Origin of the sequence: Amycolatopsis ponsaeliensis (genome assembly GCF_030182635.1) — a bacterium.
Classification (GTDB): Bacteria; Actinomycetota; Actinomycetes; order Mycobacteriales; family Pseudonocardiaceae; genus Amycolatopsis; species Amycolatopsis ponsaeliensis.
This window is the reverse complement of the sequence record NZ_JAPZLD010000056.1, coordinates 1-56,505: the sequence shown is the minus strand read 5'-3', so window position 1 is coordinate 56,505 and position 56,505 is coordinate 1. Positions and strand designations below refer to the sequence as shown.

Annotated in this window: 53 protein-coding genes (1 of these 53 only partly in view); 34 read left to right on the top strand and 19 right to left on the bottom strand. The window is 71.8% G+C overall.

The window, feature by feature from the left end; translation table 11 throughout:
- On the bottom strand, positions 1-1,345 hold the 5' portion of the coding sequence (locus tag QQ657_RS48480) for an AfsR/SARP family transcriptional regulator (protein WP_284749208.1). 1,712 nt of this gene lie to the left of the window's left edge; 1,345 of the gene's 3,057 nt are visible here — the first part of the coding sequence; its start codon is at positions 1,343-1,345; its stop codon lies off the left edge, out of view.
- Positions 1,346-1,600: 255 nt separating this feature from the next.
- On the opposite strand from QQ657_RS48480, the gene QQ657_RS48475 reads away from it, so the two are divergent.
- From QQ657_RS48475 to QQ657_RS48465, 3 genes are all read left to right on the top strand, one after another.
- Positions 1,601-2,227, top strand: coding sequence for a VOC family protein (locus tag QQ657_RS48475; RefSeq protein WP_284749207.1), 627 nt, complete (start codon positions 1,601-1,603; stop codon positions 2,225-2,227).
- An 867-nt stretch (positions 2,228-3,094) separates the two neighbouring features.
- Positions 3,095-4,087 carry an XRE family transcriptional regulator gene (locus QQ657_RS48470; protein WP_284749206.1) on the top strand — a complete coding sequence of 331 codons (993 nt, stop codon included), beginning with the start codon at positions 3,095-3,097 and terminating at the stop codon, positions 4,085-4,087.
- 36 nt (positions 4,088-4,123) lie between these two features.
- Positions 4,124-4,921, top strand: coding sequence for an Fpg/Nei family DNA glycosylase (locus QQ657_RS48465; RefSeq protein WP_284749205.1), 798 nt, complete (start codon positions 4,124-4,126; stop codon positions 4,919-4,921).
- Here QQ657_RS48465 and QQ657_RS48460 read toward each other — a convergent pair.
- Complete coding sequence (locus QQ657_RS48460) at positions 4,918-5,400, bottom strand: DinB family protein (protein WP_284749204.1); 483 nt, start codon at positions 5,398-5,400, stop codon at positions 4,918-4,920. The two genes, QQ657_RS48465 and QQ657_RS48460, sit on opposite strands and share 4 nt — an antisense overlap.
- A gap of 74 nt (positions 5,401-5,474) precedes the next feature.
- Here QQ657_RS48460 and QQ657_RS48455 point away from each other — a divergent pair, with 74 nt between their 5' ends.
- Complete coding sequence (locus QQ657_RS48455; protein ID WP_284749203.1) at positions 5,475-6,269, top strand: PIG-L family deacetylase; 795 nt, start codon at positions 5,475-5,477, stop codon at positions 6,267-6,269.
- Between the two features lie 49 nt (positions 6,270-6,318).
- On the opposite strand, the gene QQ657_RS48450 is transcribed toward QQ657_RS48455, so the two are convergent.
- On the bottom strand, positions 6,319-6,714 hold the full coding sequence (locus tag QQ657_RS48450; protein WP_284749202.1) for a RidA family protein: 396 nt from the start codon (positions 6,712-6,714) through the stop codon (positions 6,319-6,321).
- Between the two features lie 43 nt (positions 6,715-6,757).
- Here QQ657_RS48450 and mtnA point away from each other — a divergent pair, with 43 nt between their 5' ends.
- Positions 6,758-7,723, top strand: coding sequence for an S-methyl-5-thioribose-1-phosphate isomerase (gene mtnA, locus QQ657_RS48445; RefSeq protein WP_284749201.1), 966 nt, complete (start codon positions 6,758-6,760; stop codon positions 7,721-7,723).
- Here mtnA and QQ657_RS48440 read toward each other — a convergent pair.
- Positions 7,720-7,935: a ferredoxin gene (locus tag QQ657_RS48440; protein WP_284749200.1), complete on the bottom strand. Its 216-nt coding sequence runs from the start codon at positions 7,933-7,935 to the stop codon at positions 7,720-7,722. The genes mtnA and QQ657_RS48440 overlap by 4 nt on opposite strands.
- 14 nt (positions 7,936-7,949) lie before the next feature.
- On the bottom strand, positions 7,950-9,140 hold the full coding sequence (locus QQ657_RS48435; protein WP_284749199.1) for a cytochrome P450: 1,191 nt from the start codon (positions 9,138-9,140) through the stop codon (positions 7,950-7,952).
- Between the two features lie 114 nt (positions 9,141-9,254).
- Here QQ657_RS48435 and QQ657_RS48430 point away from each other — a divergent pair, with 114 nt between their 5' ends.
- Genes QQ657_RS48430 through QQ657_RS48415 form a run of 4 tightly spaced genes read left to right on the top strand, consistent with a single transcriptional unit; the run spans position 9,255 to position 11,787 of the window.
- Positions 9,255-9,764, top strand: coding sequence for a PadR family transcriptional regulator (locus QQ657_RS48430; protein ID WP_284749198.1), 510 nt, complete (start codon positions 9,255-9,257; stop codon positions 9,762-9,764).
- Complete coding sequence (locus QQ657_RS48425) at positions 9,761-10,975, top strand: cytochrome P450 (protein WP_284749197.1); 1,215 nt, start codon at positions 9,761-9,763, stop codon at positions 10,973-10,975. The genes QQ657_RS48430 and QQ657_RS48425 overlap by 4 nt, the downstream gene beginning before the upstream one ends.
- 10 nt (positions 10,976-10,985) lie before the next feature.
- Positions 10,986-11,180 (top strand): ferredoxin, encoded by a 195-nt coding sequence (locus tag QQ657_RS48420; RefSeq protein ID WP_284749196.1) that lies wholly within the window; start codon positions 10,986-10,988, stop codon positions 11,178-11,180.
- Positions 11,181-11,217: 37 nt separating this feature from the next.
- On the top strand, positions 11,218-11,787 hold the full coding sequence (locus QQ657_RS48415; RefSeq protein ID WP_284749195.1) for a TetR/AcrR family transcriptional regulator: 570 nt from the start codon (positions 11,218-11,220) through the stop codon (positions 11,785-11,787).
- A gap of 37 nt (positions 11,788-11,824) precedes the next feature.
- On the opposite strand, the gene QQ657_RS48410 is transcribed toward QQ657_RS48415, so the two are convergent.
- Positions 11,825-14,569: an FAD-binding and (Fe-S)-binding domain-containing protein gene (locus QQ657_RS48410; RefSeq protein WP_284749194.1), complete on the bottom strand. Its 2,745-nt coding sequence runs from the start codon at positions 14,567-14,569 to the stop codon at positions 11,825-11,827.
- Between the two features lie 84 nt (positions 14,570-14,653).
- Between QQ657_RS48410 and QQ657_RS48405 the strand changes: the two genes are divergently transcribed.
- From QQ657_RS48405 to QQ657_RS48370, 8 genes are all read left to right on the top strand, one after another.
- Positions 14,654-15,793, top strand: a complete 1,140-nt coding sequence (locus QQ657_RS48405; RefSeq protein ID WP_284749193.1) for a GAF domain-containing sensor histidine kinase — start codon at positions 14,654-14,656, stop codon at positions 15,791-15,793.
- Positions 15,769-16,413 (top strand): response regulator, encoded by a 645-nt coding sequence (locus QQ657_RS48400; protein ID WP_284749192.1) that lies wholly within the window; start codon positions 15,769-15,771, stop codon positions 16,411-16,413. The genes QQ657_RS48405 and QQ657_RS48400 overlap by 25 nt, the downstream gene beginning before the upstream one ends.
- A 13-nt stretch (positions 16,414-16,426) precedes the next feature.
- Positions 16,427-17,242 carry a PHP domain-containing protein gene (locus tag QQ657_RS48395; protein WP_284749191.1) on the top strand — a complete coding sequence of 272 codons (816 nt, stop codon included), beginning with the start codon at positions 16,427-16,429 and terminating at the stop codon, positions 17,240-17,242.
- A gap of 118 nt (positions 17,243-17,360) precedes the next feature.
- Positions 17,361-18,170, top strand: a complete 810-nt coding sequence (locus QQ657_RS48390; RefSeq protein ID WP_284749190.1) for an ABC transporter ATP-binding protein — start codon at positions 17,361-17,363, stop codon at positions 18,168-18,170.
- Positions 18,167-18,940: an ABC transporter ATP-binding protein gene (locus tag QQ657_RS48385; protein ID WP_284749189.1), complete on the top strand. Its 774-nt coding sequence runs from the start codon at positions 18,167-18,169 to the stop codon at positions 18,938-18,940. Before QQ657_RS48390 ends, QQ657_RS48385 begins: the two co-directional genes overlap by 4 nt.
- A complete protein-coding gene (locus tag QQ657_RS48380; protein WP_284749188.1) occupies positions 18,937-19,815 on the top strand; it encodes a branched-chain amino acid ABC transporter permease in 879 nt (292 codons plus the stop codon). Before QQ657_RS48385 ends, QQ657_RS48380 begins: the two co-directional genes overlap by 4 nt.
- Positions 19,808-20,983 carry a branched-chain amino acid ABC transporter permease gene (locus QQ657_RS48375; protein ID WP_434056859.1) on the top strand — a complete coding sequence of 392 codons (1,176 nt, stop codon included), beginning with the start codon at positions 19,808-19,810 and terminating at the stop codon, positions 20,981-20,983. Before QQ657_RS48380 ends, QQ657_RS48375 begins: the two co-directional genes overlap by 8 nt.
- Complete coding sequence (locus QQ657_RS48370; protein WP_284749187.1) at positions 20,980-22,230, top strand: ABC transporter substrate-binding protein; 1,251 nt, start codon at positions 20,980-20,982, stop codon at positions 22,228-22,230. Before QQ657_RS48375 ends, QQ657_RS48370 begins: the two co-directional genes overlap by 4 nt.
- Here the strand turns inward: QQ657_RS48370 and QQ657_RS48365 are convergent.
- Positions 22,199-23,233: a Glu/Leu/Phe/Val dehydrogenase dimerization domain-containing protein gene (locus QQ657_RS48365; RefSeq protein ID WP_284749186.1), complete on the bottom strand. Its 1,035-nt coding sequence runs from the start codon at positions 23,231-23,233 to the stop codon at positions 22,199-22,201. The two genes, QQ657_RS48370 and QQ657_RS48365, sit on opposite strands and share 32 nt — an antisense overlap.
- Before the next feature lie 80 nt (positions 23,234-23,313).
- Between QQ657_RS48365 and QQ657_RS48360 the strand changes: the two genes are divergently transcribed.
- The 3 genes from QQ657_RS48360 to QQ657_RS48350 all read left to right on the top strand — a co-directional run bounded on the left by QQ657_RS48360 (position 23,314) and on the right by QQ657_RS48350 (position 24,773).
- The gene (locus tag QQ657_RS48360) at positions 23,314-23,814 is read left to right on the top strand and encodes an Lrp/AsnC family transcriptional regulator (RefSeq protein ID WP_284749224.1); all 501 of its coding nucleotides are present in this window, start codon (positions 23,314-23,316) and stop codon (positions 23,812-23,814) included.
- Positions 23,815-23,908: 94 nt separating this feature from the next.
- On the top strand, positions 23,909-24,166 hold the full coding sequence (locus QQ657_RS48355) for a hypothetical protein (protein WP_284749185.1): 258 nt from the start codon (positions 23,909-23,911) through the stop codon (positions 24,164-24,166).
- 40 nt (positions 24,167-24,206) lie between these two features.
- Positions 24,207-24,773: a GNAT family N-acetyltransferase gene (locus QQ657_RS48350; RefSeq protein WP_284749184.1), complete on the top strand. Its 567-nt coding sequence runs from the start codon at positions 24,207-24,209 to the stop codon at positions 24,771-24,773.
- Positions 24,774-24,819: 46 nt separating this feature from the next.
- Here QQ657_RS48350 and QQ657_RS48345 read toward each other — a convergent pair whose 3' ends face one another.
- A complete protein-coding gene (locus QQ657_RS48345) occupies positions 24,820-27,531 on the bottom strand; it encodes a GH92 family glycosyl hydrolase (RefSeq protein WP_284749183.1) in 2,712 nt (903 codons plus the stop codon).
- A gap of 377 nt (positions 27,532-27,908) precedes the next feature.
- On the bottom strand, positions 27,909-28,541 hold the full coding sequence (locus tag QQ657_RS48340; RefSeq protein WP_284749182.1) for a YigZ family protein: 633 nt from the start codon (positions 28,539-28,541) through the stop codon (positions 27,909-27,911).
- A 541-nt stretch (positions 28,542-29,082) separates the two neighbouring features.
- Here QQ657_RS48340 and gltB point away from each other — a divergent pair.
- Positions 29,083-33,654 carry a glutamate synthase large subunit gene (gltB, locus tag QQ657_RS48335; protein ID WP_284749181.1) on the top strand — a complete coding sequence of 1,524 codons (4,572 nt, stop codon included), beginning with the start codon at positions 29,083-29,085 and terminating at the stop codon, positions 33,652-33,654.
- Positions 33,647-35,098, top strand: coding sequence for a glutamate synthase subunit beta (locus QQ657_RS48330; RefSeq protein WP_284749180.1), 1,452 nt, complete (start codon positions 33,647-33,649; stop codon positions 35,096-35,098). The genes gltB and QQ657_RS48330 overlap by 8 nt, the downstream gene beginning before the upstream one ends.
- Positions 35,099-35,154: 56 nt before the next feature.
- On the opposite strand, the gene QQ657_RS48325 is transcribed toward QQ657_RS48330, so the two are convergent.
- The gene (locus QQ657_RS48325; protein ID WP_284749179.1) at positions 35,155-36,027 is read right to left on the bottom strand and encodes an SDR family oxidoreductase; all 873 of its coding nucleotides are present in this window, start codon (positions 36,025-36,027) and stop codon (positions 35,155-35,157) included.
- A gap of 81 nt (positions 36,028-36,108) precedes the next feature.
- Here QQ657_RS48325 and QQ657_RS48320 point away from each other — a divergent pair, with 81 nt between their 5' ends.
- A complete protein-coding gene (locus tag QQ657_RS48320) occupies positions 36,109-36,681 on the top strand; it encodes a TetR/AcrR family transcriptional regulator (RefSeq protein WP_284749178.1) in 573 nt (190 codons plus the stop codon).
- A gap of 91 nt (positions 36,682-36,772) precedes the next feature.
- On the opposite strand, the gene QQ657_RS48315 is transcribed toward QQ657_RS48320, so the two are convergent.
- Entirely contained in the window at positions 36,773-37,759 is a 987-nt protein-coding gene (locus QQ657_RS48315; RefSeq protein ID WP_284749177.1) for a helix-turn-helix domain-containing protein, read from the bottom strand.
- Positions 37,760-38,027: 268 nt separating this feature from the next.
- Between QQ657_RS48315 and QQ657_RS48310 the strand changes: the two genes are divergently transcribed.
- The 3 genes from QQ657_RS48310 to QQ657_RS48300 all read left to right on the top strand — a co-directional run bounded on the left by QQ657_RS48310 (position 38,028) and on the right by QQ657_RS48300 (position 41,128).
- Complete coding sequence (locus QQ657_RS48310; RefSeq protein ID WP_284749176.1) at positions 38,028-38,666, top strand: RICIN domain-containing protein; 639 nt, start codon at positions 38,028-38,030, stop codon at positions 38,664-38,666.
- 237 nt (positions 38,667-38,903) lie between these two features.
- Positions 38,904-40,301 carry a Dyp-type peroxidase gene (locus QQ657_RS48305; protein ID WP_284749175.1) on the top strand — a complete coding sequence of 466 codons (1,398 nt, stop codon included), beginning with the start codon at positions 38,904-38,906 and terminating at the stop codon, positions 40,299-40,301.
- Positions 40,302-40,342: 41 nt separating this feature from the next.
- Positions 40,343-41,128 carry a DeoR/GlpR family DNA-binding transcription regulator gene (locus tag QQ657_RS48300; protein WP_284749174.1) on the top strand — a complete coding sequence of 262 codons (786 nt, stop codon included), beginning with the start codon at positions 40,343-40,345 and terminating at the stop codon, positions 41,126-41,128.
- A gap of 136 nt (positions 41,129-41,264) precedes the next feature.
- On the opposite strand, the gene QQ657_RS48295 is transcribed toward QQ657_RS48300, so the two are convergent.
- Positions 41,265-42,164: an ROK family protein gene (locus tag QQ657_RS48295; protein WP_284749223.1), complete on the bottom strand. Its 900-nt coding sequence runs from the start codon at positions 42,162-42,164 to the stop codon at positions 41,265-41,267.
- 196 nt (positions 42,165-42,360) lie between these two features.
- Here QQ657_RS48295 and QQ657_RS48290 point away from each other — a divergent pair, with 196 nt between their 5' ends.
- The 3 genes from QQ657_RS48290 to QQ657_RS48280 all read left to right on the top strand — a co-directional run bounded on the left by QQ657_RS48290 (position 42,361) and on the right by QQ657_RS48280 (position 44,017).
- A complete protein-coding gene (locus tag QQ657_RS48290; protein ID WP_284749173.1) occupies positions 42,361-42,570 on the top strand; it encodes a CbtB domain-containing protein in 210 nt (69 codons plus the stop codon).
- A gap of 18 nt (positions 42,571-42,588) precedes the next feature.
- Entirely contained in the window at positions 42,589-43,344 is a 756-nt protein-coding gene (locus QQ657_RS48285; RefSeq protein WP_284749172.1) for a CbtA family protein, read from the top strand.
- Between the two features lie 67 nt (positions 43,345-43,411).
- Positions 43,412-44,017, top strand: coding sequence for a DUF4190 domain-containing protein (locus tag QQ657_RS48280; RefSeq protein ID WP_284749171.1), 606 nt, complete (start codon positions 43,412-43,414; stop codon positions 44,015-44,017).
- On the opposite strand, the gene QQ657_RS48275 is transcribed toward QQ657_RS48280, so the two are convergent.
- Both QQ657_RS48275 and QQ657_RS48270 read right to left on the bottom strand, forming a co-directional pair.
- The gene (locus tag QQ657_RS48275) at positions 44,014-45,495 is read right to left on the bottom strand and encodes a cobyric acid synthase (RefSeq protein ID WP_284749170.1); all 1,482 of its coding nucleotides are present in this window, start codon (positions 45,493-45,495) and stop codon (positions 44,014-44,016) included. The two genes, QQ657_RS48280 and QQ657_RS48275, sit on opposite strands and share 4 nt — an antisense overlap.
- Complete coding sequence (locus QQ657_RS48270) at positions 45,492-46,424, bottom strand: cobalamin biosynthesis protein (RefSeq protein ID WP_284749169.1); 933 nt, start codon at positions 46,422-46,424, stop codon at positions 45,492-45,494. The genes QQ657_RS48275 and QQ657_RS48270 overlap by 4 nt, the downstream gene beginning before the upstream one ends.
- 36 nt (positions 46,425-46,460) lie before the next feature.
- Here QQ657_RS48270 and QQ657_RS48265 point away from each other — a divergent pair, with 36 nt between their 5' ends.
- The 4 genes from QQ657_RS48265 (at position 46,461) to QQ657_RS48250 (ending at position 49,886) form a co-directional block, all read left to right on the top strand.
- A complete protein-coding gene (locus QQ657_RS48265; RefSeq protein ID WP_284749168.1) occupies positions 46,461-47,180 on the top strand; it encodes a bifunctional adenosylcobinamide kinase/adenosylcobinamide-phosphate guanylyltransferase in 720 nt (239 codons plus the stop codon).
- 13 nt (positions 47,181-47,193) lie between these two features.
- The gene (gene cobT / locus QQ657_RS48260; RefSeq protein WP_284749167.1) at positions 47,194-48,207 is read left to right on the top strand and encodes a nicotinate-nucleotide--dimethylbenzimidazole phosphoribosyltransferase; all 1,014 of its coding nucleotides are present in this window, start codon (positions 47,194-47,196) and stop codon (positions 48,205-48,207) included.
- Positions 48,208-48,433: 226 nt separating this feature from the next.
- Positions 48,434-49,153: an adenosylcobinamide-GDP ribazoletransferase gene (locus QQ657_RS48255; protein WP_284749222.1), complete on the top strand. Its 720-nt coding sequence runs from the start codon at positions 48,434-48,436 to the stop codon at positions 49,151-49,153.
- Between the two features lie 31 nt (positions 49,154-49,184).
- A complete protein-coding gene (locus tag QQ657_RS48250) occupies positions 49,185-49,886 on the top strand; it encodes a helix-turn-helix transcriptional regulator (protein ID WP_284749166.1) in 702 nt (233 codons plus the stop codon).
- Here the strand turns inward: QQ657_RS48250 and QQ657_RS48245 are convergent.
- From QQ657_RS48245 to QQ657_RS48225, 5 genes are all read right to left on the bottom strand, one after another.
- The gene (locus QQ657_RS48245) at positions 49,870-50,235 is read right to left on the bottom strand and encodes a VOC family protein (protein WP_284749165.1); all 366 of its coding nucleotides are present in this window, start codon (positions 50,233-50,235) and stop codon (positions 49,870-49,872) included. The genes QQ657_RS48250 and QQ657_RS48245 overlap by 17 nt on opposite strands.
- Before the next feature lie 84 nt (positions 50,236-50,319).
- Positions 50,320-51,336, bottom strand: a complete 1,017-nt coding sequence (cobC, locus tag QQ657_RS48240; protein ID WP_284749164.1) for an Rv2231c family histidinol phosphate aminotransferase CobC — start codon at positions 51,334-51,336, stop codon at positions 50,320-50,322.
- Positions 51,329-52,660: a cobyrinic acid a,c-diamide synthase CobB gene (locus QQ657_RS48235; RefSeq protein ID WP_284749163.1), complete on the bottom strand. Its 1,332-nt coding sequence runs from the start codon at positions 52,658-52,660 to the stop codon at positions 51,329-51,331. The genes cobC and QQ657_RS48235 overlap by 8 nt, the downstream gene beginning before the upstream one ends.
- Positions 52,654-53,268 carry a cob(I)yrinic acid a,c-diamide adenosyltransferase gene (cobO, locus tag QQ657_RS48230; protein WP_284749162.1) on the bottom strand — a complete coding sequence of 205 codons (615 nt, stop codon included), beginning with the start codon at positions 53,266-53,268 and terminating at the stop codon, positions 52,654-52,656. Before cobO ends, QQ657_RS48235 begins: the two co-directional genes overlap by 7 nt.
- Positions 53,268-55,220 carry a putative cobaltochelatase gene (locus QQ657_RS48225; RefSeq protein WP_284749161.1) on the bottom strand — a complete coding sequence of 651 codons (1,953 nt, stop codon included), beginning with the start codon at positions 55,218-55,220 and terminating at the stop codon, positions 53,268-53,270. Before QQ657_RS48225 ends, cobO begins: the two co-directional genes overlap by 1 nt.
- 67 nt (positions 55,221-55,287) lie before the next feature.
- Between QQ657_RS48225 and cbiE the strand changes: the two genes are divergently transcribed.
- Positions 55,288-56,439 carry a precorrin-6y C5,15-methyltransferase (decarboxylating) subunit CbiE gene (gene cbiE / locus QQ657_RS48220; RefSeq protein ID WP_284749160.1) on the top strand — a complete coding sequence of 384 codons (1,152 nt, stop codon included), beginning with the start codon at positions 55,288-55,290 and terminating at the stop codon, positions 56,437-56,439.
- Positions 56,440-56,505 lie beyond the last annotated feature (66 nt).

Genomic DNA, 56,505 nt, shown 5'->3' with positions numbered 1-56,505 from the left:
CGATCGGGCCGGCCGGGTCGACGAGGAGGCCGGCCCGGTCGGCGAGTTCGGCCAGCCGAGCCAGGTCCGCTCGCGAGTGCGCGGCGATCCCGGCCTGCGCGAGCACGGCGACCAGCCCGGCGTCGCCGCCACCGGAGGCACGCATGGCGGCCCAGGCGCGGTCGAGCAGCGGATCGATCCGGGGATCGGCGAAGTCGGCCGCGTGCAGGGCCGCGGCTTGCAGCAGCAGGAACGCCGGACCGGCAGCCTCGTGCGCGGGGACCGCGGCGAGCCAGCACCGCGCGACGGCCGCAGGGAGCGCCGACAGCGTCGTGATGACCAGCTCGACGGCCAGGTCGGCCAGCAGGCACCAGTCCCGCGTGCGGCAGGCCAGGGTGCCGGCCCGCGCCAGATCGCCTCGGGCGGTCAGGACGGCCGCGGCGCTCCGGTGCAGCTCGCGCGTCTCCGGCGCGGTCAACGTCCGGGAAAGCGCTTCGGTCCACAGGTCGTGGGCGCGGTACCGGCCGTCGTCGAGGGCGTCGACCAGCGGGATCCGGGTCACGAGCGCGTCCAGGTCGACGGGTTCGCCGGTGACGGCGGCGACCTCGTCCCCGGTGGCGGTGCCCAGCGCGGCCAACGCGCCCAGCGCGCGTCGCCACCCGCCGGGAACCCGGCCGAGGATCTCCTCCCGGGCGTAGCGCCACGGCGCTCCCGGGCCGGCCGCGAAGGCCAGCCGCACCAGGGCGGGCCAGCCCCGCAGCGGCCGGGCCAGCGCCGGCTCCCGCCCGAGTTTCCGGGCGAGCGCACCGACTTCGATGTCGGTGAAGGACAGTTCCGCGGCACCGATCCGGAGTAATTCGCCCGCGGCCTCGCGGCGCGCCAGCGGCAGATCCGGCAGTTCCCGTCCGGAAAGGACGAGGTGCGCGGTCGCGGGCAGCGTCCTGACGAGCTCCTGCAGCAAAGCGGCCCCCGGCGAGCCGGCGGGGATCTCGTGCACGTCGTCGAAGATCAGGCACACCTCGAGGGGAGCGAGCCGGATCAGCACGTCCCGCGGGGTCCGCGCGTCCGGCCGGCCCGGCAGCGCGCCGAGCACGGCGGCGGTGAGCGCGGTGGGATCCCCGTGCAGCGCGGTGCAGCTCACCCAGGCGTCGATGCCGCGCGGAGCGAGCAGGTGCGCCCGGACGGCTTGGGCGAGCACGGTGGTTTTCCCGAACCCGGCGCCGGCGACGAGGAGGGTCAGCGGACGGTCCCAGCGCCGGGCGAGCAGGTCGACCAGCCGCAGGCGCGGAATTTCGGTTTCGAGCCGGCGGGGCAGCCCACCCGGCCCGCCGACGACCGGTGCTTCCAGGCGCGCGGTCTGCTCCACGGGTACAGGTGCGGGGCGCCGGCCACCTGGATACCGGCAGCCGGCCGAACCGCGAGAGGTGCCGGTCGCCGTAGTCGACGACGCCCTGGTGGAAGTTCAGCGTGACGCCGTCGGCGATCCGGAACTCCACGACCCGTCCGTCGGGACAACGCGCCGTATCGGCCCGGCGCCGATCCCCGGGCCCGATTTTCCCCGGCGCCAACCGATCAGGAATCGAGAAGCGCCGGTCATCGCCCCGGACCTAGCGTTACCGGCATGACGAACATCGACTCCATCACCCTCGAAGTGGCCGACACCACCGCCGCCGAACGCTTCTACGCCGAAGCCTTCGGGCTCACCACCCAGCTCCGCTTCCGCGAGAAGCAGCAGCCTTCCACCGGGTTCCGCGGCTACACCCTCTCCCTCATCGTCGCCCAGCCCGCCGACGTCGACTCGCTCATGGCCACCGCCCTCGAAGCCGGGGCCACCACGCTCAAGCCCGCCGCGAAGTCCCTGTGGGGCTACGGTGGCGCCGTCCAGGCACCCGACGGCGCCCTGTGGACCCTCGCCACCTCCAGCAAGAAGAACACCGGCCCGGCCACCCGGGAGATCGGCTCAATCGTGCTGCTCCTGGGCGTCCAGGACATCCTCGCCAGCAAGAAGTTCTACGTCGATCACGGGCTCACCGTCGGGAAGAGCTTCGGCCGCATGTACGTCGAGTTCGACGGCGGCACCGGCCCCGTCAAGCTCGCGCTCTACCGGCGCAAGGCCCTCGCCAAGCAGGCCGGCGTCGCGCCCGAAGGCACCGGCGCGCACCGGATCGCCGTCAACTCCGCCGCGCCGTTCACCGACCCGGACGGGTTCGCCTGGGAGGTCGCCACGACCCAGTCGCTCGACGCCTGACCAGCGGCCGGCGCCGCGGGCTTGGGGCTGCCCACGCAGACGTACCCGCGGAACGTCCGGCCCTTGACCCGGTCCGCCACCGGCTGGAACCGATCGGGCCGCAGCCCGCGGAACCCCGTCGCGACGACGTCTTCGTACAACCGCTCCGAAACGACCATCACGACGTCGTCGCCGATGTGCCGGGCCAGCGTTTCGCGCACGGATTCCGCGTCGAGCAACCGGCACGCGACGATGAGGGCGTCCCCGACGGGGCCGAAGACCCCCGCGGTCAACGCGCCGTGGTGCATGGAAATACGCAGCCGCAACCGCGGACGGCTGCCCCGCCCGAGTTCTTCCACCACCTCGTGGACGAAGTCCGCGACGACGCGGGAAACGTCGGAATCGGCGGGCAGCACCGCGAGTTCACCGTCCCCCCGCGGTTGCCGGAGCCATTCGGCGCGGTCGAGCCCGGCCCGTTCGGCGGCCCGGTCGAGCACCTCCTTCAGCCGGAAGAGAACCGCGACCTGGTCGAGGATCCCCATTCTCGAGAATCCTTCGACGTCCACCGCGACGACGAGTCCGTAGACGAGCTGATCTTCGTGAAGCATGTCCATCCCCTCGGCAGAGCCGATGTCCCTGGGACGATTGAACAGTCGCGAGTGGTTTCCGCACCACGTCCGCGGACACACGAAGACGAACTCGCGCCGGGACACCGGGGAAAGCCGAGGTCCCCGAATTCCGTTTGTTTTCGACCGCCCACCCTGGCACCGGGAAGTGAGACGATGTGAGACAAAGCCGGCCGACGTGGGACACGATGTCAAGATGCCTCTTTCCCGACCCGGGCCATTCGGTGATCTTGACCCGTCCGGGGTCGTGACGCTCACCCAGTTGGCCGATTTACTCCGGCAATGCCGGCTGCGTGCCGGGAATCCGTCACTGCGCGATATCGAGCGGCTCGGCGAGAAACGCGGACACACCCTGCCCCGCTCCACGGTGGCCGGGGTCCTCGGCGGCCGGCGCGCGCCACGACGGGATCTGCTGCTGGCCCTGCTGGCCGCGTTCGGGATTCCCGACGGGGATTGGGCGGCGTGGACGAGCGCCTGGGAAAGGGCAGTCGCCGGCCGTCCGGCGGAAGCGGACCTCGTGCCCGTCCCGGCGGAGGGGGAGCCGCCCGACATCTGGCGGTTCCCCGCGGACGAGCCGGTGGTGATCACCTGCGGGCGGCTCCCGGAGTCGATGGTCAACAACCTCCCGGCGAGCGACCCGCGGGATCCCGACTACGTCGATCTGCTGACCTACGCCGATCCGGACGCGCTGGTCCACCTGTTCGGCCACATCCGCGCCCTGAACCCGGACCACGAGGTGAAGTTCGCGACGACCGGCGAACTGCAGCCCGCCGACTACGCCAGTCACCTGGTGGTGATCGGCGGGTCGGATTTCAACGTGCTGACCCGGGACATGTTCTCCGCGCTGCACCTGCCCGTGAAGATGTCGCCGCGGATCCCGGAAGTGGACTGGCTCGGCCTGGAGGTCGGCAACGGAGAAGGCGCGCAGCGGTTCAGCCCCGTCCTCGGCGACGACTACGGCGATCACATCCTCCACGAGGACGTGATCCTGTTCTTCCGCGGCGTCAACCCGGCCGACCGGCGGCGCACCATCACGATCTGCGCGGGCATGTACGCCCGCGGCACCCTCGCCGCCGCCCGGTGCCTGACCGATCCGGTGCTCGGGCCGGTGAACCAGGCGTACCTGCGTGAGAAGGTCGGGACCAACCTGCACTTCGGGTTCGTCGCGCGGGCGTTCATCATCGACCGGATGGTGGCCACGCCGGACCTCACCGATCCCGGGCACCGGCTCTACGAGTGGATGCGGCCGGAGTGACCTGCGGCCGGGCGCCGGAGCCGCCAGACTGTCCGGGTGCCGGAACTGCCCGAAGTGGAACTCGCCCGCCAGGTCCTCGCCGACGCGCTCGGCCGGCAGATCCGGGACGTCGACGACCACGACGACTGGGTCTGCCGGCCGCACGCGCCCGGGGACCTCGCTCGCGCGTTGCGGGGCGGACGGCTCACCGAAGCTCACCGGCGGGGCAAAACGCTCTGGTGTGCAACGGAAAACGGCGACGGGCACCCCGGCCCGAACCTGGGCCTGCACCTCGGGATGGCCGGGCAGCTGCGGTTCGGCGGCCGGAGCGGGCCGCCCGGGCCGAAACGCTTCCGTGGGCGCGAAGAGAAGCCCGAATGGTTCCGGTTCGGGATCACCTTCGCCGACGGCGAACAGCTGCGGCTGTTCGACACGCGCCGGCTCAGCCGGGTGCGGCTCGACCCCGGCCTCGACGCGCTCGGCCCGGACGCCGGCGAGGTGTCGCGCGCGGACTTCCGCACGCGCGTCGGCCGGGGACGGGCGCCGGTGAAGGCGCGGCTGCTGGACCAGTCGGTGGTGGCCGGGATCGGCAACCTGCTGGCCGACGAAACCCTCTGGCAGGCGGCGGTCAGCCCGGCCCGCCCGGTGAACGAGCTGGGCGAAGACGACCTCACGACCCTCCACAAGGCACTGCGGAAGGCGTTGCGCGCGGCGATCGAGCACGGCGGCGTCCACACGGGCGAGATCATCGGCCACCGCCGCGCCGGCGACCACTGCCCGCGCTGCGGAGCGGAGATGGCGCACGGCACGGTCGGCGGCCGGTCGACCTGGTGGTGCGCGAAGGAACAGGTCTAGCGCGGCCCGAGCCCGGTGCGGCCGTCGATCAGCTCGCGGACGACGTCCAGGTGGCCGGCGTGCCGGGCGGTCTCTTCGATCATGTGGAGGACCACCCCGCGCAGGTCGGCGATCTCGTCCCCGAGCGGCGAGGGGTGGCGCCCCTCCGGCACCGCGGACAGCGGCGTCGCGGCGAAGATCTCGTCGGACCGGCGGCACTGGTCGCGGTAGAACGCGAAGACGACGTCCGCGGACCGGGGCGTCGTCAACGGCTCGTGGTCGTCCGGCCACGCGACCGGGTCCGCGGTCCCGGTGACGATCTCCTGGAACCAGTGCCGCTCGGCGTACCCGAGGTGCTCGACCATGCCGAGCGGGGTCCAGCCGGTCGGCAGGACCGGGGTCGTCAGGACGTCCTCGCCGAGTCCCTCGAGGATCGCCAGGACGCTGCCGCGCTGGGCTCGCAGGAACCACAGCAGCGTGTTCTTCTCGTCGTCGGCCACGACCGCGGACCCTAGCGGGCGGTGCGCACCCTGGCGGGCGGTTTTTGTCGGTGGCACCCGGTAGCGTCGGAGACATGGCAACACTGGTCACCTTCCACGCCCACCCGGACGACGAATGCCTGCGCACCGCCGGTGTGATGGCCAAGGCCGTCGCCGACGGGCACCGCGTCGTGCTCGTCGTCGCCACCCGGGGCGAGGTCGGCGAGGTCCCGGAGGGCTTTCTCGCCGAGGGCGAACAACTGTGGGAGCGGCGCGTGCGGGAGTCGCACGCGGCCGCGGAGATCCTCGGGGTCGAACGCGTCGAGTTCCTCGGCTACCGCGACTCCGGGATGATGGGCGAGCCGACGAACGACGAGCCGGAGTGCTTCTGGCAGGCGGACGTCGAAAAGGCGGCCGAGCAGCTGGCGGCGATCCTGCGCGAGGAGTCGGCGGACGTGCTGACGGTCTACGACGACAACGGCGACTACGGCCACCCGGACCACATCCAGGTGCACCGCGTCGGAGTCCGCGCGGCCGAGCTGGCGGGCACGGCCCGCGTGTTCCAGGCGACGTTCAACCGCGAGTTCATGCAGCGCGGCTTCGAAACGGCGGTGGAGCAGGGGCTGATGCCCCCGGAGGCGGCGCCGAAGCCGCCGGAGAACGTCGAGTTCGGCAAACCGGAGGCCGAGATCACGGCGGCGGTCGACGTGGCGAAGTACGTGGGGGTGAAGAGGGCGGCGATGCGGGCTCATCCCAGTCAGATCAGCGAGGACATGTTCATGCTGGCGATGCCGGATGACGCGTTCGCGTTCGCTTTCGGGACGGAGTGGTTCATCCGGACGGGGCAGGGGCCGGGAATCACGGAGACGGACTTGATGGGCGGGTTGTAGGAGCGGCCGGGGGCCGGTCAAGCATCCGCCGGCCTCCCCGCCGAACCCGTCAGTCCAGCGCGGCCGTCACGTCCAGTTCCACCAGCTGGCCCGGGAACCCCAGCTGCGCCACCCCCAGCAGCGTGCTCGCCGAGCTGAACGCCGCCCCGATCTCCGACCCCGTCAACCGGTCCCACACCTCCGACAGCTCCGAACGGTCCTCCGTCACCACGTAAATCACCGTCCGGACCACGTCAGCCGGCGAAGCTCCCGCGAAAGCCAAAGCCGCCGCCGTGTTCGCCACCACCTGGTCGACCTGCGGCAGCAGCCCCTCGGCCACCGCACCGTCCGCCGTCAGCGGGCACTGGCCGGCCAGGTACACCGTCCGGTGCGAAACAGCCACCGTCACGTGGTGGTAGCCCGGTGGTGTGTGCAGCCCGGGCGGGTTCTGTCGTTCAATGGTCACCACCGCATCATCGCCGGGCACGCAAGCCGAAATGGAGGGGCACGTGCGCAGGACCATCGACTGGGCCGACGGCGCCGTCGTCATCATCGACCAGACCGCGCTGCCCGGTGAGTACCGGCTGCTGCACCTGCGGACCGTCGGCGAGCTCGTCGACGCCATCAAGCGCCTAGCCGTCCGCGGGGCGCCCGCCCTCGGGGCCGCCGGGGCCCTCGGGGTCGTCCTCGCCGCCCGGACCAGCGAGAACGTCCACGCCGACGCCGAACTCATCGCCACCGCGCGCCCCACCGCCGTCAACCTCGCCTGGGGCGTAGAGCGCGCGATGAAGAAACTCGACCAGGGCGAAGACGCCGTCCTCGAAGAAGCCCTGGTCCTCCTCGCCGAAGACGAAGAGCTCAACAAGGTCGCGTCGAAGAACGCCGCCGCGATCGTGCTCGCCGAATGCCCGCGCCGGCCGTTGCGGCTGCTCAGCCACTGCAACGCCGGGCGGCTCGCCACCGTCGGGTGGGGCAGCGCCCTCGGCGTCGTCTGGCACCTGCGCGAACGCGGGCTCGTCGAAGAAGTCCTCGTCGACGAGACGCGCCCACTCCTCCAAGGCGCCCGGCTGACGGCCTGGGAACTCGCGCAGGCGAACGTCCCCTACCGCGTCCAGCCCGATGGCGCGGCCGCCGCCGCGATGGCGCGCGGGATGGTCGACTGCGTGCTCGTCGGCGCCGACCGGATCGCCGCGAACGGCGATGTCGCCAACAAGATCGGCACCTACGGCCTGGCGATCGCCGCGAAGCACCACGGCGTGCCGTTCGTCGTCGTCGCGCCGTCGTCCACTGTGGACAGGACCCTCGCGACCGGTGCGGGCGTCGCCATCGAAGAACGCGACGCCCGCGAGCTCACCGAGTACGCCGGGGTCCGGGTCACGCCGCCAGGCACGCAGGTCTTCAACCCCGCGTTCGACGTGACCCCCCACGAGCTCATCACGGCCGTGGTCACCGAGCACGGCCGCTTCGCACCCTAGGGACGCGGGCCGATCTCCCGGCCGCCGTCGGTGACCGTGATCGCCATCGCCGGGCACGAGTCCGCCGCGTCGAGCACCGTCTCGTCGCCGTCCACTTCCGAGACGACCGTCTGCGCCACCGCGCCGTCGAGGACGAACACCTCGGGCATCAGCGCGGCGCACATCCCCGAACCGATGCAAGTGTGTTCGTCGACTTCCACGTGCCAGCTCATGGTCACCTTCCGAGTCACCAGCCGATGGGCATCGACCGCGGTCCGCGGACGAGCATCTGCGTCTTCCACACGATATCGCCGGCCAGGTGCAGCCCCGGCAGCTCGGTGACCAAAGCGCGCAGTGCCTCCTGCAGCTCGAGCCGGGCCAGCGGCGCGCCCAGGCAGTGGTGGACGCCGTGGCCGAAGCCGAGGTGGTGCTGGTCCCCGCGGTCGAAGCGCAGCTGGTCCGCGTCGTCGAACTGCAGGCGGTCGCGGTTGGCCGCGCCGACCGCCACCAGCACCGGCTCCCCCGCCCGCACGAGCACGCCGCCGACCTCGACGTCTTCGGTGGCGTAGCGCGCGAACCCGGCGCCGGCGCCCAGCGGCACGAACCGCAGCAGCTCCTCGACGGCGGCCGGGATCAGGTCCGGGTCGGCGACGAGCCGCTCCCACTGCCCGGGCTGGTCGAGCAGCGCGTAGACGAAGTTGGGGATCTGGCTCGCGGTGGTCTCGTGCCCGGCGACGAGGATGCCGACGCACAGGTCGACCAGCTCCAGCTCGGTCAGCCGGTCACGGGTGTCGCGCGCCTCGATCAGCGCCGTCATCAGGTCGTCTTGCGGCTGCGAGCGGTGCTCCGCGATCAGCCCGCGCATGTAGTCGCGCAGTTCTTCGCGGTTGCGCTCGAACTCCTCGGGCGTCAGGCCGCTGGTGGACAGCGCGGCGTCGCTCCAGACCCGGAACTTCGGCCGGTCGGCGACCGGGACGCCGAGCAGCTCGCAGATCACCGCGACCGGGATCGGCAGCGCGTAGAGGTCGACGAGATCGGCGGGCGGGCCGGCGGCCTTCATGTCGGCGATCAGCCCCGCCGCCAGCGAGGCCACACGCGGGCGCAGCAGCTCGACGCGCCGCATGGTGAACGCCTTCGCCACCAGGGTCCGCAGCCGCGTGTGGTCGGGCGGGTCCATCTGCAGGATGCCGCCCTCACGCTGGACGGGCGAGCGCCGCGGCGCGTCCTTCTCCTTCTCCATCGCCCGCGAGAACCGGCGGTCGCCGAGCACCAGCCGGGCGTCGGCGTAGCGGGTGGCCAGCCACGCCGGCTCCCCGTAGGTCATCTTGACCCGGACCATGCCCTCGGCTTCGCGCGCGGCCGCGTAGGCCTCGTTGAGGTCGAGCCCCGCCTCCTCGTTGAAGGGGTACGAGAGCGGCTCGGTGTGGGTGACTGTCATGCGGGAACCCCTCGCTCCGATTGTAAGCAGCTGCTTACAACGCTACACAGTTTCTCTCCACCTGTCACGGTCCGCCATTGCTTAGTCACGGAGCCCTAGGTTACGGTGACCTAGGTGTGGATCGAGATCCTGTTGCTGTCGAAGCTGGACCGCGAGCCGATGCACGGCTACGAACTGCGCAAGGCCGTGGAGGCGTCGACGGGCCACACCTTGTCGAACAACTCGCTCTACCCGACGCTGCGGCGCTTCGTCGACGCGGGCGCCGTGAGCCGCAGTGCCGAGGAGCAGGAGGCCAAACCGCCGCGGCACGTCTACACGGTCACCGACGTCGGGCGGGAGCTGCTGCGGGACATGCTCGCGGACTTCCCCGGCGAGCTGGCGCTCAACGAACCCGAATTCCTGGCCAGGGTCGGGAACTTCGGCCGGCTGAGCCGGGACGAACGCGCCCGCGTGCTCGACGTCCGGAAACAGGCGCTGCTCACCGAACGGGCCCGGGTCACCGGGCTCGCCGCCGGGCAAGCCGACCCGTGGGGCCGTGCGGCGCTGCTCCACGTGATCGGGAAGTTCGACGCCGAGCTGCGCTGGCTCGCCGACCTCGAAACCGAACTGAGGAGAGACGCATGACCACCACCGAAGAGACGCCTCGCCTCCCCTTCGCCCGGGCGAACGCGCTCGCCATCGCGCCGGACTACGAAGCGCTCCGCCGGCAGGCCCCGGTCAGCCGGGTGCTCACCCCGGCCGGCGACCCGGCGTGGCTGGTGACGTCGTACGAAGAGGCCAAGGAAATCTTCCGCGACAAGCGGTTCGGCCGTTCGCACCCCGCGCCGGAGCAGGCGTCGCGGATCTCCGGCGCCGCGATCCAGGACGGCCCGAGCGGCGACTTCGAGACCGAAGAAGCCGAGCACAAGCGGATGCGCCGGATGCTCGCGCCCGCGTTCTCCGCGCCCCGCATGCGCGCCCTCGGCGACCGGATCGCCGAGCTGACCGACCGCTGCCTCGACGACCTGCAGGCCGCGCGCGACGCCCACCCCGGCGAGCCGGTCGACCTGACCGACTTCCTCGCGTTTCCCCTGCCCGTGCTGGTGATCTGCGAGCTGCTCGGCGTGCCGTACGCCGACCGCGAGAAGTTCCGCGGCCTGTCCGAGCGGATCGCGAGGATGGACGGCGGCGAAGACGCCCAGGCGGCCATGACCGAGTTCAAGGCCTACATGACGAAGCTGGCCGACGCGAAGCGCGCGGACCCGCAGCCCGACGTCATCTCCGACATGGTCGCGGTCCAGGCCGACGACCCGACGTTCACCGACGACGACCTCGCCCGGATGGGCGCCGGCCTGCTGTTCGCCGGCCACGAGACGACGTCGACCCGGATCGCGATGGGCACGCTGTTCCTGCTCAGCGACACCGCCCGCCGCGACCGCTTCGCCGCCGATCCGGAGGGCGAGGTCAACCAGACGATCGAGGAGATCCTGCGGCTGACGGCGACCAGCGGCACCGGCCTGCTGCGCTACGCCCACGAGGACGTCGAGGTCGCCGGGACGCGGATCATGCGCGGCGACGCCGTGCTCATCTCCAGCGACGCGGCCAACCGCGACGCCTCGGTGTTCGCCGATCCCGACGAGTTCGACCCGGCCCGCACGCCGAACGTCCACCTCGCCTTCGGCACCGGCGCGCACGTCTGCATCGGCGCCAACCTCGCGCGCACCGAGCTGCGGACGGTGTTCCCGAAGCTGTTCTCGCGGTTCCCCGGCCTGCGGCTGGCGGCCGGGATCGACGAGATCCCGGTCCGCGTCAACCGCGTCGCCGGCGGGGTCGACGCCGTTCCCGTGACCTGGTGAGGAGGAGCCGATGAAGATCACCGCGGACACCGAGAGCTGTGTCGCGTCCGGACAGTGCGTACTGCTCGCGCCGGGGACGTTCGACCAGGACGAGGAAGCCGGCACCGTAGTCCTGCTTTCCGACGAACCGGCGGCCGGCGAGGAGGACGCGGTCCGGCAGGCGGAGCTGACCTGCCCGGCCGCCGCGATCCGGCTTTCGGGGTAGCGGGCGGCGCGTCCGGTTTGCCGGTTAACCTGCACCGATGACCGTACAGCCGGGCCGCAGACGGGACGCGGCCGCGACCAAGGCCGCGCTGCTCGACGCCGCGGCGGCGCTGTTCGCCGAGCGGGGGTTCGACCGCACGACCGTGCGGGACATCGCCGGGCACGCCGGGGTCAACCAGGCGCTGCTGTTCCGCTACTTCGGCAGCAAGGACGCGCTGTTCGAGGAGGTCATGGCCCGGGGCGGCCGCGAGCACCTGGCGGCCACCACCCCGGAGCACCTCTTCGGCACGTCGCTGCGGAGCATGCTCGAACCCGCGGATTCGGGACTGCGCAACCCGGCACTGGAGACGTACCTGCGCTCGACCGGCAGCGACACCGCGGCCGCCGCGATCCGCCGCGAGGTCGGCGAAGAGTACGCGCGGGTGCTGGCCACGCTGACCGACGCCCCGGATGCCGAGCTGCGCGCGGACCTGGCGCTGGCCTGGCTGCTGGGGATCGGCCTGGTCCGGGAGATCGCCGGCACCGAGCCGCTGGCCAGCGCCGACCCCGAGCACGTCAGCAACCTGGTGCTCACCGCCGTCCGCACCCTGCTGGAGCGCACCGAGTAGCCGTCGTGAGTGAGAAACAGTGTTCTAACCCTGTTTCTCACTCACGACCCGGCAACGCGCGCCGGAGCAGCTCGGCCAGGTGCACGGGTGTGCGGCCCGACTCCTGGGCGATCTGCGTCCGGCAGCTGAACCCGTCCGACACCACCACCGTCTCCGGGGAGGCCGCCCGGATCGCCGGGAGCATCCGGTCCTCCGCGACCGCCTTCGACACTTCGTAGTGGCCGCGCTCGAAGCCGAAGTTGCCTGCCAGGCCGCAACATCCCGAGTCGAGCGTCGTGTTGCGTACCCCGGCTGCCGCCAGCGCCGATTCGTCGGCGCCGAAGCCCAGCACCGCGTGCTGGTGGCAGTGGACCTGCGTGATCGCGTCGACGTCCAGGGCCGCGAACGGGATCGGCGCCCGCTCGAGCAGTTCCGCGAACGTGAACGTCCGGGACGCCAGCAACTCGGCACGCGAATCGCCCGGCAGCAACGCCGGCAGGTCGCCGCGGAACAGGGCCGTGCAGCTCGGTTCCAGCCCGGCCACCTCGTAACCCTCCTCGAGATACGGTGCGAGGACGTCCAAAGTACGAGTCAGGACGCGGCGCGCGACGCCGAGCTGGCCCGTCGACACCCACGTCAGTCCACAGCAGACTCCACGGTCCGGCAGGACGACGTCGTAGCCCGCCGCGGTCAGGACTTCGTGCGCGGCGTCCAAAACGGACGGCGTCAGGTAGTTGTTGAACGAGTCCGGCCACAGCACCACCCGACGCTCCCCCGATGCCCGCCGCCGGAGGTCCGCCCGCGACGACGTGAACGGCGAAGGAGCGAACGATGGCAGCGCGCGCTCCGGCGCGATCCCGCCCAACCGCTTCACCAGGCCTGCCATCCGAGAACGACCGACGAAGTTGGCGAGCCGAGGCGCCCGCGCACTGAGCCGCAGCCACAGCGGCAGCCAGCCCATCGAGTAGTGCGACGCCGGCCGCAGCCGCCGGCGGTAGTGCTGGTGCAGGAACTCCGCCTTGTACGTCGCCATGTCGACGTCCACCGGGCAGTCCGACAGGCATCCCTTGCAGGACAGGCACAAATCCAGGGCATCATGCACTTCGGACGAGCGCCAGCCGTCCGTGATCACCTCGCCGTTGATCATCTCGGCCAGCAGGTGCGCGCGCCCGCGCGTCGAGTGCTGCTCCTCGCGGGTGGCGCGGTAGCTCGGGCACATCACGCCGCCGCCGCTGGTGTTGCGGCACTTGCCCACGCCGACGCAGCGCCGCATCGCCTGCCCGAAACTCCCCCGGTCCTCGGGGTACCCGAGCACAGTGACGTCCTCTATGGACAGCGGCGCCGAGCGAACCCGCAAATCGGCGTCGACCGGCCGCGGCGCCACCAGGATGCCGGGGTTCATCCGCCCGGCGGGGTCGAAGATCGCCTTGAACCGCCCGAAGAGGTCCATCATCTCCGGGCTGTACATCCGGGACAGCAGCTCCGACCGCGCCTGGCCGTCGCCGTGCTCACCGGACAGCGAACCACCGTGCGCCGCGACGAGGTCCGCGGCTTCCTCCAGGAACCGCCGAAAATCCACCACGCCGGAAGCCGACAGCAGGTCGAAGTCCAGCCGCAGGTGGAGACAGCCTTCGCCGTAGTGGCCGTAGACGACGCTGCGCCGGCCGTGCGAGCGCATCAGTTCCTTGAACTCGCGCAGGTACGCGCCGAGACGCTCGGGCGGGACGGCCGCGTCCTCCCAGCCCGGCCAGGCCTCCGAGCCGTCCGCGAGCCGGGTCGCGAGCCCTGCGCCCTCCTCGCGGATGCGCCACAGCCCGCGTTGCGCGGCCGGGTCGTCCACGATCGCGAACCCGGTCAGCTCCAGCGACGCCGCCAGCGCGCGAGCCCGCGAAGCCGGGTCGTCGCCGGCCAGCTCGACGAACAGCCACGCCCCGCCCGGCGGCAGGTCGCCCGCGCGTCCGGGCAGCATCGCGACGAGTTCGGCGTCGACGCCCTCGACGGTCAGCGGCGACCACGGCAGGATCGACGGCACGGCGTCGGCCGCGGCGATGTCGGACGGGAAGCCCAGCACCGCCAGCACGCGACGAGCGGGCAGCTCGGCCAGCTCGACCGTCGCTTCGAGGATCGTGACGCAGGTGCCTTCCGAGCCGACGAGCGCCTTCGCGACGTCGAACCCGTTCTCCGGCAGCAGGTGTTCGAGCCCGTAGCCGGACACGCGCCGCGGCCACGTCGAAAGTTCCTTGCGCAGCAACGCCAGGTTGTCCCGCACGAGCGCACGCAGCTCGTCGAAGATCCGGCCTTCGGTGGGTTCGTCGCGGCCGACCTTCAGCCGCGTGCCGTCGTAGAGCAGGACGTCGAGCGAGCGGACGACGTCGACCGTGCGCCCCCACGCCACCGAGTGCGACCCGCACGCGTTGTTGCCGATCATCCCGCCGAGCGTGCAGCGGCTGTGCGTCGACGGGTCCGGGCCGAACCGCAGCCCGTGCGGCGCGGCGACCGCCTGCAGGTCGTCGAGCACGGTCCCGGGCAGCACCCGCGCGAGCCGCGTTTCCGGGTCCAGCGAGAGCACCCCGCCGACGTGGCGCGAGGTGTCGATGACCAGGCCCGGCCCGCACGCGTTCCCGGCGACGCTCGTGCCGCCGCCGCGCGCGATCACCGGCAGGTCGCGGGCGCGTGCCTCGGCGACTGCGGCGATCACGTCGTCGACGGACTCCGGCAGCACGACACCGCGCGGCACGTGGCGGTAGTTGGAGGCGTCGGTGGTGTACAGCGCGAGCGTGGCGGCGTCGGTGAGGATCTCCACGCCCCCATTCAAGTCGACGACGGGCCTCCGTACCTCTCCAGCCGGGTATGTCCGAAACCACACTCCGTGTGCCATCGTGATCGCGTGACGGCAAAGGAGCACGTCGCCGAGTACAGCGCGGTGCTGGGCGAGCTGCTGCGCGAGCGCGAAAAGCTGCTCGGCACCCTCGACCGGGTCGCCGCGCTGCACGGAACCGCGCGCCTGATCCGGGAGACGGTCGGCGCGAAGGCCGGGTTCGTCGGTGAGCTCACCGAGCCGGGGCGGGCCGTGATCCGCTGGATGTCCGGCAACCGCACCGACGCGCTGCAGGACCTCGAAGTGCCCGTCGGCCAGGGCATCGGCGGGCGGGTGCTGGCACTGGGCCGGCCGGTGCGGGTCGCCGACTACGTCAGCTCGCCCACGATCACCCACCACTTCGACGCCCAGGTGCGCGGCGAGGGCCTGGCCGCGATGCTGGCCGTCCCGATCATCGCGCGCGGCGAGACCGTCGCGATCGCCTACGCCGCCATGCGCGAGCCCGCCGACTTCGGCGACGACGCCGTCCGGCGGATGGAAGAGGTCGCCTGCCAGGCCGGGACGGCGTTGCACCTGGCGAAGGTCGCCGAGACCGACCGCACGGCGGCGGTGGCCGGCGAACGCCTGCGGATGCAGAGCGCGCTGCACGACTCCGTCGGCGCGTTGCTGTTCTCCATCGGCGTCCAGGTGCGCGACCTGCACGAGGACGTCCGCGAACACCCCGGCCTGGACGCGCGGCTGCGGCGGCTGGAGGGCGACGTCTCGGCGGCGGCCGGGGCGCTGCGGGAGTCGCTGCTGGCGCTGTCGGAGTCCAGCCCGGAGCGGGCGCTGCCGGTCGAGCTGGCCGAGCACTGCCGCTCGTTCCAGGCACGCTGCGGCGTCCCGGCCCGGTTCGTGCAGCTCGCCGCGGTGCCGCCGCTGGACGCCGAACGGACCGCGCTGCTGGTCGCCGCGGTCCGCGAAGGGCTGCTCAACGTCGAGAAGCACGCCCGGGCGTCGTCGGTGATCGTCAGCCTCCTGCCCAGCGAAGACGGGGTCCAGGTGGTCGTCGCGGACGACGGCACCGGCGCGGCGGCCGTCCCCGGCACGGGCGTGGGCCTGCGGACGCTGGCCGGGCGCGCCCTGCGGCTCGGCGGGCGGGTCAGCCTGGTTCGCGACGACGACGACGGCTGCACCCTGCGCGCGTGGGTGCCACTGGTGCGGCCGTGACGACGGCGACGGTGTTCGTCGTCGACGACCACCCCGTGGTCCGCGACGGCGTGACGCTGCTGCTGCGCTCGGACCCCTGCCTGAGCGTGGTCGGGTCCGCGGAGTCCGGGCGGCTGGCGATCGAACGGGTGGCGGCGCTGGCCCCGGACCTGATCCTGCTCGACCTGCGCCTGCCGGACATGCTCGCGCCGGAGGTCGTCACCGAGCTGCGGCGCGTGCACCCGGACGGCAAGATCGTGGTGTTCACCGCCCACGGCGACCACCAGGGCGTGCTGGCCGCGCTGGAGTCGGGGGCGCACGGCTGCCTGCTCAAGGACGCGGCGGGCGCGCAGCTGGTGACCGAGCTGCGGCGGGTGCTGCGCGGCGAGCGCGTCGTCGACCCGCGGATCCTGCCCGACGCCGGGCAGCGGTCGGACGCGCTGGCCCGCAGCGGCCTGACCCGCCGCGAGTACGAGGTCCTGCGGCTGGCCGCGCAGGGGCAGACGAACCCGGAGATCGCCGAGTCGACGGGGCTCGCGCGCAACACGGTCAAGACGTACCTGCAGTCGGCGCTGCACAAGCTCGGCGCACGCAACCGCGTCGAGGCCATCGGCAAGGCCAGCGAGGCCGGCCTGCTGTGAGATCGTCACCCGGGTGACGATCGACCTGCACGCGCACACCACGGCCTCCGACGGGACGACGCCGCCCACGGACCTCCCTCGACTGGCCGCCGAGGCCGGGTTGACGGTGCTCGCGCTGACCGACCACGACACCTTCGCGGGCTTGGCGGCGGCGACCGCTGTCTCGGACCTCGAAATCGTCCCCGGCGTCGAGATCTCCTGCCGGCTCGACGACGCGGAGGTGCACCTGCTCGGGCTGTTCGTCGATCCCGGGCACGAGCCCCTGGAAGCCGAGCTGGAGCTGATCCGCACCGACCGCACCCGCCGCGCGGTGCGGATGGTCGAGCGGTGCCGGGAACTCGGCGCGCCGATCACCTTGGAGCAGGTCGAGACGATCGCCGCGGGCGCGCCGCTCGGGCGTCCGCACATCGCCGCGGCGCTGGCCGCGGTGGGCGTCACCGATGCCTTCACGGCGAACTGGATCGCCGACGGCGGACGGGCGGACGTGCCCAAGCACGTGTTGTCCACAGTGGACGCGATCGGGCTGGTCCGGGCGGCCGGGGGTGCGGCGGTGCTGGCCCACCCGCGGTCGGTGAAGCGCCGCGCGGAGGTGAGCGACGCCCAGCTGGCCGCGCTGTCTCAAGCCGGGCTGACCGGGATCGAAGCCGATCACCCGGAGCAGCCGCCGGAGGTCCGGGCGCGGCTGCGTGAAGTGGCCGCGGACCTGGGGTTGCTCGCGACGGGGTCCAGCGACTTCCACGGCGACCGCAAGCCCGTCCGCCTCGGCGAGTGCACGACCTCCCCCGACGTGCTGGCGGCCCTGCGAGCGGCCGCCGTGTCCGTTTCGTAGCCGCTTACCTCTCCACGTGGGGGTGTCCGAGGACTCGGCCCCACCGCAGGATGACCGCCACCGACGGTGACTCACGTCACACGAGTGGAGGAGGCGTCTTGCGTCCTGGAGTGAGTCCGTGCTGACCGTACGTGGTCTGCGCGTGCGGTACGGCCGGTCGACGGCCGCCCTGCACGGGGTCGACCTCGACGTCTCCGCCGACGGCGTCCTCGCCGTGCTCGGCAGCAACGGCGCCGGGAAGTCCACCCTGCTGCGGGCCGTCTCCGGCACCCTCCGCATGCACCGCGGCGCGATCGAAGCCGGCGAAATCCGCTACGACGGCCACGCGCTCGGCAAGCTCGACCCGGCCCGGATCGTCCGGCTCGGCGTCGTCGGCGTGCCCGAGGGACGGCAGGTATTCGCCCGGATGACCGTCGAGGAGAACCTGCGCGCCGGCGGCATCGGGGCGCGCACCGCGGCCGAACGGGACGCCGCCCGCAAGCGCGTCGACGAGCTGTTCCCCGTGCTCACCGAACGCGCCAAGCAGCGCGCCGGCCTGCTGTCCGGCGGGGAGCAGCAGATGCTGGCCATCGGCCGGGCGCTGATGTCCGCGCCGCGGCTGCTGCTGCTCGACGAGCCGTCGCTGGGACTGGCGCCGAAGATCGTCGAGCAGATCGCCCGGATCATCCGCGAGATCCACGAGCAGGGCACCGCGGTGGTGCTGGTCGAGCAGAACGCCGTGATGGCGCTCGGCGTCGCCGACCACGCGGTCGTGCTGGAGGTCGGCCGGGTCGCGCTCGCCGGGACGGCCGCCGAGCTGTCCGCCAGCCAGGACGTCCAGCGGCTGTACCTCGGCGGGCACGCCGAGTCGCAGGAGACCGCCGACGCCGAAGCGGAGACCGCGCGCGAGCGCCTGGCCGGCCGGACGCTGTCGAGGTGGGCCGGATGACACCGCCGGAGCTGCGCGTCGAGGGCGTTTCCCTGCGGTTCGGCGGGATCCGCGCGCTGGACTGCGTCTCGTTCACCGTCGTCCCCGGTTCGCTGCACGCGCTGATCGGGCCGAACGGCGCCGGGAAGTCCAGCTGTTTCAACGTGATTAGCGGCCTGTACCGGGCCGACGACGGCCACGTGCGGCTCGGCGGCACCGACCTCACCGGGCTCGCGCCGCACAAGCTCGCCGGGCTCGGCGTCGGCCGGTCGTTCCAGAACGCCGCACTCTCGGCCGGCTCCACGGTGCTGGACAACGTCCTGCTCGGCCGCCACGCGCTGACCCGCGGCGGGTTCCTCGAAGCCGGGCTGCGCCTGCCCTGGACCGTCCGCGCCGAACGCCGGCACGCCGAACGCGCCCGCGAGATCTGCGCGTTCCTCGGCCTCGGCGCGGTCGTCGACACGCCGGTCGGCGCGCTGCCCTACGGCGTCGTCAAGCGCGTCGACCTGGCCCGGGCGCTCGCCGTCGAGCCGGTGCTCCTGCTGCTCGACGAGCCCGCGGCCGGGATGAACGCGGCGGAGACGGCGGAGCTGGCCGGCACGATCAGCGGGATCCGCGCCGAGCTGGGCATCTCGATCCTGCTCGTCGAGCACGACATGGGCCTGGTGATGGACATCGCCGACCGGGTCACGGTGCTCGACTTCGGCCGCCGCATCGCCGACGGCACCCCGGCGCAGGTCCAGGCCGACCCCGAAGTCATCAAGGCCTACCTGGGCACGGAGGCGGCGTGAACACATTCCTGCAGCTCACGGTGAACGGCCTCGGCAAGGGCGCGGTTTTCGCGCTGCTCGCGCTGGGGTTCGTGATCATCTTCAAGGCCACCGAGGTGGTCAACTTCGCGCACGGCTCGCTCGTGCTCTTCGGCGGTTACCTCGTCGTGGTGACGCGGGACGCGCTGGGCTGGGTGGGCGCGTCCCTGGTCGGCATCGTCTCCGCCGGGCTGCTCGGCCTGGTCGTGGAACGGCTGCTGCTGTCGCGTTCCCGGCACGCCGACGCGAACAGCCTGGCCCTGCTCACCATCGGCGTCGACGTGATCGTCACCGAGGAGATCGTCCGCCGCCTCGGTGTCACGCTGCCCTTCCTCGGCGGGGCCTGGGACGCGCAGCCGTTCCAGCTCGGCGGGATCACGCTGTTCCGCACGCACCTGGTCGCCCTCGCCGTGGCCGCGGTGCTCATCACGGCGTTCTGGCTCGCCTTCAAGTACTCGAACTGGGGCGTGGCGATGCGGGCGCAGGCGGAGAACCGCGAAGCCGCCGCGCTGATGGGCATCCGCAGCTCCCGCGTCACCGCGACGGCCTGGCTGGTCGCCGGGCTGCTGGCCGGGGTGGCCGTGCTGTTCATCGCGACGCAGGACTTCTCCGGCGCCGGGCTGTCGCGCGGGACGCACTCGATCGCGCTGGCCGCCTTCCCCGCGGCGATCCTCGGCGGCCTCGACTCGACGGCGGGCGCGGTGGTCGGCGGCCTGGTCGTGGGCCTCGTGGAAGCGCTCTCCGCGCAGTACGTCTCGTTCGACTTCTCGAAGAGCGCGGTGTTCCTCGTGATGCTGGTGGTCCTGGTGGTGCGGCCCTCGGGGCTGTTCGGCACGAGGGAGCGAACACGTGTCTGACAGTGCCGTGTCCGAAGTGGACAGCCCGCCCGCGGCCGGGGAGCCGCCGGTGAAGCCGCGCCGCGACCTGGCGAAGCTCGTGCGCGCGGTCGCGTGGCTCGCGCTGCTGGTCGTCCTGCTCGCCCTGCCGCTCTACCTCGACGCGGCCTGGCTCAAAGCCGGGCAGTACATGATGATCGGCGGGGTCGGCGCGATCGGGCTGACGCTGGTGGTCGGGCAGGCCGGGCAGCTTTCCCTGGCCCACGCGTTCTTCCTGCTCGCCGGCGGCACGGCCTACACCGTGCTCTCGGGGCCGACCGGCGACGACCGCGTCATCGGGTTCGGCCTGGACCCCGGCCTTTCGCTGCTCGGCGCAGTGGCCGTTTCGGCACTGCTGGGCCTCGCCTTCGCGCCGGTGGCCGGGCGGCTGCGCGGGATCTACCTCGGCGTCGCGTCCCTGGCTTTGGTGTTCCTGGGGCTCTACTTCGGACAGTCGGCCGAGGAGCTCACCGGCGGGACGTCGACCGGACGCGCGCCCACGCCGTTCTCGCTGTTCGGCTTCCCCTTCACCAACGACGGCCCCGAGATCACCCTGCTCGGCGTGCCGATCCGGCAGGCCGAGCGCACGTGGTACCTGTTCCTGCTGCTCACCGCGCTGGCGTTCGTGATCGCGCGCGGCGCCGTCGCCGGCCGGCCCGGCCGGTCGTGGCGGGCGGTGCGCGACAACGAAGCCGCGGCCGCGGTGATGGGCGTCAGCGTGCTGCGTGCCAAGGCGGGCGCGTTCGCCGTCTCGTCGGCCTACGGCGGGCTCGCCGGCGCGATGACCGTGCTGTGGTTCGACATCCTCAAGCCGGACGAGAGCGAGTTCGGCACCTACGGCATCAACGTGTCCATCGCCTACCTCGCGATGGTCATCATCGGCGGGCTCGGCTCGGTCCCCGGCGCCCTGGTCGGCGCGCTGATCGTCAACGGCCTGCCGCAGGTGCTCGCCCTCTACTCAGCCGACCTGGGCTGGTTCTCCGGCACCGGCGACGGCGCGCTGACCCCGGTCCTGGTCAGCTCGTTCGTCTACGGCGCCGCGATCATCCTCGTCGTGCTGTTCGAGCCGGGCGGGCTCGCCGCGATCGGCCGCCGGATCACCCGGAAACGCATCCGCCGTCAATCCAGTCAACCCGCGGAGGAATCATGAAACGCACACACCTGGCGGCGGCGCTGGCGGCCGTCCTCGTCCTCTCGGCGTGCAGCACGAAAGCGGGCGACTCGGGCTCGTCGGGCTCCGACAGCTCCGGCGTCAAGACCGGCAAGGGGGTGACCGCCACCGACGTGACGCTCGGCGTGATGACCGACAAGTCCGGCGTCTTCAAGAACCTCGGCCTCGGTGTCACGCAGGGCAACGAGCTGTGGGCCAAGGACTTCAACGCCGCCGGCGGCGTCTGCGGCCGGCAGGTGAAGCTCGAAGAGGTCGACCACGGCTACAAGGCCGACACGGCCAAGACGCTGTACCCGCAGATCGAGCCGAAGGTGCTCGGGTTCGTGCAGCTGCTCGGCTCGCCGGTGGTGGCCGCGCTGAAGCAGAACCTGGCGACCGACAAGGCCGTCGCCGCGCCCGCGTCGTGGTCGTCGGAGCTGCTGGACAACCCGTACGTGATGATCGTCGGCACCACCTACGACCTGGAGATCATCGACGGCCTGGCCTACCTGCAGGAGCAGGGGCAGCTCAAGGACGGCGACACGATCGCGCACGTCTACATCGACGGCGAGTACGGCAAGAACGGCCTGCGCGGCTCGCAGTTCTACGCGAAGAAGCACAACCTGACGGTCAAGGAAGTGAAGATCACCTCGACCGACAGCGACCTGACGAACGTCGTCACCGGGCTCAAGGGCGCCGGGGTGAAGCTGATCGCGCTGACCACCACGCCCGCCCAGACCGGGTCCGCCGTCGCGGCGAACAAGGCGCTCGGGCTGAACGTGCCGGTGCTGGGCAACAACCCGACGTTCGACCCCGCCCTGCTGAAGAGCCCGGCGGCGAGCGCGCTCGACAAGCTCACGATCGTCGCGAGCAGCGTCCCGTTCTCGGCCGACCTGCCCAAGGCCAAGGACGTCGCGGCGAAGTACAAGGCCGCGTACAAGGAGACGCCCAACGGCGGGGTCCCCTACGGCTACGCGGTCGGCGAGGTCTGGGGCGCGGTCCTGAAGAAGGCCTGCGACAACAAGGACCTCACCCGCGACGGCATCGCCGCGGCGCTGAAGCAGACGACGTCGGCGAACACCGACGACCTGGTCGCGGCGCTCGACTTCTCCAAGCCGGGGACGCCGGCGACGCGCCAGGTGTACGCGGCGACCCCGGACGCCACCGCCGAGGGCGGCGTCCGGTACGTCAAGCCGCTGTTCGAGGCGCCCGAGGCTAAGGAGTACGTGGCGCCGCACCAGAAGTGAGCCGTCGTCCGGCCAGCGCGGCCGCCTCCCGCAGCGGGGTGGTCGCGTTGGCCTTCGCGGCTCGCAGGAGGTCCGTGACGGTCTTCTCGATCGTCTCGACGCGGGCCAGCGCGGCCTCGTGGTCCAGGCCTTCGGCTTCGCGCGAGAGCGTGTAGAGGATCCCGCCGGCGCTCGCGACGTAGTCCGGCACCCACAGGACACCGCGGGCGGCGAGGTCTTCCGCGACGGCGTCTTCGGTGAGCTGGTTGTTGGCCGGGCCGACGACCAGCGGGGTGTCGAGCCGGGCCACGGTCTCGGGGCTCAGCACCCCGCCGACCGCCGCCGGGATGACGACGTCGGCCGTCAGGGTGAGCGCCTTCTCGGGCTCGACCCAGCTCAAGCCCCCTTGTTCGGCGCCGGCGCGCTTCGCCGGGTCGATGTCGGAGACGACGACGTCGGCGCCGGCCTGCTGGAGGCTCGCGGCCAGGTGCGCGCCGACCGAGCCGTAGCCGCTGATCACCACCCGGCGGCCGGTCATGTCCGGCGAGCCGAGCGCGCCCCGGAGCGCGGCCAGCACGCCGACGGCCGCCGGGCCGCTGGAGGAGCCGGTGCCGCCCGCGGACTCGGGCGTGCAGAACGCGAACGCCGAGACCTCGCGCAGCACCAGCATGTCGGCCGGGCCGGTGCCGACGTCCGGGCCGGCCAGGTAGCCGCCGCCGAACTCGGCGACCAGGTCGGCGTGGTCGAGCAGGACGTCCCGGCGTCCGGCCGGCGAGAGGACGCGTCCGGGCTCCAGCGCGATGACGCTCTTGCCGCCGCCGAACGCGAGCCCCGCGACGGCGCACTTCGCCGTCATCGCGGCCGACAGGCGAAGGACGTCGTCGATCGCCTGGTTGAGCGTGGCGTAGGGCTTGAGGCGGCAGCCGCCGACGGCCGGGCCGAGAGCGCTCGAGTGGATCGCGACCATCGTCGTGACGCCGGATCGACGGCCACGCCGCGCGACGAGCTGTTCATGTGCGGTCATGCCGACCGAAGTTAGGGTGAACATCGACGCTGTCGACTTGTCGCCGAACTAAATTCGGTGACGGCCCGGAGGCCCCCGTGCTGGACGAACTTGATTCGGCGATCGTGCGCCACCTGCAGGAGGACGCCCGGCAGACCAACCGGGACATCGCCCGGAAGGTCGGCATCGCGCCCTCGACGTGCCTCGAACGCATCCGGCTGCTGCGGGAGCGGGGCGTCATCCGCGGCTACCACGCCGACATCGACCTGGCGAGCCTCAACCGCGGCGTCCGGGCGCTGGTCGCGGCGCAGGTGCGGCCGCTGAGCCGGGCGGTCATCGACGAGTTCCAGCGGTCCATCGCGGACCTGCCCGAGGTGCTCTCGGTGTACGTGACCGCGGGGAGTGACGATTTCCTGATCGAAGTCACCACACCCGACATCGACGCACTGCACGCGTTCCTCGCCGACCGGCTCGCGTTGCGCCGGGAGATCGTCGGTTTCCGGACGTCGATCGTTTTCCGGCACCTGCGCAAGACGACGATTGAGCCACTCGGCGGAGGGTATCCGGGGAGCACCGGACCGGGTGCGACACGCCACCCCTAGGTGTTTCCCCTAAATCCCCCGGTTCGCACGCTCAAAGGCGGAAAATGTCGGTGACGGGCGGTCTAATGAGTCCCGACGGGAAGGAGGCACCGCCATGACAACGGAACTGAACCACCGTGAGCGGGCCACATTGAGAGCCGTGGCCGGGGGCCGCGCCGAGATCAGCTGCAGCTGCGAGCCCGACCTGTTCATCGACGGCCTGAGCTGCTGCGACCAGTCGACCGTGCACCGGCTCGCGCGGCTCGGCCTGATCGCCCCGGCCATCCCCGGCAAGTGCGGCACGCGCGTGCCCGCCGTGCTGACCGAAGCCGGCTCGCTGGCGCTGGGCGAGGTTTTCGCCGTCGCCGCGTAATCGCATTGCCACGCACTGGGGTCACTGACAGCATTACCCGATGCACGTATTCCTCGAAACCGAGCGGCTGATCTTCCGCCGGTTCACCGAGAACGACGCCGACGCGCTCTTCACGCTCTACGACGACCCGGCCGTGATGAAGTACCTCAATGGGGGACAACCCGCGGACCGCACCGAGATCGTCACGCTGGATCTTCCCGCGTTCCTCGGTTACTACGAGCGTTTCCCCGGTTACGGGTTCTGGGCGGCGATCGAGAAGAGCACCGGCGATTTTCTGGGGTGGTTCCATTTCCGCCCGCGCCCGCACGATCGCACCGACGAGCCGGAACTGGGGTACCGGCTGCACCAGCGGGCCTGGGGCAAGGGCTACGGAACCGAAGGCTCGGCGGCGCTGCTCGCCAAGGGCTTCACGGACCTGGGGGTCCGCCGCGTCACGGCGTTCACGATGGTGGTGAACACAGCGTCGCGCCGCGTGATGGAGAAACTGGGGATGACGTTCGTCCGCACGTACTTCGAGGAGTACCCGGAGCACGAGCGGGCACCGGGCAGCGAACACGGCGAAGTCGAGTACGCGATCACCCGCGAGGAATGGCTGGCGCGGTCGTGAGTGGGAAACAGGGTTAGAACCCTGTTTCCCGCTCACGACAGTCAGGTCAGCGGTAGACCTCGAACTCGTAGATCCGCGCCGCGCCGTTGCCGTCGTTGGCCGGCGTGGTGAGGTTCAGCTTCACGTACCGGGCCGACCGGGTCGTGATCGGATGGTAGGTGCGGCCGGCCCGCGAGCCGGTCACCGACGCGACGGTCGTCCACGTCGAGCCGTCGGTCGACGTCTGGATCGTGAAGGCGCCGGTGTTCCAGCCCGTCGTCTCACCGCCCAGGCCGGCGTGCTTGACCACGAACGAGGACACGTTCTGCGCCGACCCGAGGTCCACCTGGAGGAACTTCGTGGCCGCGGTCGAGCAGAACTTGCTGTTGTTCGCCAGGCTGCCGTCGACCGCGTTGGCCGCGCCCTCGGCCGAGTTGCACGCCGCCGAGCCCGTCGCCGCCTTGCCCTGCGCCAGGTTCGTGCCGAGGTCCGGCGCGGTGGCCGGCGGCGTGAACCCGTCGTTGTACGACGGCGGGACGTCCGCCGTGCCCGTGCCCCAGGCACTCGGCGACGAGCCCATCGTGTAGTTCAGCGTCGACGCGCCCGCGATGTCGCCGTAGCGGATCCACGACTTGGTCGTCGCGGTCCCATTGACGCTGAGGCTCTGCACGTACTGCGCACCCTGGCCCGCGCCGGAGCCGTTGATCTGGATCGTGCCGCTCGGGCGGATGATCGAGACCGCCGGGAACAGCGGGCCGTGCAGGGCCAGGACGTCCGCACCCGGGGTCGCCGGGTACATGCCCAGCGCGGCGAAGACGTACCACGCCGACGTCGCGCCGAGGTCGTCGTTGCCGGGCTCGCCGCCCGCGCCGGTGGTGAACGACTCGTTCATGACGCGCCGCACCGCCGAGCTGGCGCCCTGCGGGTGGGCGGCGTAGTTGTACGCCCACGGCACGCCGTGCTCGGGCTCGTTGCCGATGTAGAAGTACGGCTGGGTGAGGCCGCCGTTGAGCTGCGTGAAGTGGTGGTCCAGCCGCTGGACGGCGGTCTTCGCCCCGCCCATCAGGTTGATCAGGCCCTGGTAGTTGTAGGGCACCATCCACGTGTACTGCGACGGGTTGCCCTCGGTGTAGCCGCTGTTGCTCGACGGCACGACCGGCCAGGCGAACGTGCCGGTGCTGCCGCGCGGCTGGATGTAACCGGAGTCGGTGCCGTACACGTTCTGCCACCACTGGGCACGCTGCATGTAGGTGTTGTACTTCGTCGTGTCGCCGACGGCCTTCGCGAACTGCGCCACCGCGAAGTCCGACGCCGAGTACTCGAGCGAGTCCGACGGATCCTCGGTGACGTAGTGCCGGCTGACGTACCCGGACTGGCGGCCGCGGATCGCCCCGCCCTGCGCGGTGCCGCCGTTGGAGCTCTTGTCCATCAGCGTCAGCGCCGCCGCGGTGTCGAAGCCGCGGACGCCGAAGGCGTACATGCTGCCGACGACGATCGGCCCGGGGTCACCGGTCATCACGAAGTGCTCGTTGTTGTTGTGCGACCACTTGGGCAGCAAGCCGCCCTGCTGGCCGTCGAGCACCATCGACTTGGCGATGTCGCTGGCTTCGGCGGGCGCGACCAGCCCGATCAGCGCGGCCCACGACCGGTAGATGTCCCAGCCGGAGTAGTTCTGGTACACGGTGTGCGACGCGGTGTGGATGGCCTGGTCGAACCCGCGGTACTGGCCGTTCGTGTCGCTGGCGATGTTCGGGTTCTGGAACACGTGGTACAGCGCCGTGTAGAACTTCTGCAGGTCCGCGGCCGCGCCGCCGGTCACCTGGACGCGGTTGAGGATGGTGTTCCAGCTCGTGTCCGCCGCGGCGCGCGTTCCGGCGAAGTCGAAGCCGGGGTTCTCGGCGGCGAGGTTCGCCTGCGCGTTGGCCAGGCTGACGAACGAGATGCCGACCTTCGCCTGCACCGTCGTGTTGCTCGAGGTGTCGAAGGTGACGTAACCGCCGGCGTTCGTGCCGCTGGTGCTCGCGGACCCGGCGTTCACCGTGCCGCCGAGCCAGGTGCCGAACCCGCTGGGCGCGCGGTCGAACTGGATCACGTAAAAGATCTGGTAAGTCTTGGACGAGCCGCAGAAGCCGCCGCCGGTCGCCGTGCCGGTGAGCTGGCTGCCGCTGATGCTGACGGATCCGGCGCGGTTGCCGGTCGCGCTGCGGCCGGGGTTGACCAGCAGCCGCGCGGACGTCGTGTTCGGGTAGGTCAGCTTCATGAAGCCGGACCGCTGGGTCGCGGACAGCTCGACGGTGGTGTTGTAGTTGTCGAGCTTGTTCTTGTAGTAGCCGGGCGCGGCCGACTCGTTCGCCTTGGTGTAGCGGCCGGCGTAGCCCGTCCAGCCGGTGCCCGGCGAAGTCCCGATGGCGCCGGTGATCGGCAGCAGGCCGAGGTCTTCGTTGTTGGGGCAGCCGGCGCCGTTGAAGTGGGTCAGGCTGAACTCTTCGATGCTGGTGTCGCTGTAGCGGTACCCGGACGGCGATCCGGTCGGGGTGTCCGGACTGAACTGCGTCATCCCGAACGGCACGGAGGCACCCGGGTAGGTGCTGCCGCCGGCGCCGCCGGGCACGGGGTTCGGGGAGTTGCTGTTGTCGGTGCCGATGAAGGGATTCACGTACTGCGTAAGGGCCAATGTGGCAGCGCCGGCCGGTGCGGTGGGCAGCGCGACGAGCCCTCCGGCCGCGACGATCGCGGCGAGCGCGGCCCCGCGCAGCCGCCTGGCGAGTGGTCCGGACATGGAACCTTCCCTCCTTGCCGCACGCTTCCGCCGGGCGACAACGTTGTCGAGCAAGCGTTTCTGACAACGTTGTCAACGCGGAACAGGTCGCGCCGACGACGTTGTGGCGATCGAAGTGGTACCGGAACTCGGTGGCACGACATGGTGCCACGGCGGGACCCTGTCGCGGAAGCACCGAAAGTCCGTTGTGCGCCAACCGGTTCCGCGACCGGACCACTCAGTACCGGTGGACCGCTCGCCCGCCGGCAGGCTCGCGCGGGAGGGAATCCCGAACTCGCGTGATCAGAGCCGGAACCGGCGTGATCAGAGCCGGAACTCGCGAGTTCCGGCCCCGATCACGCGAGTCACGGTTCCGGTCACGCGAGTTCCGGCCCGGATCACGGGGCCCGGGTCACCCAGTGGTCGCCGAGTCCGGTCGTCGTGGCTTCGCCGTTCGTCAGGTTCGCGAGCCAGCTCTCGAACTCCGGGCCCTCCTCCGGAGCCAGCCCGATCTCGAAACGTGCCAGAGCGTCGAAGCGGGTCGCGTGCACCAAGTACGGCGACGCGCGCAGGTCGTTCTCGAGCCGGCCCGCGCGGTCGTAACTCACCGCCACTTCCACGAGCCTGAGCCGCCGGTGTTCTAGTACACCAACCACTTCCAGCGCGTCCGAAACGGACTGACCGTACGCGCGGATCAGCCCGCCCGCCCCGAGCAGCACTCCCCCGAAGTAGCGGCTCACCACCGCGACCGTGTCCGTGACTTCGCGGCGGCGCAGCACTTCCAGCATCGGGATGCCCGCGGTGCCTGCCGGTTCACCGTCGTCACTGGACCGCCGGGTTCGCCCATCAGGCCCCAAAACGAACGCGTGGCAGTGGTGCCGCGCCCCCGGTTCGGCGCGACGGCGGCCCGCGATGAACTCGCGCGCGGCCTCTTCCGACGTCACCGGGGCGAGCGCGCAGAGGAACCGGGACCGCTTGATCTCGACCTCGTGGACCCCGGATCGAGCCACGGAGAGATAACGATCAGTCATCGGACGAGTCCGCCATGCACCCAGCTTGCCACCCCGCGGAGGTGTCGCGACACGTGCCCCGGACCACTTGGGACAGACATTTCCGCAGGTCAAGGGCAACATCGACCGGTAGACGGGAGGAACAGCCCGGCATATGGGACTACCCTGGGACCCGTCAACGTAAGCGTGGCATTTCCCACCCGGGGACAACGACGTATGTCGATAACAGCGAATTCACACTATCGTCATAAGACCCGGCGAACCCGGGAGTAACACCGCGCGCTCCGGCTGACCCCCACCACAGTGGTCTGCCTGTGCGCGCACGCAGGACCGACATGTTCGGCTGCCCAGCGCTGTGCGGCCTCCCAGATGACCCGCGTCCGGTTTCCGAGCATCGACGCCCGGCCGACGCTTCGCGGCATCTAGCACTTCATCAACGCCGACAACAGCAACTGTTCTCGACTGACCATCGCGGTACCGGACCACTTCGTTAACCGGTTCAGCTCGAACCACTCGATGGAGTGAGTACCGGTCGCGCCAACGCCTTGGGAGGCGGCCAGCCGTGACCCACCGTGCCCGTTCCCTGTCCCCCACGGGGCAGCAGCTCAGCAACGCCGAGGCCGAGGGCCTCTACCGGAGCGACTACGAACACGACGCCTGCGGTGTCGCCTTCGTCGCCGACCTGACCGGCCGCCGAGATCACGCGATCGTCGCGAAGGCCCTGGTCGCGTTGCGCAACCTGGAACATCGCGGGGCGCGGGGCGCCGAACCGGACACCGGCGACGGCGCCGGGCTGCTGATCCAGATCCCCGACGAGTTCTACCGCGACGTCGTGGACTTCGAGCTCCCCGAGCCCGGCACCTACGCCGTCGGCACGGCTTTCCTGCCGCAGGACGAAAAGCGCCGCGGCCGGGCCATGACGACCATCGAGCGCATCGCCGCCGAAGAAGACATGCGAGTCCTCGGCTGGCGCGAGCTGCCGGTGCACACCGAGCACTGCGGTCCGACCGCCGCCGAGACCATGCCGCACTTCACGCAGCTGTTCCTCACCGCGCGCCGCCCGAAGCCGGAGCACTCGGACCCGCTGCACATCGAGCGCAGCGCGTTCTGCGTCCGCAAGCGTGCGGAGCACGAGCTCGTCGAAGACGACGTCTACTTCCCGAGCCTCTCCTCCCGCACGATCGTCTACAAAGGAATGCTCACCGAGCCCCAGGTCGAGCGGTTCTTCGCCGACCTGACCGACGAGCGCGTCACCAGCGCCATCGGCCTCGTGCACTCCCGCTTCTCCACCAACACCTTCCCGTCGTGGCCGCTCGCGCACCCGTACCGCTACGTCGCGCACAACGGCGAGATCAACACCCTGCGCGGCAACCGCAACTGGATGGACGCCCGCGAAGCCCTCCTCGAAACCGACCTGGTCCCGGGCGACCTCAAGCGGATCTACCCGGTCATCACGCGCGGCGCCAGCGACTCGGCGAGCTTCGACGAGGTCCTCGAACTGCTCCACCTCGGCGGCCGGTCGCTGCCGCACGCGGTTCTCATGATGATCCCGGAAGCCTGGGAGAATCACCAGGAAATGGACCCGGCGCGACGCGCCTTCTACGAGTTCCACTCGACGCTCATGGAGCCGTGGGACGGCCCGGCGCTCGTCGCCTTCACCGACGGCAGCCAGATCGGCGCGGTCCTGGACCGCAACGGCCTGCGCCCCGGCCGGTACTGGGTGACCGACGACGGGCTCGTCGTGCTCGCCTCCGAGGTCGGCGTGCTCGACATCGACCCGGCCACGATCGTCCGCAAGGGACGCCTCGAGCCCGGCCGGATGTTCCTCGTGGACACCGTCGAGGGCCGGATCGTCGAGGACGACGAGATCAAGACCGAGCTGGCCACCGCGCACCCGTACGACGAGTGGATCGAAGCCGGCCTGGTGAACCTCGAAGACCTGCCCGAGCGCGACCGCGAAGTGCCGCTGCACGCCGCGCTCGTGCGCCGCCAGCAGGCGTTCGGCTACACCGAGGAAGAGCTCGAAGCCATCCTCGAGCCGATGGCCCGCACCGGCGCGGAGCCGATCGGCTCGATGGGCAACGACTCGCCGATCGCGACGCTGTCCAGCCGGCCGCGGCTGATCTTCGACTACTTCATCCAGCTGTTCGCCCAGGTGACCAACCCGCCGCTGGACGCCATCCGCGAGGAGCTCGTCACCGCGCTCGGCGCGCAGATCGGCGCCGAGCCGAACCTGCTGGCCGGCGACGCCGCCAGCTGCCGCCGGATCGCGCTGCCGTTCCCGGTGCTCGACAACGACCAGCTCGCCAAGCTGGTGCACGTCAACGACGACGGCGACCTGCCGGAGTTCCAGGCGGTCACCGTGCTCGGCCGCTACAACGTCCACGGCGGCGGCGAGGCGCTGATCCAGCGGCTCGACGAGATCCGGGCCGAGGTGTCCGAGGCGATCGAGGACGGCGCGCGGCTGATCGTGCTGTCCGACCGCGGCGTCGACGAGAACCACGCGCCGATCCCCTCGCTGCTGCTGACCGGCGCGGTGCACCACCACCTCGTCCGCGAGAAGACGCGCACGCAGGTCGGCCTCATCGTCGAGGCGGGCGACGCGCGCGAGGTGCACCACATCGCGCTGCTCATCGGCTACGGCGTCGCCGCGGTGAACCCGTACCTCGCGATGGCGACCGTCGAGGAGATGGCCCGCCAGGGCCTGATCCCGGGCGTGACGCCGAAGGAAGCGACGTACAACCTCATCAAGGCGCTGGGCAAGGGCGTCCGCAAGACGATGTCCAAGATGGGTGTCTCGACGGTCGCGTCCTACACCGGCGCGCAGATCTTCGAGGCGATCGGGCTCGGCGAAGAGGTCATCGACAACTGCTTCACCGGCACGACGTCCCGCCTCGGCGGGGTCGGCTTCGAGACGCTGGCCGACGAAGTCGCGAAGCGGCACAAGTACGCCTTCCCGGCCGACGGCGTCCGCGCCGCCCACCGCGAGCTGGAGACGGGCGCGGACTACCAGTGGCGTCGCGAAGGCGAGCCGCACCTGTTCAACCCGCAGACGGTGTTCAAGCTGCAGCACTCCACGCGGTCCGGGAAGTACGACGTCTTCAAGGAGTACACGAAGGCCGTCGACGACCAGGCCGAGAAGCTGCTGACGCTGCGCGGGCTGTTCGACTTCGAGTACGGCAAGCGGGCGCCGGTGCCGATCGACGAGGTCGAACCGGTCTCGGAGATCGTCAAGCGGTTCGCCACCGGCGCGATCTCCTACGGCTCGATCTCGATGGAGATGCACCAGACCCTCGCCATCGCGATGAACCGCCTCGGCGGGAAGTCCAACACCGGTGAGGGCGGCGAAGACGCGGAGCGGCTCTACGACCCGGAGCGGCGAAGCGCCGTGAAGCAGGTCGCGTCCGGCCGGTTCGGCGTCACGAGCGAGTACCTCGTCAACGCCGACGACATCCAGATCAAGATGGCGCAGGGTGCCAAGCCCGGCGAAGGCGGGCAGCTGCCCGGCGCGAAGGTGTACCCGTGGATCGCGAAGACGCGGTTCTCGACGCCGGGCGTCGGCCTCATCTCGCCGCCGCCGCACCACGACATCTACTCGATCGAAGACCTCGCCCAGCTGATCCACGACCTCAAGAACGCCAACCCGAAGGCCCGCATCCACGTGAAGCTGGTGTCCGAGGTCGGCGTCGGCACGGTCGCGGCGGGTGTGTCGAAGGCACACGCGGACGTCGTGCTCATCTCGGGTCACGACGGCGGGACGGGCGCGTCGCCGCTGTCGTCGATCAAGCACGCGGGCGGCCCGTGGGAGCTCGGCCTGGCCGAGACCCAGCAGACGCTGCTGGCCAACCGGCTGCGCGACCGGATCGTGGTGCAGACCGACGGCCAGCTCAAGACCGGCCGTGACGTCGTCATCGCGGCGCTGCTCGGCGCCGAGGAGTTCGGCTTCGCGACCGCGCCGCTGGTGGTGTCGGGCTGCATCATGATGCGCGTCTGCCACCTCGACACGTGCCCGGTGGGCGTCGCGACGCAGAACCCGAAGCTGCGCGAGAAGTTCAGCGGCAAGGCCGAGTACGTCGTCAACTTCTTCGAGTTCATCGCCCAGGAAGTGCGCGAGTACCTGGCGGAGCTGGGCTTCCGGTCGATCGCCGAGGCCGTCGGCCACGCGGAGTTCCTCAACAAGCGCAAGGCGATCGAGCACTGGAAGGCGGCCGGGCTGGACCTGTCGCCGATCTTCCACGTGCCCGAGCTGGCCCCCGCCGGGCTGCGCCTGCAGCAGACGCTGCAGGACCACGGGCTCGAGAAGGCGCTCGACAACACGCTGATCCAGCTCGCCGAAGGCGCCCTCAACTCGGGTGACAAGGTGCGGCTGGAGCTGCCCGTCCGCAACGTGAACCGGACCGTCGGCACGATGCTCGGCTCGGAGCTGACCCGGCGCTGGGGTGGCGAGGGCCTGCCCGACGACACCATCGACGTCACCTTCACCGGGACCGCCGGCCAGTCGTTCGGCGCGTTCGTGCCGAAGGGCATCACGCTGCGGCTCTACGGCGACGGCAACGACTACGTCGGCAAGGGCCTCTCCGGCGGCCGGCTGATCGTGCGCCCGCCGAAGGAGGCACGGATCGCCGCCGAGGACCACATCATCGCCGGCAACGTGATCGCCTACGGCGCGACCAGTGGCGAGATCTTCATCCGCGGCAAGGTCGGCGAGCGGTTCTGCGTGCGCAACTCGGGCGCGCTGGCCGTCGTCGAAGGCGTCGGCGACCACGGCGGCGAGTACATGACCGGCGGCCGGATGGTCGTGCTCGGCCCGATCGGGCGCAACTTCGCGGCCGGCATGTCCGGCGGCATCGCCTACGTGCTGGACCTGCCCGCGCACCGCGTCAACCCGGAGATGGTCGACCTCGACCCGCTCGACTCCGAGGACGCGGACTTCCTGCGCGAGACGCTGGAAAAGCACTACGACGAAACGGAATCCGCCGTCGCGCGGGAGCTGCTGGCCGACTGGGACGCGGGCGTCGACCGCTTCGGGAAGGTCATGCCGAAGGACTACAAGCGCGTGCTCGCCGCCCAGGTGCAGGCGGAGCGCGACGGGCGCGACGTGAACGAGGCGATCATGGAGGCCGCACATGGCTGACCCCAAGGGCTTTCTGACCACCACCCGCGAAGAGGCGAAGCGCCGCCCGGTCGACCTGCGGCTGATGGACTGGCGAGAGGTCTACGAGGACTTCGCGTCAACGAAGCTGGAGAAGCAGGCCGGGCGCTGCATGGACTGCGGCATCCCGTTCTGCCACCAGGGCTGCCCGCTCGGGAACCTCATCCCGGAGTGGAACACCCTGGTGTGGCGGGAAGACTGGCGCCAGGCCATCGAACGGCTGCACGCGACCAACAACTTCCCGGAGTTCACCGGCACTCTGTGCCCGGCGCCGTGCGAAACCGCGTGCGTGCTCGGGATCAACGACGACCCCGTGACGATCAAGCGCGTCGAGATCTCCATCGTCGACCGCGCCTTCGAAGAGGGCTGGGTGACGCCGCAGCCGCCCACCGCGAAGACGGGCAAGAAGGTCGCGGTCGTCGGGTCCGGCCCGTCGGGACTTGCCGCGGCGCAGCAGCTCACGCGCGCGGGCCACAGCGTCGTGGTCCTCGAGCGGGCCGACAAGATCGGCGGGCTGCTGCGCTACGGCATTCCCGAGTTCAAGATGGAGAAGCACCGGCTCGACCGGCGCCTGGCGCAGATGGAGGCCGAGGGCACGGAGTTCCGCACCTCGGTGAACGTCGGCGTCGACGTCACGGCGTCGGAACTGCAGTCGTCCTATGACGCGGTCGTGCTCGCGGGCGGGGCCACCGACTGGCGCGACCTGCCGATCACCGGCCGCGAGCTGGCCGGCATCCACCAGGCGATGGAGTTCCTGCCGCCGGCCAACCGGGTCGCCTCCGGGGACCTCGAGTCGTCTCCGTTCGACGCTTCCGGCCTCGACGTCGTCGTCATCGGCGGCGGCGACACCGGCGCGGACTGCGTCGGGACGTCGCACCGCCAGGGCGCTCGTTCGGTGACGCAGCTCGAGATCATGCCCAAGCCGCCGGAGAGCCGTTCCGACGCCCACCCGTGGCCGACCTACCCGATGATCTACCGGGTGTCCTCGGCGCACGAAGAGGGCGGCGAGCGGATGTACGCGGTGAACACCCAGGAGTTCCTGGGCGACTCCGACGGGCGCGTGCGGGCGCTGAAACTGGTCGAGGTGCGCAACGAGGGCGGCAAGTTCGTCCCCGTCGAAGGCTCGGAAAGCGAGCTGCCCGCTCAGCTCGTCCTGCTGGCGATGGGCTTCCTCGGGCCGCAGAAGAAGGGCCTGATCGAGGACCTCGGCGTCGAGCTGGACCAGCGCGGCAACGTGGCCCGCGACAAGGCGTTCAAGACGAGCCTGGACAACGTCTTCGTGGCCGGCGACATGGGCCGCGGCCAGTCCCTGATCGTCTGGGCGATCGCGGAAGGCCGCAGCGCCGCGGCCGGCGTGGACGCCTACCTGACCGGGCGCGACGTCCTGCCCGCGCCGATCGCGCCGACGGACCGGCCGATCGCGTAGGACCCGGCGCCGGCGGAGGTGTCACTGTCGCCACCTCCGCCGGCGCTGTACCACTTTCAGCCGTAGTAACCCTTTTCGAGGTCGTCGAGCAGTCCCGGGTGCGCCGGCTGCCAGCCGAGCAGCTCCCGGGTCAGGTCCGCGGACGCCGGCTGGTCGATCGCCAGGAGCGCGCCGAGGAAGCCGAGTTCGTCGGCCTCGACGGACGTGACCGGCAGCCCGAGCCGGCGGCCGGCCACCTCCGCGACGTCGCGGATGGCCACGCCCTCGTCGCCCACTGCGTGCAGCACCGAGCCCGCGGGCGCCTGCTCCAGCGCCAGGCGGAACAGGTGGGCCGCGTCCAGGACGTGCACGGCCGGCCAGCGGGCCGTCCCGTCACCGACGTAGGCCGCGATGCCCTTCTCCCGCCCTGCGGCGATGAGCCGCGCGATGAGCCCGTGGGCGTCCCCCTCACCGTGGACGGACCGCGGGAGCCGCACGAGGGACGCGCGGACGCCGCGATCCACCGTCGCCAGGACGGCGCGGGCGATGTCCGCCCGGCCGGCCACCGGACCCCCGAAGACGGCCTCGTCCTGCTCGGTCGCCGTCCGGCCGGCCATGAACGGCGTCCCCGAGGCGGCGACGAACGCCTTGCCTTCGAGCACGGCCGTCATGGCGCCGACGGCGGCCGCGTCGGTCCGGATCGCGGCGTCCATCCGGCTGAAGTCGTGGCCGAAGGCGAGGTGGACGACACCGTCGGCGTTCGCGGCGCCGGCTTTGAGCGTTTCGAGGTCGTCCAGGTCGCCGCGGAGCACCTCGGCGCCCAGCTTTTCGACGGCCGCCGCGGAGGCATCCGACCGGGCGAGGCCGACGACCTGGTGGCCGGCGCCGAGTAGTTCGGGCAGGAGGGCCGAACCGATCCAGCCGCTCGCACCGGTGACGAAGACACGCATGAGAACCTCCCTGTGATGACACCTGGTGCCATCAAGGTAGCACGAATGACGACACCAGGTGTCATCGCCTAAGCTGGAGGCATGAGCCGCTGGGAGCCGAACGCACGCGAGCGGCTGGTGCGCGCCGCGGTGGAGTCGTTCCTCGAGCGCGGCTACGACGAGGTGACGGTCGCGGAGATCACCGAGCGCGCCGGGCTGACCAAGCGGACGTTCTTCCGGCACTTCGCGGACAAGCGTGAAGTGCTGTTCGCGGGCCAGGACATCCTGAGCCGCATCTTCGCGGAGGCGATCGCCGCCGCCCCCGCCTCGGCGACCCCGATCGAGGCGATCTCGGCCGCGCTGACGGCCACCGAGACAGCGTTCGGCCCGGACCACCGCGAGTGGGCGCGCAAGGTCCAGGCGGTGGTCTCGGGCCACAGCGACCTGCGGGAGCGCGAGCTGCTGAAGAAGGCGAAGCTCCGGGCCGCGATGGCGGACGCGCTGCGAGAGCGTGGCGTGCCGGACCCGGCGGCGAGCCTGGCCGCGGAGATCGGCGGGCTCGCGTTCACGACGGGCTTCGCCCGCTGGGTGGCCCCGTCGAATGAGCGAGACTTCGGGGAAGTGGCGCGGCAAGCGTTGGCTGAGCTCGTCGAAGCGACCGCCAAACTCGGCTGAGCTCCCCGCCGCCGAGATGTCTTGAATGAGTCATTCAGGGCGTGCGAGGTCCTGAATGACTCATTCAAGACGTTTGGCCGAGGCACCGCACTCAGCTGTCCAAGAGAGCGCTTCCCAACGGCGTCAAGGAATGCAGCACGGTGTTGCGCTCCCGGTGCGTGATGATCAGCCCGGCGCGCCGCAGCACCGTGGTGTGCTTGCTGACCGCCGACGGCGTGACCCCCAGCCGCGCCGCCAATTCGGACGTCGAGCAGCCCACCGCCAGTACCGCCAGCGCCGCCGCGCGGGTCGGGCCCAGCAGGTCCGCCAGCGCCTTGCCCGACGCCTTGTGCGCCCCCTGCCCGAAACCCGCGGGCGGTGCGGCCTGGCGGACGCACGGGTAGTGCAGCCGCGGCGTGCCGCCCGGTGCCACCGGGACCAGGGCCGGGCACACCGAGAAGTACGTCGGCACCAGCAGCAGGCCGGTGCCCTCGGACGGGACCGTGCCCGGGATCCGGTCGTCGGTCTCCAGGACCGGCGCCTCCCAGCGCACCAGCGGGCGGAGGCCGGTCAGCAGCGCGTCGACGCCGCCGTGGAGCAGCAGCTGCGTGCGCATCCCGAGGTCGGCGTCCACCTGGCCGGACACCGTGTCCCAGCTCGGGGCGAGCGCGAGTTCGTGGTAGTCGCGCATGGCCTGGACCAGCCGCGGCAGGCCCGCGGTGTCGCCGTCCGCGAACGCGGCGGCCCACGCCGGCAGGTCGCGGCCGGGCGGCGCCGTGCGCAGCGCCGTCTTCAAGCTCACCGAGTCGGTCTTCAGCACCGCCGTGAGCCCGGACTCCAGCTCGTAGCGCCCCGCCGAGGGCAGCAGGAACCCCGGGATCGGCGCGTCCGGCCGGCAGAGCCACATGAGCACCGCGGCCGAGTCGGGCAGGCTCTGCCACACGCGGTAGCGCCACCGGTTGAACGCCGCCGAAGCCGCCGCGCGGCCGCCGTCGCGCCGTTGCAGGATCTGCAGGCTCCCGGCGAGCTCGCCCATCGGGTCGGCCGCGGCCGCGAGCCCGATGCGGACGAGGTCCGGCAACGTCAGCTCGATGCGCACGTACTCCCCCTGGTGTCTGCCCCTCTATCGGCGCCGGTTCCGTTCCGTTACACGCCTGACGTGCGTTCTGTCCCCTCGCGGAAATGACCTCGACGACGGCGGGAGCGCACTGAATGATGGATTCCGGAGACCGCTTTCGGGGGTTTGACGGTCTCGACGAGGGGGATTCGCCGGCACGTCCTCGCGCCGGGTCCACGGTGGGCCCGGGGCCGGATCACGCCTGCCTTCTTCCTTCGTGACCACGGGTGAACCGACGAAAAGGGGAACGATGACGAAGATGAAGCGGCTGATGGTGACGGTCGCCGCCGCGGCGGGGCTGTTCGGGCTGGTGTCCGTCCCGCAGGCCGGCGCGGCCCCGGCTCCGGCCGAGGGTCAGGGAACCGCGGTCTCGGCGCTCGCCGGCGGGATCAAGCTGCGTCCGGCGAAGGTGGGTGCCGCTCACCGGTCCACCGCCGGGGTCGCCGGGGCGAACGTCGCCGAGGCCGACGCCTACCTGATCGAGTCCGCCGCCTTCGGCCGTTGCTGGGACGGGGACCTCGGCACGATCGGCGCCAACGGCACGAAGATGCAGCTGTGGGACTGCGACGTGTACGCCGCGAACCAGGCGTTCTACATCACCCGCATCCCGGAGGGCTACCTGCGCTTCCAGAACGTGCAGAGCGGCCGGTACCTCGATGCCGACCTCGGCACGGCCGGCGCCAACGGCACCAAGGTCCAGCTGTGGGACTACCGCTCGGGCGCCAAGAACCAGTGGTGGGCCGACACCGTGAACCCGGAGGGCTACCTGCGGCTGCAGAGCCCGCAGAACAACCGGTACCTGACCGGCGAGGGTTCGGTCGGCGCCAACGGCACGCGGCTGCAGCTGTGGGACTACATCGCCGGGGGCAAGTCGCAGTGGTGGTACTGAGCCACCGAGTCACTGATTGACTGATCGGAAACGCGGGTCCCGGGCGGGGCCCGCGTTTTCGTTGCCGGCGAACGGTTCGGCGCTCAACTTAATCTTTCGTGTGAATGACCCGGTTTCGGTGGCACGCGGTATCGCGGCGACGGCAACCTGGTTTCAGGGGGCACGGCCGGCGAGGGGGGAGAGCGCTTCGGCCGGTCGTGCAACCCGTGATCGTCCACACGGGAGGGGAGCCCGCACATGAGTGTCGACCTGTCCACCACATTGTCCTGGACCACCGCGACCGGGGACGCCGGGGTGATGCTCGGCGAACTGCAGCCGAACATCCTCAAGGCCCACGTCCGCGACCACCTTTCCGCACTGCTGCTGACTTTCGGCGATCCCGCGCAGGCGCGGGCGTTCCTGGTCTCGGTCACCGGGAAGATGAAGTCCGCCAAAGCCCACCTCGACGAAGTCGGCGCGTTCAAAGGCGGCGGCGCGGCGGGCACGCCGTACGTCGGCGTGGGGCTCACCGCGGCCGGCTACCGCACCCTCGGCGTCGAGAACTTCCCGCAGGACGAGGCATTCCTGCGCGGGATGGCGGCGCCGGCGACCCGGCGGAGGCTGAACGACCCACCGCGCTCGACGTTCGATCCGGGCTACCACGGGGAAATCCACGCGGTCGTGCTCGTCGGGGACGCCACGGACAAGGCGATGACCGCGCGGCGCAACGAAATCCTGGACCTGCTGCCCGATTCCGTCACCGTGCTCGCGGAGGAAACCGGCCTCGGCCGCGTCAACGCGCGCGGCGAGGGCATCGAGCACTTCGGGTACGTCGACGGCCGGAGCCAGCCGCTGTTCCTCACCGAGGACGTCGACGCGGAGAAGAACAACACCGACGGCATCAACGTGTGGAACCCGGCGGCGCCGCTGTCCCAGGTGCTGGTGCCGGACACCGCGGCGCCCGATCCGGCCGTGCACTTCGGCAGCTACTTCGTCTTCCGCAAGCTGGAACAGAACGTGCGGCGGTTCAAGCAGGCCGAGGCAGACCTGGCCGACACGCTCGGCCTGACCGGCGACGATCGGGAGCGCGCGGGCGCGATGATCATCGGCCGGTTCGAAGACGGCACGCCGCTGACCACCCAGCGTGAAGACGGCGCGGAAAGCCCGGTGTCGAACAACTTCACCTACGACAGCGACCGCGCGGCGCTGAAATGCCCGTTCCAGGCGCACATCCGCAAGACGAACCCCCGCGGGTCCGGCGGCGCCGAGGAGCCGCCTGGCGAGCGCCTGCACCTGATGGCCCGCCGGGGCGTCACTTACGGCGAACGGCCGGACGACCCGAACGCCGACGTCCCGCCCGCGGCGCGGCCGAGCGGCGGGGTCGGGCTGCTGTTCATGGCGTTCAACTCGGTGCTGGGCAACCAGTTCGAGTTCACGCAGGCGGTCTGGGCGGACAACCCGGGCTTCCCGATCGTCGACGGCGTCACGCCGGGGCTGGACCCGGTGATCGGGCAGGGCGAGCGCGGGACGTCGGACTACACCGTCGAATGGGGCGGGTCGGCGCAGCGCACGGCCGATCCGGTGCCGCAGTCGGTGACGGTGCGGGGCGGTGAGTACTTCTTCATGCCGTCGCTGGCTTTCCTGCGGGCGCTCTGACTACCTTTGTCGTCGGGGAGGGCGGCGAAGGAGGTTTGGGGTTGGATCGGCACGAACGGCTCAGCGCACTGCTGGACATGGTGGGGCAGCGGGAAAAGATCGACGTCGAGGCCTCCGCGGAGGAGCTCGACGTCTCCCCCGCCACGATCCGGCGCGACCTGGACCACCTGGCCGGCCGCCGGCTGCTGACCCGCACGCGGGGCGGAGCGGTGGCAAGCAACGTGGCGTACGACCTGCCGTTGCGGCACAAGGCCGCGCGCAATGCGCCGGAGAAGCAGCGCATCAGCGCGGCCGCCGCGCGGCTGGTCGAACGCGGCATGGTCCTCGGGCTCAACGGCGGCACGACGAGCACGGAGGTCGCCCGCGCACTGGTGCTGCGCCCGGAGCTGGCACAGCGCGACAGCTCACCGGCGCTGACGGTGGTGACGAACGCGCTCAACATCGCCCACGAGCTGGCGGTCCGCCCGAACATCAAGATCGTGGTGACGGGCGGCGTGGCCCGGCAGCATTCGTTCGAGCTGACCGGGCCACTGGCGAGCTTGTTCCTCGACCAGATCACGTTGGACCTGGTGTTCCTGGGCGTGGACGCGTTCGACGCGGAGCGAGGGGCGTTCGCCCACCACGAGGGCGAGGCGAGCATCAACCGCCTGCTGGCATCGCGAGCACGCCAGGTAACGGTGATAGCGGACGGCGCAAAACTGGGCGGCCACGCCTTCGCAAGAATCTGCGACACGGCGGCGGTCGACCAGCTGATCACGGACCCGGGCGCGGACCCGGCCCAGGTAGCGGCGTTCGAGGCTGCGGGAGTCGAGGTCCTCCTGGCCTGAGGCGCCCCGCCCTTCCCTTGGGGGGCGTCCCCTTGTCCAGTCTACCGGCCCTGGCCTGCGAAAACGTGCTGCCAAGCAATCTGTGGATAACTGCGGGTCTGTGGACAACGAATTTGACAAACAGCCGAGCGAGCCCTCACAACTCCGCCAGCCGATCCAAAGCCAGCAACCCCGCCCCCAACCGCCCAGCCTCATCGCCCAGCTTCGCGATCCGCAGCTCCGGCATCCGCTGAAAAGTCAGATGCGAAGCCAGCCACTCCCGCACCGGCTCCAGCACATAATCCGCCGCCGTGAACAGACCGCCCCCGAGGATGATCACCTCCGGGCCCAGCAACGTCAGCAACGTCCGGATCCCGTGGCCCAAACCATCCAGCGCGTCCTGGACCACCGCCACCGCGACCTCGTCGCCGTGGCGGGCCAGGTCGACCACCTCGCGGGCGCCGTCGGCCGCGCGGCCCGTGCGCTCCGTGTAGCGGCGGGCGATCGCCGCCGCCGAGGAAATCGCCTCCAGGCAGCCGATCGCTCCGCAGCCGCACTTGCCCGGGTGGCCCACGTCGATGTGCCCGACCTCGCCCGCCTGTCCGTGCGCGCGGTGGATCCGGCCGTCGAGCAGCAGCGCGGCCGCGATCCCGGTGCCGACCGGGATGAACGCCGCGTTCGTCGCGCCCTGGCCCGCGCCCACGCGGAACTCGGCGATGCCGCCCGCGGTGACGTCGTGCCCGAACGCCACCGGCAGCCCGAGCCGCCCCTCCAGCAGCTCGCCGAACGGGACCTCACGCCAGTCGAGGTTGGCCGAGAAATGACAGACGCGGGTCTCCTCGTCCACGATCCCGGGCACGACGACGCCGACCGCGGCCGGCTCCTCGGTCCCGGCCTGCGAGGACAACGCGGCCACGATGTCCACGACCTGCGCGGCCAGCGCCGTGCCGTCCGCGCTGCGCGCCGTCTCCGCGCGCAGCGCCGCCCGGGGCTGGAGCTGCTCGTCCAGCAGCGCTGCCTTGATCGTCGTCCCGCCCACATCGAGGGCCGCCACCATTCGAGTCACCGCGGCATTGTCACATTGACGCGCCCCGAACGGCGGACCTACGCTCAACCGGCCAGACGAGGAGATTCCGGAACGCGGTGAAAGTCCGCGCGGTCGCGCCACTGTGACCCCCGCCAGGGGGAAGCCAGACCCGGATCCCTTCGTGGAGACCCCGATGAGGCCGCGAAAGCCCGAGGAGGCCACGCTCATGACCCACACGGCAGCTCCCGCCGTTCCGCTCCCGATCCGCATCCCGATCCGTGAGATCGTGCCGTGGGCGGTGTTCGTGGTGCTCCTCGCCCTGATCGCGCTGTACTTCGTGAGCGCCGAGCAGGGCGCGACAGCGGTGTTCGCGAACAACTACGTCCACGAGTTCGTGCACGACGGCCGGCACCTGCTGGCCTTCCCCTGCCACTGATCGGCGGCACGACCTCCCATGATGAAGACCCTGCTGGTCCGCGGCATGCTCGCGGGCCTGATCGCCGGCGTGCTCGCGTTCGGGTTCGCCTACGCCTTCGGTGAGCCGTCCGTGAACACCGCCATCGGCCTCGAAGAGTCCGGCGGCCACGCCCATTCCCACGACGCGGGCGCCACCCCCGCGCCGGCCGGGGAACCCGAAGAGGAGCTCGTCCCGCGGGACATCCAGAGCACCGTCGGGCTGCTCACCGGCGTCCTGGTCTACGGCGTCGCGATCGGCGGCCTGCTCTCGCTCGCCTTCGCGTTCGCCCAAGGCCGCCTCGGCAGCCTCCGCCCCCGCGTGACGGCGTTGCTGCTCACCGGCGGCGCGTTCGCCGTGGTGTTCCTGGTCCCGTTCCTGAAGTACCCGGCCAACCCGCCGGCGGTGGGCCAGCCGGGCACGATCGGCTCGCGCACCGAGCTGTACTTCGGGTTCGTCGCGGTCTCGCTGCTGGCGGGCATCCTCGCGACGGTGTTCGGCCGCAAGCTCGCGGACCGCTTCGGCGCGTGGAACGGCTTCCTCCTGGCCGCGGCGGGCTACCTCGTCGTGATCGGCGTGGTGGCCTGGCTGATGCCGGTGGTCGACGAGGTCCCGGCGGAGTTCCCGGCCTCGACGCTGTGGAGCTTCCGCACGGCTTCGATCGGCACCCAGGTGACGCTGTGGCTGGCGCTGGGCCTGGCGTTCGGCGCCTTCGCGGAGAAGTCGCTGACCAAGAAGGCCGCCGTCGCCGCCTGAGGCGAATCGTTAGGTTGTCCGCCGGTTCGTCCCTTTACGATCCCGTTGAGGGATCCGAGGGGGAACCATGACCGAGCCTTACGTCGCGCCGCCCGTCAAGCGGGACGGCTTCGCAGTACCGTCGCTGGTCGCCGGTCTGCTGGGGTTCTTCGGGCTCACGGCCGTGCTGGGGCTGGTCTTCGGCATCGTGACGCTGGTCCGGACCCGGCGGACCGGCGAAGGCGGCCGCGGCCTGGCGATCGGCGGGATCGTGGCGGGCGCGGTGTGGCTCGTCGCCCTGCCGATCGCGGGCGTTCTCGTGCTGGGCAGCCTGCTGAGCTCGTCGAACGCGCCGATCGCCGCGCTGGAAGTCGAGAACTGCTACGACACCGCACGTCCCGGCCGCGACGCGGTGCGGGTCCCGTGCGCGGGCGAGCACGACGGCGAGGTGCTCGACGCCTTCACGATGTCCGGGACGGCGTATCCCGGTGACCGGGACGCCCAGGCCGAGGTGCAGCAGAGCTGCGAGGAGCGGATGGCGGGCATGTTCGGCGGGCTCGGCGCCGAGGTCCCCCCGAGCCTGACGGTCGTCGGCTACGCCCCCGACGAAGGGGCCTGGGCGGCCGGGAGCCGGATCGGCGTGTGCGGACTCCAGTTGCGCGCCGGCAAGCTCACGAGTCCCCTACCCCACTAGGGCGCACCAGGCGGGACGAACGGCAGGTCCTTCGGCGCACCCCGGTCGAGCAGGGTGCGCAGCGCCGCCGTGTCCAGGTGCTCGCCGATCGCGTCGGCCAGCTTCTCCAGCATCTCTTCGCGCAGGTCGGCGAAGCCGGGAGCGTCCGCGGCCGGGGTCCACGCGACCCCGGCCTGGGCCGCCGCTTCGGTGAGCCACGCGCGGCGGAAGGCGTCGTTCTCGAAGGCGCCGTGCCACATCGTGCCCCAGACCGCACCCCGGCGCACGCCGTCCAAAAAGGACTCCTGCGCCGACGCCATCGTCACCGAACCGTGGTGGATCTCGTACGCGTCGACGCGGTTGCCCCGCCAGTCCCCCGACGGGCGGGCGAGCACCTTCTCCGCGGCGAACGTCACACGCGCCGGCAGCAGGCCGAGGCCCGGCACCTCGCCGGCACCGGACTCGACGTCGTCCACAATGGACTCGGCGAGCATCTGGTAGCCACCGCAGATACCGAGCACCGGCCGGCCCGCCGCGGCGCGCGCGGCCACCGCCGAGTCGAGGCCGCGGTCGCGCAGCCAGCCGAGGTCGTCCACGGTGGCGCGCGACCCGGGCAGCACCACGACGTCCGCCGCCGCGACGGTGTCGGGGTCGGCCGTGAGCGTCACGGTGACGCCGGGTTCGGCGGCCAGGGCGTCCACGTCGGTGGCGTTGGACGCGCGCGGGAAGCGCACGACGGCCACCCGCAGCCCCGGGCCGTGGGCCTCGCGGCGCCAGCCCGCGGCGGCGAGGGCGTCCTCGGAGTCGATCCAGACGCGGTCGAGCCACGGCAGCACGCCCAGCACTGGCCGGCCGGTCACCTTCTCGAGGCTGTCCAGGCCGGGCCGCAGCAGGCCGACGTCGCCGCGGAACTTGTTGACCACCCAGCCGGCGACGAGCGCCTGGTCCTCGGCGGAGAGCAGGGCGAGGGTGCCGAACATGGCGGCCAGGACGCCCCCGCGGTCGATGTCGCCGACGACGAGCACGGGCAGCCCGAAGCGCCGCGCGAGCCCCAGGTTGACGTAGTCGCCGCCGCGCAGGTTGATCTCGGCTGGGCTGCCGGCGCCTTCGCAGACGACGACGTCGTAGCGGGAGCTGAGGTCTTCGTAGGCGGCGAAGGCGATCTCGGCGAGCCCGGCGCGGCCGGTGGCGTACTCGCCGGCTTCGAGGGTCCCGAAGGGCTTCCCGAGCGCGACGACGTGACTGCGCCGGTCGCTGCCGGGCTTGAGCAGCACGGGGTTCATGGCGGCTTCGGGCTCGACCCGCGCGGCGCGGGCCTGCAGCCACTGGGCACGCCCGATCTCGGCACCGTCGGCGCAGACCATGGAGTTGTTGGACATGTTCTGCGCTTTGAAGGGGGCGACGCGGACGCCCTGGCGGGCAAGCCACCGGCAGACCCCGGCGGTGACGAGGCTCTTGCCGGCGTCGGACGTCGTCCCGGCGATGAGGAGGCCGCTCATCGGGTCGTCCCGGCGGCCACCGCCACCGCGGCGAGCCCGACCAGGCGCGACAGCCGCACCGCTCGCCTCAAGTCGACCGGCTCCGGATCGCGTCCCTCGCCGAGCCGGGCGCGGCTCTCCACCTCGCCGCCGTAGCTGTTCGTCCCGCCGAGGCGGATGTCCAGCGCGCCCGCGAACGCCGCCTCGACCTGGCCCGCGTTCGGGCTCGGGTGCTGCCCGCCGTCGCGGCGCCAGACCCGCCACGCACCCCGCGTGCGGCCTCCCGCCAGCGGCGCGCACACCGCCGTGAGCACTGCTCCGATCCTCGACGGCACCAGGTTGGCCACGTCGTCGGCGCGCGCCGCGGCCCAGCCGAAGTTCCGGTACCTCGGCGACCGGTACCCGACCATCGCGTCGAGCGTGTTCAGCGCGCGGTAGCCGAGCAACCCGGGCATCCCGGCGACCGCGCCCCAGAACAGCGGCGCGACCACGGCGTCCGAGGTGTTCTCGGCGATCGACTCGGTCGCCGCGCGGGTCAGCTCGGCGGAGTCGAGCGTCGTCGCGTCGCGCGCGCAGAGGTGCGACAGCCGCGTACGCGCTGAAGGTACTTCGCCCGCTTCGAGCAGGCGGGCCATTTCGGCGCCTTCGGCGGCGAGGCCGCGTCCGCCGAGCACTGCCCACGTACAGGCGGCAGTGAGTGCGAAGCGCGCGAAGGGACGTCGCCGCGGCGCCGTCTGAAGCGCGACGCCGAGGCCGACAGCTCCGAAGGCGCACAACCCCGCGTAGGCGACTCCGCGCGGCTTCGAGTCCGCCCACAGGACGCGTTCGAGGCGCGCCGCCGCCGAACCGAAGATCGCGACCGGGTGCCCCCGTCGAGGGTCGCCGAACAGGGTGTCGGCGGCATATCCGGTAACGAGTCCGGCAGCGGTTGTCCCTAGACGGAGTGGCACGTGGCGCACGCTAGCGCGTGCACCACAATGCCGGGTATGACTGTGCCCAACGCCGCCTCCGCGGGAAAGAAGACGTCGGCGGAGCCCACCGCCTCTTCCGCGGGAAAGAAGACGTCGGCGGAGCCCACCGCCTCTTCCGCGGGGAAGAAATCGTCGGCGGGGCTGACGGCCCGGCTCGCCGGGTACCTCGAGAACCTGGCACGCGCCCTTCGCCGGTACGGCCGCGACGAAGACAAGGTGCTGGTCCTCGGTGGCGTCCGCTCGGGGAAGTCGCGGCACGCCGAGCGGCTCGTCGCCCGCCACCCGCACCTCGTCTACGTCGCGCCCGGCCTGCCCGCGAGCGACGACGATCCCGAATGGGCCGCACGGGTGGCCGCGCACCAGGCGAGGCGGCCGGCGCACTGGAAGACCGTCGAGACCACGGACCTCGCCGGCACCCTCCGGAAGGCGACCGAGCCGCTGCTGATCGACTGCCTCGGCACCTGGCTGTCCCGCGTGCTGGACGACGTCGGCGCGTGGCGCGAGAAGCCCGGCTGGGAACACCGGCTCGACGACCGGCTCGAGGACTTCCTGGCCGCCTGGGCCGCGGCGCGGGTGCCGGTGGTCGCGGTCAGCAACGAGGTCGGCAGCGGTGTGGTGCCCGCAACGTCGTCCGGACGGCTGTTCCGTGATGTGCTGGGCGCACTGAACAACCGGGTGTCCGCCGACGCCGACCGGGTCGTGCTGGTCGTCGCGGGCCGGGCGCTCGACCTGTAGCCAGGAGGCGCCCGTGTTCGACGTACCCGTGCCCGACCCCGCCGCCCGCGCCGCCGCGCTCGACCGGCTCGACGGCCTGGTCAAGCCGCTCGGCGCGCTCGGCAAGCTGGAGGAGATCGCCGCCTGGCTGGCCGCGGCGCACGGAAGCGTGCCGCCGCGCCCGCTGGACGACGTCCGGGTGGTCGTCTTCGCGGGCGACCACGGCGTGTCGGCGCTGTCGGCGTACCCGCGCGAGGTGACCGCGGCGATGGTGCGGGTGTTCCTGGTCGGCAAGAGCGGCGTGAACGTCCTCGCCGCGCAGGTCGGAGCGAAGGTCCGAGTGGCCGACCTGGGCGTCGACTGGGACGGCGCGGACGTGCCGGCGTCGGTGACGGCGCACAAGATCCGCCGGGGCTCGGGCTCGATCGACGTCGAGGACGCTCTGGCGCCGGGTGAGGCGCAGGCGGCGTTCGAGGCGGGCCGCGCGATCGCCCGTGAGGAGGCGGACGCGGACGTGCTGATCCCGGGCGACATGGGCATCGGCAACACGGCGATGTGCGCGGCGCTGGTGGCGGCGTCGCTGGGCCTGCCGGCGGCCGAGGTGGTCGGCACGGGAACGGGCGTCGACGCGGCCGGGCTGGAGCGCAAGACGGCGGCGGTCGCGGCGGCCTTGGCGCGGACGTCGGGCCGGGTCGAGGACCCCTTCGAGCGGTTGACGGCCTTGGGCAGCGCGTGCGTGGCGGCGACGGCGGGGTTCCTGGTCGAGGCGGCGCTGCGGCGGATCCCGGTGCTGCTGGACGGGGTGTTCTCGGGCGCGGCGGCCCTGGTCGCACGGGACATCGCGCCGGGGGCGGAGCAGTGGTGGCTGGCCGGGCACCGGTCCACGGAGCCTTCGCAGGCGTTCGCGCTGAAGGCGCTGGGGCTGGAGCCGATCTTGGACTTCGGGCTGCGGCTGGGCGAAGGCAGCGGGGCGGTCCAGGCGATCCCGGCCCTGCGGGCGGCGCGCGCGATCATCGCGGACATGGGCCTGCTGGCGGACCTCGCGTGAGGGCAGCCCCCGCCACCCCCAGGCAGGGGCCCGGCAAAGTCGGGTTCCTGGCGGGTGTTTCGGTGGGCGCAGGTCGGTGGGCGCGGGTCGGTGGTCTCGCCGGCGGTGTCTTGAATGAGTCATTCAGGGCGTGGGAGGTCCTGAATGACTCATTCAAGACGTTTGCCCGGGGCGCCGAGTCGCCTGTGGACAACCCGGCGTGAGCCGTTGGGCCGACTCCGCGCGGATGGCCGTCGGGACGCTCACCACCGTGCCCGTCCCGGCGCCCCGCGTCATCGACCGGCGGGTCGCCGGGGGCGCCATGATGCTCGCTCCCCTCGCCGCCCTCCCGCTCGCCGCGGCCGCCGGGCTCGTCGTCGCCGGGGGGAACGCCCTCGGCCTCCCGAAGATCGCCATCGCCGCGCTCGCCCTCGGGGCCGTCGCCCTCGGGAGCCGGGGCCTGCACCTCGACGGGCTCGCCGACACCGCCGACGGCCTCGGTGCCTCCTACGACCGCGCCAAGGCCCTCGACGTCATGCGCCGCGGGGACTCCGGCCCCACCGGGGTCGCCACGCTCGTCTTCGTCCTGCTCATCCAGGTCGGCGCGCTGACCCAAGCCTCGCACCCGGTCGCCGCCGTCGTCGTGAGTGTGCTCGTCGGGCGCTGCACGCTCTCGATGTCCTGCGCGCGCGGCGTCCCGTCCGCGCGGCCCGAGGGGCTGGGTGCCACCGTCGCCGGCTCGGTCCCGAGAACCGTCGCGATCGGGATCGCCGTGGCCGCCGCCGGACTCACCGTGCTGATCCCCGGGACGGACTGGTGGCGGGGCCCGTTGGCCGTGGTGCTCGCCTACGCCGTGACCGCGGCCCTCCTGGCCAGGTGCACCAAGCGGCTCGGCGGCGTCACCGGCGACGTCCTCGGCGCCGGGGTCGAGGTCGCCGTCGCCGCCTCGCTGCTCGCACTCGCGTAAAACGTCGTACCCCAGGCCTAAGGTCCGGATCGTGAACCGGACCGACCGTCTCTACGCCCTCGTCGAAGAACTGCGCGCCGTCGCGCCGCGGCCCCGCAGCGCGCGCTGGCTCGCGAGCCGGTTCGAAGTCAGCACCCGCACCGTCGAGCGCGACATCAGCGCGCTGCAGCAGTCGGGCACGCCGATCTACGCCGAACCCGGCCGCACCGGCGGGTACTGCCTCGACAAGGCGCGCACCCTGCCGCCGGTCAACCTGACCCCCGGCGAGGCCGTCGCGATGGCGATGGCGCTCAAGCGGCTGGCGGGCACGCCCTTCCGCACCGAAGCGAGCTCGGCGTTGCGCAAGCTCGTCGCCGCGATGCAGGCGGACGACGCCGCCGCGGCCGAAGCCCTGGCCGGCCGGGTCCACTTCCTCGAAGACCCGCACGACCTCCCGCCGATCCCCCGCGTGCAGGCCGACGCGCTCGTCACCCGCCGCGTCCTGCGCATCGGCTACGGCGACCGCGAAGGCGCCGAGACGCGGCGCGACATCGAGCCGCTGGGGTTCGTCGGCAAGCCCGAGCACTGGTACCTGGTGGCCTGGTGCCGGCTGCGCGAAGAGATCCGTGCCTTCCGCACCGACCGGATCACCTCGGTCTCGGTCACCGCCGAGGTACCCCCGCCCCGCCCGCTGCGGCGCGAGGACCTCGACATCCCGTACGGCGTGGTCGAGCGGCTCAGCTTGGCGGAGTGAACACCGAGAAGTGGTTGCCCGCCGGGTCCAGCACGTGCGCGAACGTCACGCCGACCGGGTTGACGGCCGGCGGCCGCTGCACCTTCCCGCCGGCCTCCTCGACCCGGCGGCACGCGGCTTCGACGTCCTCGACGAGCACGGTGAACACCGCGTAATCGGGCATTTCACCCTTGGTCGCGAAGAGCCCGCCGCGCGAACCGCCGGTGTCGATCACCCGGTAGGCGGCGTCGGTGCTGGCCGAGTCGTCCTGCGCGACGCTCCAGCCGAAGACCTCGCCGTAGAACCGTTCGGCGGCCGCCGGGTCGGCGGCGCCGATCTCGAACCAGGCGACGTCGTTGAATCGGGGCATGTCGTTCCTTCCGCTGCCGCACCGGGCGTTTCCCGGCGGCGACACCCACTCTCGGTGGCGGTGGCGACAGCCCCCTGTCGGTGTTTACGAAATTTCGCGAAGCGCGGTCAGGAACGCATCCGTCGTCGCTCGGTCGCGGACCGCCAAACGCAGGTGGTCCGGGCCGAGTCCCGGGAACGTGTCTCCCCGCCGGACCGCGTAGCCCGCCTCGCGCAGCCGCGCCCGCACCGAAGCGCCGTCCGGAACCCGGACCAGCACGAACGGGCCGCGCGGGTCGCCCAGCGCCACGACGCCCGCGTCCGCCAGGCCGGACACCAGGTACTCGCGGTCCGATTCCGCCGCGATCGCCAGCTTTTCCGCTTCCTCCAACGCGGGCGGACGGCAGCACGCCACCGTCGCCACGCCGGCCAAAGTGGACACCGACCAGGGGACCTGCACCGCCCGCAGTCGCTCGATGACGTCCGGCGGAGCGAGCACGTACCCCGCCCGCAGCCCGGCCAGGCCCCACGTCTTCGTCAGGCTGCGCAGCACGACGACGCCCGGGACACCGGCGGCCAAGCTTTCGCTTTCACCGGGGACCGCGTCCAGGAACGCCTCGTCGACCACCAGCAGCCGCCCGGGACGTGCCAAGGAACGCAGCGAAGCCGCCGGGTGCAGCACCGACGTCGGATTCGTCGGATTGCCGACGAATACCAGGTCAGCGCCGTCCGGAACGAGCGCCGGATCGAGCACGAATCCGTCCTCTTCGGACAGGATCACGCGCGAGACGGCGTGACCTGCCGCCCGCAAGGCCGCTTCCGGCTCGGTGAACTGGGGGTGCACGACCACGGCGCGCCGCGGCCGAAGAGCCGAAGCCAGCAGCGTGAACGCCTCCGCCGCCCCCGCGGTGACCAGGACTTCCGCCGGGGAACGGCCGTGGCGCGCGGCGACAGCGCGTTCAGCCTCCACAGTGGACGGATAGGCCGCCAGGGAGTCCAAAGCGGACGCCAGCTCCTGCCGCAGCCACGCGGGAGGCCGCGGCAGCCGGACGTTCACGGCGAGGTCGACCAGCCCCGGCCCGACCTCCTGGTCGCCGTGGTGGTGCAGGTCGTAGTCAGGCATACGCGCGAACCCGGGAAGCGAAACGCTGGGCCAGCTCGGGATATCCGGCCCAGTGGACGTGCAGGTAGGACGCGTGCAGCGTCGGCGACGCGAAGCCGTCCAGCTGCCGGTCCCAGCCCCAGGCCGCCGACGCGCCGTGCGACGGCGTGACCTCGGTGCGGTGGAACTCGTGCCCGGTGACGCGCTGGCCGGCCGTGGCCAGGACGTTGTCCTCGACGGCGACCGCGCGCCGGTAGCCGAGCTTGCCGCGGGCGGTCATCTTCGCGTCCGCCGGCACCGCGCCCACCATCGGCACGCCGTCCAGCGACTGGCACAGGTACAGCAGGCCCGCGCATTCCGCGCTCACCGGCATCCCGCGTTCGATCGCCGAAGCCACTTCGAGACGCAACGCCGTGTTCGCCGACAGTTCCGCCGCGTGCACCTCGGGGAACCCGCCGCCGAAGTACAGCCCGGCGCATCCTTCAGGCAAAGTCTTGTCCCGCAACGGATCGACGTCGACCACGTCGACCCCGCAGGCGGCCAGCAGTTCGATGTTCTCGGTGTAGCGGAAGGTGAACGCCGGTCCGCCCGCGGCCGCTACCGTCACGCGTTTACCGTCCACACCGGACGGTTCCCACGGCGGAGAGGAAAGCGGAGACGCCCCTGAGGCGATCCGGACGATCGCTTCGAGGTCGACCCCGTCCCGCACCCACGCGGCCAGCGACGGCAGCACGCGCTCGGCTTCCGCGGAACGTTCCGCAGCGGGCACCAGGCCGAGATGCCGGCTCGGCGCGTGGATCTCTTCGTTGCGGTACAACGCTCCCAGCAGCGGGACGCCGGTGGCCTCCAGCGCGGACGCGATCTCGTCGAGGTGCCGTTGCGAGCCCAGCTTGTTGAGGATGACCCCGGCCAGCCGCACCCGCGTGTCATAAGAAGCGAAGCCGAGCACCGTCGCCGCGACGCTGCGCGATGCCGCTGACGCGTCCACCACCAGCACCACCGGCGCGTCGATGAGCCGGGCGACGTGCGCGGTCGAGGCGTAGCCCTCGGTGCCGAGCGCGCCGTCGAACAGGCCCATCACGCCCTCGATGACGGCGATGTCGGCGCCGTGGGAACCGTGACGCAGCAACGGGATCAGCCGGTCTTCGCCCTGCAGGAACGGGTCCAGGTTGCGCGCGGGGCGCCCGGTCGCGAGGGCGTGGTAGCTCGGGTCGATGAAGTCGGGCCCGACCTTGTGCCCGGAGACGCGGTGCCCGGCCTCGCGCAGCGCCGCCATCAGCCCGGCGGCGATCGTGGTCTTGCCGTGCCCCGAACCGGGCGCGGCGACGACCACGCGCGCTACCACTCGATCCCCCGCTGGCCCTTCTGCCCGGCGTCCATCGGGTGCTTGACCTTGGTCATCTCGGCGACCAGGTCGGCGGCTTCGACCAGCTCCGGCGGCGCGTACCGGCCGGTGATGACGACGTGCTGGTGCCCGGGCCGCGAGACCAAAGTGGACACGACGTCGTCCACCTCGAGCCAGCCCCACTTGAGCAGATAGGAGAACTCGTCGAGGACGTAGAAATCGTGCGTCTCGGCGGCGAGCCGGCGCTTGATCTCCGCCCAGCCCTCGCGCGCGTTCGTCGCGTGGTCCTCCTCGGTGCCGGACTTGCGCGCCCAGCTCCAGCCCTCGCCCATCTTGTGCCACTCGACCGGGCCGCCCTCGCCGGTGTCGTCGTGCAGCTTGCCCAGCGCGCGGAACGCGGCTTCCTCGCCGACGCGCCACTTCGCCGACTTGACGAACTGGAACACGCCGATCGACCAGCCCTGGTTCCAAGCACGCAGCGCCATCCCGAACGCGGCCGTCGACTTGCCCTTCATCTCGCCGGTGTGCACGGCGAGCAGCGGCCGGTTGCGGCGCTGGCGCGTGGTCAGCCCGTCGGCCGGGACGACTTCCGGTTTGCCTTGGGGCATCAGGCGGCCTTCCCGGTCCGGGCGCGGACGGCGCTCGCGAGGGAGTCGGCGGCGACCTCGCCCAGCGGCACGTGCTCGGCGCCGAGGTGGGCGGCGAGGTCGGCGGCCAGGCCGAGCCGCATCTTGCCGCTCTCGCAGTCCATGACGATGGCGGTGACACCGGCGAGCAGCCCGGCCGCGGCCCGGGCGCGCGCGACGGCGTCGGGACCGCTGGTGGCGCGGCCGTCGGTGACGACGACCAGCAGCGGGCGGCGCCGTGGGTCGCGGATCTCTTCGACGCGCAGCACGCGCGCGGCCTCCAGGAGACCTTCCGCGAGGGGTGTCCGGCCGCCGGTCGGCAGGCCTTCGAGGCGGGACGCGGCCGCGTCGACGCTGATCGTCGGCGGCAGCGCGAGTTCGGCGGCGTTGCCGCGGAAGGTGACGAGCCCGACCTTGTCGCGGCGCTGGTAGGCGTCGAGCAGCAGCGACAGCACCGCGGACTTGACCTCGCGCATCCGCGCTTTCGCGCCCATCGAGCCGGACGCGTCGACGCAGAACAGCACGAGGTTGCCTTCGCGGCCTTCGCGCAGTGCGAAGCGGAGGTCCTGACGGCGCAGCTTCAACCCGGCGCCGTCGCGGCCGCGGGCCTTCTGGTGCGGCGCCGCGGCTTTCACGGTCGCGACCAGGTGCGGGCGCCCGTCCCGGACGCTCGGGGGCTGGACGCCGATGGTGCGTCCGCTGTCGGTGATCGCGCGCGAACGACGTCCGCGCTCGCCTTCGCCCATGCCCTTGACGCGGAACACGCGGGCCTTGAACGTCTCGCCGGCGCCGACGGTCTTCTGCTGCCCGCCGTTCTGCTTCTGCTGTGGCTCGCCCTGCGGCGCGTCTCCCTGCGGGACTTCTTGCGGCGCTTCATCCGGCGTCGAACCCGAGCCAGGACCGTCGTCCTCGGGGCCCGGCTCCGGGGGCTGGGCGTCCTGAAGTGCTTGCTCCAGCTGCTCTTCCGAGATTCCGGGCGCGTCGAACGGGTTCCGGCGGCGCCGGTGCGGCAGCGCGAGCCGCGCGGCGACGCGGACGTCGTCGGTGGTCACCTCGTCGCGGCCGGCCCAGGCCGCGTGCGCGACCGCGGTGCGCGCGGTGACGATGTCCGCGCGCATGCCGTCGACCTCGAAGGACGCGCAGATCTCGGCGATCTGGCGCAGGGCGTCGTCGGGCAGCTTGACGGCGGGCAGCAGCTTCTGCGCGGACTCGATCTCCTCGGCGAGCCGGGCGTCTTCGCCGGCGTACTGCGCGGCGAAACCGTCCGGGTCGGCTTCGTAGGCGAGGCGGCGCCGGACGACCTCGACGCGCTGCTCCGGGTCACGGCTCGACGCGACCTCGACGGTCAGGCCGAACCGGTCGAGCAGCTGCGGCCGCAGCTCGCCTTCCTCGGGGTTCATGGTGCCGATGAGCACGAACCGCGCGGCGTGCGACACGGAGACGCCCTCGCGCTCGACGGTCGCGCGGCCCATCGCGGCGGCGTCGAGCAGGGTGTCGACGAGGTGGTCGTGGAGCAGGTTGACCTCGTCGACGTAGAGCAGCCCGCGGTGCGCGGCGGCCAGGAGGCCGGGCTGGTAGTCCGTGACGCCTTCGCCCAGCGCGCGCTCGAGGTTCAGCGAGCCGACGACGCGGTCCTCGGCCGCGCCGACCGGCAGTTCGACCAGCTTGGCCGGGCGCCGGTGACCGGTGGCGTGGTCGTGCGGGCCGTCCGGGCAGAGGGGGTCGGGCGCCGCGGGATCGCAGGAGAACCGGCAGCCGTCCACGACGTCGACGCCCGGCAGCAGCCCCGCGAGCGCGCGGACGATGGTCGACTTCGCCGTGCCCTTCTCACCGCGCACCAGCACCCCGCCGACGGCGGGGGAGATCGAGGAGAGAACCAGCGCCAGGCGCAGGTCCGGCAGCCCGACGACGGCGGTGAACGGGTACGGCTTCAACAGCACTCCTGAGCTCGGCGACCGGCCGATCATCGCACAGCGCCGGGCTCGCTTAGGGTGGGAAATCGTGCGCGAAAAATCACGGTTGACGGTGGTGGGAATCGGGGCTGACGGCTGGTCCGGCTTGTCGGAACAGGCTCAAGCCTTGGTGCTCGGTGCCGACGTCGTGCTGGGCGCCCCGCGGCAGCTGGCGTACCTGCCATCGGAGGTCCCGGGCGAGCCGTGGCCGTCGCCGCTGCTGCCCGGGCTCGACGCGGTCATCGCGGAGCACGAAGGACAGCGCATCTGCGTCCTGGCCAGCGGCGATCCGTTTTTGTCGGGGGTCGGCACTACTCTCGTGGCACATGGATACGAGGTCGAGGCGCTGCCCGCGCTCTCATCGGTGACACTGGCCCGGGCCCGGCTGGGCTGGTCCGCCGAGGAGACCGAGGTGGTGACGCTCGTCGGCCGGTCGTCGGCCCGGGTCGCGCGGGTGCTGGCACCGGGGCGGCGGGTGCTCGTCCTGGGTGCCGACGCGGCGGCGTTGCGCTCCTTGCTGACCGTGCGCGGGTACGGCGAGAGCGAGCTGTTCGCGCTGGAGAACCTGGGCGGGCCGGACGAGCGCATCACCGACGGCTGGGCCGGCGAACCCGGTCCGCTGACGGTGTTCGCGCTGACGTGCGAGGGGCCGGCGCTGCCCCTGATCGGCATCCCGGACGACGTGTACTCCCACGACGGCCAGCTGACGAAGCGCGACCTGCGCGTCTCGGCGCTGGCGCGGCTCGCACCGAATCCCGGCGAGCTGCTGTGGGACGTCGGGGCGGGCGCGGGCAGCGTCGGGATCGAATGGTCGCGGCTGCACGAGCTGAACCGCGCCATCGCGATCGAGCAGAACCCGGACCGCGCCGAGCGGATCGGCCGGAACGCGCTCGACCTGGGGGTCCCTGAGCTGCAGGTGGTGACGGGTCCGGCCCCGGAGTCGTTGAGCGCCCTCCCGGCCCCGGACGCGATCTTCATCGGCGGCGGCTTGACGGCCCCGGGACTGCTGGACGCCTGCCTGGCGACAGGCGCGCGGCTGGTGGCGCACGGGGTGACGCTGGAGGCCGAGCGGATCCTCGGTGACCTGTACGCCGAGCGAGGTGGTGAACTGCTGCGGATCGCGGTCGAACGCGCCGCGCCGCTCGGCGGGTTCACCGGGTGGACCCCCGCCCGGACCGTGACGCAGTGGAGCAGCCAGTGACCGCCACAACGCTTCGCCCGACGGTCGTGAGTGAGAAACAGCGTTCTAACCCTGTTTCCCACTCAC

Bases quoted from the DNA above. Each gene is read 5' to 3' on its own strand.
- QQ657_RS48245 (WP_284749165.1), bottom strand. From the start codon at position 50,235: ATGCCCCGATTCAACGACGTCGCCTGGTTCGAGATCGGCGCCGCCGAC.
- QQ657_RS48255 (WP_284749222.1), top strand. From the start codon at position 48,434: ATGGCCGTCGGGACGCTCACCACCGTGCCCGTCCCGGCGCCCCGCGTC.
- QQ657_RS48475 (WP_284749207.1), top strand. From the start codon at position 1,601: ATGACGAACATCGACTCCATCACCCTCGAAGTGGCCGACACCACCGCC.
- QQ657_RS48435 (WP_284749199.1), bottom strand. From the start codon at position 9,140: ATGACAGTCACCCACACCGAGCCGCTCTCGTACCCCTTCAACGAGGAG.
- QQ657_RS48325 (WP_284749179.1), bottom strand. From the start codon at position 36,027: ATGCGTGTCTTCGTCACCGGTGCGAGCGGCTGGATCGGTTCGGCCCTC.
- QQ657_RS48425 (WP_284749197.1), top strand. From the start codon at position 9,761: ATGACCACCACCGAAGAGACGCCTCGCCTCCCCTTCGCCCGGGCGAAC.
- QQ657_RS48385 (WP_284749189.1), top strand. From the start codon at position 18,167: ATGACACCGCCGGAGCTGCGCGTCGAGGGCGTTTCCCTGCGGTTCGGC.
- QQ657_RS48345 (WP_284749183.1), bottom strand. From the start codon at position 27,531: ATGTCCGGACCACTCGCCAGGCGGCTGCGCGGGGCCGCGCTCGCCGCG.
- QQ657_RS48370 (WP_284749187.1), top strand. From the start codon at position 20,980: ATGAAACGCACACACCTGGCGGCGGCGCTGGCGGCCGTCCTCGTCCTC.
- QQ657_RS48350 (WP_284749184.1), top strand. From the start codon at position 24,207: ATGCACGTATTCCTCGAAACCGAGCGGCTGATCTTCCGCCGGTTCACC.
- QQ657_RS48455 (WP_284749203.1), top strand. From the start codon at position 5,475: ATGGCAACACTGGTCACCTTCCACGCCCACCCGGACGACGAATGCCTG.
- cobO (WP_284749162.1), bottom strand. From the start codon at position 53,268: ATGCCCCAAGGCAAACCGGAAGTCGTCCCGGCCGACGGGCTGACCACG.
- QQ657_RS48320 (WP_284749178.1), top strand. From the start codon at position 36,109: ATGAGCCGCTGGGAGCCGAACGCACGCGAGCGGCTGGTGCGCGCCGCG.
- QQ657_RS48365 (WP_284749186.1), bottom strand. From the start codon at position 23,233: ATGACCGCACATGAACAGCTCGTCGCGCGGCGTGGCCGTCGATCCGGC.
- QQ657_RS48415 (WP_284749195.1), top strand. From the start codon at position 11,218: ATGACCGTACAGCCGGGCCGCAGACGGGACGCGGCCGCGACCAAGGCC.
- QQ657_RS48355 (WP_284749185.1), top strand. From the start codon at position 23,909: ATGACAACGGAACTGAACCACCGTGAGCGGGCCACATTGAGAGCCGTG.
- QQ657_RS48305 (WP_284749175.1), top strand. From the start codon at position 38,904: ATGAGTGTCGACCTGTCCACCACATTGTCCTGGACCACCGCGACCGGG.
- QQ657_RS48340 (WP_284749182.1), bottom strand. From the start codon at position 28,541: ATGACTGATCGTTATCTCTCCGTGGCTCGATCCGGGGTCCACGAGGTC.
- QQ657_RS48310 (WP_284749176.1), top strand. From the start codon at position 38,028: ATGACGAAGATGAAGCGGCTGATGGTGACGGTCGCCGCCGCGGCGGGG.
- QQ657_RS48440 (WP_284749200.1), bottom strand. From the start codon at position 7,935: ATGAGCTGGCACGTGGAAGTCGACGAACACACTTGCATCGGTTCGGGG.
- cobC (WP_284749164.1), bottom strand. From the start codon at position 51,336: ATGCCTGACTACGACCTGCACCACCACGGCGACCAGGAGGTCGGGCCG.
- QQ657_RS48275 (WP_284749170.1), bottom strand. From the start codon at position 45,495: ATGAGCGGCCTCCTCATCGCCGGGACGACGTCCGACGCCGGCAAGAGC.
- QQ657_RS48285 (WP_284749172.1), top strand. From the start codon at position 42,589: ATGATGAAGACCCTGCTGGTCCGCGGCATGCTCGCGGGCCTGATCGCC.
- QQ657_RS48265 (WP_284749168.1), top strand. From the start codon at position 46,461: ATGACTGTGCCCAACGCCGCCTCCGCGGGAAAGAAGACGTCGGCGGAG.
- QQ657_RS48290 (WP_284749173.1), top strand. From the start codon at position 42,361: ATGACCCACACGGCAGCTCCCGCCGTTCCGCTCCCGATCCGCATCCCG.
- QQ657_RS48330 (WP_284749180.1), top strand. From the start codon at position 33,647: ATGGCTGACCCCAAGGGCTTTCTGACCACCACCCGCGAAGAGGCGAAG.
- QQ657_RS48295 (WP_284749223.1), bottom strand. From the start codon at position 42,164: ATGGTGGCGGCCCTCGATGTGGGCGGGACGACGATCAAGGCAGCGCTG.
- QQ657_RS48280 (WP_284749171.1), top strand. From the start codon at position 43,412: ATGACCGAGCCTTACGTCGCGCCGCCCGTCAAGCGGGACGGCTTCGCA.
- QQ657_RS48420 (WP_284749196.1), top strand. From the start codon at position 10,986: ATGAAGATCACCGCGGACACCGAGAGCTGTGTCGCGTCCGGACAGTGC.